The sequence below is a fragment of the Xanthomonas sp. LMG 12462 genome, assembly GCF_009192885.1.
Classification (GTDB): domain Bacteria; phylum Pseudomonadota; class Gammaproteobacteria; order Xanthomonadales; family Xanthomonadaceae; genus Xanthomonas_A; species Xanthomonas_A sontii.
In genome coordinates this window covers 1-43,810 of the sequence record NZ_NMPP01000038.1, presented here as the reverse complement: position 1 = coordinate 43,810, position 43,810 = coordinate 1, and the positions used below count along the sequence as shown (strand labels likewise).

Genomic DNA, 43,810 nt, shown 5'->3' with positions numbered 1-43,810 from the left:
TTCCCCACTCCCGATTCCCGGCTTCCCCGCAATCAACGAAATCACTTCGAAGTGCGGCGGGCGCTTCTCGCGGGTCACGGTTTCCAGGCTGGAGACTTCGAGCCCGGCCTTGCCGACGAACTTGCGCAGTTCCTTGGCCGAAAAGCCGAGGTTGACGTGGCCGTAGGCCTGCACCGCGGCCTTGTGCTCGTGGCGCGCCAGGCTGCACAGCAGCAGGCGGCCGCCTGGGCGCAGCACCCGCGCCGATTCGCAGACCGCCTGCGCCGGCTTGGTCGCATAGGTCAGGGCATGCATCATCACCACCAGATCGAAGCTGGCATCGGCGAAGGGCAGGGCATGCATGTCGCCCTCGCGCACTTCCACATTCCCGAGCCGGCGCAGGCGTTCGCTGGCCGCGGCCACCACCCGTGCGCTGGTGTCGATGCAGACGTAGCGGCGTGCGTGCGGCGCCACCAGTTCGGCCAGCACGCCGTCGCCGGAGGCGATGTCGAGCACGTCGCCGGTCTCCAGCAGCGGCAGGGCGGTGCGCGCCAGCGCTTCCCAGGTGCGGCCCGGCGAATAGTGGCGCTCCATGTCGCCGGCCACCGAGTCGGCCCAGTTCTGGTCGGCGGCGCGGTTGGCCAGCACCGCGGCCACGCGCTCGGCGTCCTGGCGCAGCAGCGGGTCGTCGCTGCCGGTGCTCAGCGCCAGCCACAGCGCGCGCTGGGCCGGATCCAGCAGGGTCTCGTCGAAGCGATAATAGGCCGACACGCCGGCGCGGCGGTCGCGCACCAGCCCGGCCTCCTTGAGCTTGGCCAGGTGGGTCGAGACCCGCGGCTGCGCCAGGCGGGTGATGGCCGACAACTCGGCCACGGTCAGCTCCTCCTGTTCCAGCAGTGCCAGCAGGCGCACGCGGGTGGCGTCGGCGAAGACCTTCAGCCGGGACGACCAGTCCTCCAGATCCATAAATATCTTCCTATCGCGATATAGAGATATTTTGGTCCGCGCGGCGGTTCCGGTCAAGTTGCACACGCCGGCGTATGGTCGGCACGGCTACAATGGCCGGACCAATATGCCCGGGAGGGGTTCGACGTGGATTTCAGCTTTACCGAAGAGCAATTGATGATCCAGGACGTGGCGCGGCGCATCGCCCAGGAGCGCATCGCCCCCAGCGCCGAGCACCACGACCGTGCCGGCGAATTCCCGCTGGAGAACATCCGCCTGCTGGGCGAGAACGGGCTGATGGGCATCGAGGTGCCGGAAGAGTACGGCGGCGCCGGCATGGACCCGATCGCCTATGTGCTGGCGATGGTCGAGATCGCCGCTGGCGATGCGGCGCATTCGACCATCATGTCGGTCAACAACTCGCTGTTCTGCGCCGGCATCCTCAAGAACGGCAACGAGGAACAGAAGCAGAAGTATGTGCGCGCCATCGCCGAGGGCCGCGAGATCGGCGCCTTCGCGCTGACCGAGCCGCAGTCCGGCTCCGACGCCACCGCGATGCGGTGCCGCGCGGTGCGCCAGGACGACGGCAGCTTCGTCATCAACGGCAAGAAGAGCTGGATCACCTCCGGCCCGGTCGCCAAGTACATCGTGCTGTTCGCGATGAGCGAGCCGGACAAGGGCGCGCGCGGCATCACCGCCTTCGTGGTCGACACCGACAAGCCCGGCTTCCACCGCGGCAAGACCGAGCCCAAGCTGGGCATCCGCGCCTCGGCCACCTGCGAGATCGAGTTCCAGGACTACGTGGCCAGCGCCGACGAGGTGCTGGGCACGCCGGGCGAGGGCTTCAAGATCGCGATGAGCGTGCTCGACGCCGGCCGCATCGGCATCGCCTCGCAGGCGATCGGCCTGGCCCGCGCCGCCTACGAGGCGACCCTGGAGTACGTGAAGGAGCGCAAGGCGTTCGGTTCGCCGATCGGCGCGTTCCAGATGACCCAGGCCAAGATCGCCGACATGAAGTGCAAGCTGGACGCGGCGCTGCTGCTGACCTTGCGCGCGGCCTGGCTGAAGGGGCAGGGCCAGCGCTTCACCACCGAGGCCTCGGTGGCCAAGCTGACCGCCTCCGAGGCGGCGATGTGGATCACCCACCAGGCGGTGCAGATCCACGGCGGCATGGGCTATTCCAAGGAGATGCCGCTGGAGCGCTACTTCCGCGATGCCAAGATCACCGAGATCTACGAGGGCACCAGCGAGATCCAGCGCCTGGTGATCGCGCGTAACGAGACCGGGTTGCGGTGAGGCCGGGAGTGGGGATTGCCGGATCCCGACTCGCTTGAGGATCTAGGGAAAAAGCGGCCGCAGGGCCGCTTTTTTTCCTTGTGTGGAAAGGCATAAGCGGCGTCTGGCTGCAATGCGTCGGGACTGAAGTTCCTCCCACAAGGAGCGCTCAGCCTTCAAGGAGCGCTCCGCCTGCATGGGGTGTTGGGTCGCGCTTCCCGACCAGATTCCCGGACAACAAAAAGCGGCCTTGCGGCCGCTCTTTGTTTGCCTCTACAAGGCGGAAGGATCAAGTCCGAGAGGAGGATTCACCAATCCCCACTCCCGAATCCCTGGCTTTTCAGCAGCCGAATGGCTGCTCATCCCGGCGCCTCAGCGATCCGGCTGATGCCGCGCCAGGCCGGCTTCCTGCATCTGGGTGAACTCCTTCGACGGCTCGTCCAGCTTGTCGCCGAGCATGCGCCGCACCATCACGAAGAACAGCGGGATGAACAGCACGCCCAGCACGGTGGCGAACAGCATGCCGCCGATCACGCCGGTACCGATGGCGTGGCGGGCGTTGGCGCCGGCGCCGGTGGAGATCGCCATCGGCAGCACGCCGAGGATGAAGGCGAACGAGGTCATCAGGATCGGACGGAAACGCAGGTGCGCCGCCTCGGCCGCGGCCTCGCGCAGGGTCTTGCCCATCGCCCGCTGCTCCACCGCGAACTCGACGATCAGGATCGCGTTCTTGGCGGCCAGGCCGATCACCGTGATCAGGCCGATCTTGAAGTAGATGTCGTTGGGCAGGCCACGCAGCAGCGAGAACGCCACCGCGCCGAGCACGCCGATCGGCACCACCAGCAGCACCGACACCGGGATCGACCAGCTTTCGTACAGCGCCGCCAGGCACAGGAACACCACCACGATCGACAGCACCAGCAGCAGCGTGGCGGTGTTGCCGGCGATGATTTCCTGGTACGACATGCCGCTCCAGTCGAAGCCGAAGCCCGGCGGCAGGTCGTTGTTGACGATGTCCTCCATCGCGCTCATCGCCTGGCCGGAACTGCCGCCCGGCGCCGGGTTGCCGACGATGTTGATCGCCGAGTAGCCGTTGTAGCGGCTCAGCGACGGCGAGCTGTAGATCCAGTCCGAGCTCACCACCGTGCTCAGCGGGATCATCTGCGGCAGGCCGCTGCTATCGGAGGCAGTGCTGCTGGGCACGTAGAAGTTGCGCAGCGACTCCGGACCGGTGCGGAACGGCGCGTCGGCCTGCATGTTGACGCGCTTGATGCGGCCTTCGTAGAAGAAGTCGTTGACGTACACCGGCGCCAGCATCAGCTGGATCGACTGGTAGATGTCGTTGACCGACAGGCCCATCGACTGCGCCTGCACGCGGTCCACCTTCAACTGCAGCTGCGGCGAGTTCTCCAGGCCGTTCGGACGCACGCCGGCCAGGGTGTCCTGGCGCTGCGCGGCCTTGCCGAGCACGATGTTGCGTGCCTGCAGCAGGGCTTCCTCGCCCTGGCCGCTGCGGTCCTGCAGCCACATGTCGAAGCCGCCGAACTGGCCCAGGCCGTTCACCGTGGGCAGGTTGACCACGAAGATCTGCGCGTCCTTGATGCCGTAGAACATCCCGTTCAACTGCTGGATCAGGTCGCCGGCGGCGATGTCGCGCTCGTCCCAGGGCTTGAGCCGGATGAAGCCCATGCCCACGTTCTCGCCGCGGCCCAGGAAGCTGAAGCCGGCCACCTGCAGCATGCCTTCGACCGCCTTCTGCTGCTGCAGCACGCCGCGCATCTGCGCGAACACCTCGTTGGTGCGGGTTTTGGTCGCACCCGGCGGCAGCTGCACGATCGCCAGCGCGAAGCCTTGGTCCTCTTCCGGCAGGAAGCTGCCCGGCATGCGCGTGAACAGGAAGCCGCACAGCACCACCAGCAGGGCGAACACCGCCATCCAGCGCGGCGCGCGGCGGATGGTGTTGCCCACCGCGCCGACGTAGCGGTGCGCCAGCTTGTCGTAGTACTTGTTGAAGGTGCGGTAGACCCAGTTCGGGTTGTCGTTGTGGGTGGGCTTGAGGAACGCCGCACACAGCGCCGGGGTGAAGCTCAGCGCCAGGAAGGCGGAGAACGCCATCGACATGGCGATGGTGATCGCGAACTGCTTGTAGATCGCGCCGGCCGCGCCGGGCTGCATCGCCGACGGAATGAACACCGCCGCCAGCACCACGGTGATGGCCACCACCGCGCCGGTGATCTGGGTCATCGCCTTGTGCGTGGCCGCCTTCGGCGCCAGGTGCTCCTCGGACATGATGCGTTCGACGTTCTCGATCACCACGATCGCGTCGTCGACCACGATGCCGATCGCCAGCACCATCGCGAACAGGGTCAGCTGGTTGATGGTGAAGCCGATCGCCCACATGCCCAGGAAGGTGCCCAGCAGCGCCACCGGGATGACCAGGGTGGGGATGATGGTGGCGCGGAAGTTCTGCAGGAACACCAGCATCACCAGGAACACCAGCACGATCGCCTCGGCCAGGGTCTTGACCACTTCCTCGATCGAGATCTTGACGAAGGTGGTGCTCTCGTACGGCGTGAACCAGGTGACGCCCTGCGGGAAGCTGGGCTGCAGCTCGTCCATCTTGGCCTTGACCGCCTCGGACACGCTCAGCGCATTGGCGCCCGGCAGCAGTTGGATGGCGAAGGCGCCGGTCGGTTTGCCGTTGTACTGGGTGTCGAAACCGAAGTTGGTCGGGCCGAACGCGACCCGGGCCACGTCCTTCAGCCGCACCACGGTGCCGTTGCCGTCGGCGCGCAGGATGATGTTCTCGAACTGCTCGGGCGAGGTGAAGCGGCCCTCGGCGCTGACCGTGGCGGTGAACGACTGGCCCTGCGGCGCCGGATCCGAACCGAGCGAGCCGGCGGCGAACTGCACGTTCTGCGCGCGGATCGCGTTGTACACGTCGGTGGCGGACATGTGGTAACCCTGCAGCTTCTCCGGGTTCAACCAGATGTCCATGGCGTACTCGGCACCGAACTGCTGGGTGCTGCCGACGCCGGGCACGCGCGAGATCTGTTCCAGCACCCGCGACCCGACGATGTCGTTGAGCGCGTCGCGGTCGATCGACGGGTTGTCCGAACGCAGCGCGATCACGCTGAGGAAGCCGGCGTTGGCCTTGGCCACCACCACGCCCTGCGCGGTCACTTCCGAGGGCAGGCGCGGGGTCGCCAGCGACACCTTGTTCTGCACCTGCACCTGGGCGATGTCCGGGTCGGTGCCGGTCTCGAAGGTCAGGGTGATGGTGGCGCTGCCGCTGGAGGACGACGACGAGCTGAAGTACAGCAGGTGGTCGATGCCGGTCAGCTGCTGCTCGATGACCTGGGTAACCGAGCGTTCGGTGGTGCTGGCGCTGGCGCCGGGATAGGTGGCGTTGACGGTGACCTGGGGTGGGGCGATCGAGGGATACGACTCGACGCCGAGATTGAGGATGGCGATCACGCCGCTGAGCGAGATCAGGATCGCCACCACCCAGGCGAAGACCGGGTGTTCGATGAAGAACTTAGGCATGGGGGGAGTCCGTTACTGCTTCGGCTGGTCGGAAGGCGAGGCGGCGTTCGGCGCATCGCCGTGCGCTGCGCCCTGCGCCGGGGCGGCGTCCTTGGCCGGCGCCGCAGCGCCCTGGGCACCCTGGCCGGGCGCTGCGCCGGCACCCGGGCCCTGGCCCTGGCCCTGGGCGGCGGCATTCGGATCCCACGGCTTGGCCACAGCCGGTGCGCCTTCCTTGACCTTGGGCAGGCCGCTGACCACGACCTGGTCGCCGTTCTGCAGGCCGCCGCTGACGATCCACTTGTCGCCCTGCTGGCCGACCGTGGTCAGGTCCTTGCGCAGCACCTTGCTGTCCTTGCCGACGACCAGCGCATAGGCGCCCTTGGCGTCGCGCAGCACGGCCGCCTGCGGGATCAGGTACACGTCCTTGCGCTGGCCCAGGTTGGCCGAGAAGCTGACGAAGGCGCCGGGCAGCAGCACCCGGTCCGGATTGGGCAGCAGCGCGCGCAGCGTCACCGAGCCGGTGCTCGGGTCGACCGCCGCGCCGGAGAAGTCCAGGGTGCCGGCATGCGCATAGGTGCTGCCGTCGCCGAGCTTGATCTGCACGGTGGACTTGTCCTCGGCGTTGAGGGCGACGTTGCCTTCGGTCTGCGCCTGGCGCAGTTGCGCCAGTTCGTCGGAACTCATCGAGAAGTTGACGTACAGCGGGTCCAGCTGGTCGATCGTGGTCAGCAGCGTGCTGTCGCCCTGGCCGACCAGCGCGCCCTCGGTGACCTGCTGCTTGCCGGCGCGGCCGGCGATCGGCGCAGTGACGGTGGCGTAGCCGAGGTTGATACGCGCGGTTTCCACCGCCGCACGGGCCTGCTGCACCGACGCGGCGGAGCTGCGTTCGGTGGCCTCGGCGTTGTCCAGGTCGGACTTGGACACGTAGGCCTGCGGCGCCAGGCTGCGCGCGCGGGCGGCGGCGGCCTTGGCGTTGGCGTAGGTGGCTTCGGCCGCGGCCAGCTGGCCCTGCGCCGAGGCCAGGGTCGCACGCAGCGGCGCCGGGTCGATCTGGAACAGCGGCTGGCCTTCCTTGACGTCGGTGCCTTCGGTGTACAGGCGCTTTTCCAGCACGCCGGGCACGCGGGCGCGCACGTCGGCGCTGCGGAACGCGGACAGGCGGCCGACCAGTTCGCGCTCAAGCGGCACGGTCTGCGGCTGCGCCTGCAGCACGCCCACTTCCGGCGGCGGCATGGCCTGCTGCTGCTCCTGTTTCTTGCAGGACGCCAACACCACCACGACGGCGCAGGCCAGGGCGAGAGAACGCAACGGGGAGGTCATCGGGTGGTACTCCGGTCTGGTTTTGTAGAAGGAAGAAAAGGGGCGGCGGCGAACGCGCGCAAGAAGCCGTCCACGGCGAACTCGGCCCAGGCGCGCTGCGCGGCGGCGTCGCCGCGATGCGCGCTGTGGAAGCGCTGACGCTCGAAATCCATGCCGACGATCATGCTCAACAGCAGCTCGGCCATGAAGTGCGGATCGTCATGCCGGAGCTGGCCGCGCGCCATGGCGCCGCGCAGGCGCTCGCTCAGGCGCTGCATCAGCGCGCCGGCGCTGTCGCGGAACATGGCGCGCGCTTCTTCGGGGAAGTGCCGCGACTCGGCGGCGATCAGCTGGCAACTCTGCAGCACACGCGGTTCCGACAGCTGTTCCAGGTACTCGCAGGCGAAACGCAGCAGGCTGCCGCGCAGATCGTCCTGCACCGGCTCCAGGTGCGCGGTGGCCAGATCGAGGTGATCCTGCATCGCCCGCCGCAGCAGACCCTGCTTGCTGCGGTAGCGGCTGTACAGGGTCTGCTTGGAGCAGCCGGCACGTGCCGCCACTGCATCCATGCTCAGGCCCATGCCTTCCTCGGCCAGCAATTCGCGCACGGCAGCGTACACGCGCTGGTCGCGCGCCTGGCGCTGTGCGGCGGAGGCGAGGGGAGTGCTCATCGATTGTGGACTATACCGTCCAGTTTAGAATTAGAACAGCCTTGACACAGGGGTGTTCTTGCTGACAACAGCGTGGCCGGCAAAGCATGGTGACCGCCGCGTGATGATGGTGTTGCGGTCGCTTTGCGCGATCTGGCGCGTCGCCGCGGCCGCTCCATTGGTTTGCGATGCAGCAAGGTAGTTGAACGGAGCACCGGTACAATTCCGGCTTTCCCATCGAGCATCGTTGCTGCTCTCCGTCATGAAACCCAAACACGCCGCTTCCCGTTCCAAATCTTCGGCCGCCACCCACACCTCCGCGACCCCGTCCGCCACCAAGCCGGCCAAGGCGCCTGCCAAGACCAAGGCGGCCGCCAACAAGCCTGCGGCCAAGGCCGCCGCCCCGCGCAAGGCCGCGACGCCGCCCAGGCTGGCCGCGACCGTGCCGGCGACCGCCAAGGTGATCGACGCGGCGCCGGCCGCCAGCGCCTTCAGCCTGGCGTCGGTGTTCGCGGCGCTGCGCAAGCGCTATCCGGCCGCGCGCCAGGAGGAGGCGCAGACCTTCGCCGAGGAGTTCTACAAGCGCATGGAGGAGGACGAGTTCCCCCACCACAGCGCGCAGGAGTGGGCGGCGCTGGCCGCGTCGATGCTGGAGTTCGCACGCAAGCGCAAGCCGGGCACGGTCAACGTGCGGGTGTTCAACCCGAACCTGAAGGACGACGGCTGGGAGTCCTCGCACACGGTGCTGCAGATCGTCAACGACGACATGCCGTTCCTGGTCGACTCGGTGAGCATGGCGCTGGCGGAGCTGGGCATCGGCGTGCACGTGCTCGGCCACCCGGTGCTGCGCATGCAGCGCGACAAGGGCGGCACGCTGGAGAACGTGGGCGAGGGCAAGGCGGAATCGCTGATGGCGCTGGAGATCGACCGCCAGCCGCCGGAAGACATGGCGCAGGTGGAAGCGGCGATCCGGCGCATCCTCGGCGAGGTGCGCAACATCGTGCGCGACTGGGGCGGCATGCGCGAGAAGATGCTGGCGCTGGCCGACGACCTGACCACGCGGCGCCTGCCGGTGGACGACAAGGGCCGGCGCGAGGCGCAGGAATTCCTGCGCTGGGCCGCGGCCGACCATTTCACCTTCTTCGGCTACCGCGAATACCGCGTGGAGAAGCAGGGCGGCGAAGACGTGCTGGCGCCGCTGGAAGACAGCGGCCTGGGTCTGCTGCGCGGGCAGGACAAGTCGCCGGCGCGGCCGGTGCGCACGCTGGCCGCACACGGTCTCAGCGAGTCCGGCACCAAGGAAGCGCTGATCCTGACCAAGACCAATGCGCGCTCGCGGGTGCACCGCAGCGGCTACATGGACTACATCGGCGTGCTGGAGTTCGACGCCAAGGGCCGCATCGTCGCCGAACAGCGCTTCCTCGGCCTGTTCACCTCCAGCGCCTACAACCGCCGCCCGTGGGAGATCCCGCTGGTGCGCGAGCGCTTCGACTACGTGATGCGCAAGTCCGAACTGACCCCGAGCAGCCACAGCGGCAAGGCGCTGCGCCATATCCTGGAGACGCTGCCGCGCGAGGAGCTGTTCCAGTCCAACGAGGAAGAGCTGTACCGCACCGCGATGGGCATTCTGGGCCTGCAGGAGCGGGTGCGCAGCCGCCTGTTCCTGCGCCGCGACAAGTACGGCCGCTTCATTTCCGCGCTGGTGTACATCCCGCGCGAGCGTTTCAACACCGACGTGCGCCTGCGCATCGAGGCCTTGCTGAAGGACGCGCTGCACGGCGAGTACATCGATTCCAACGTGGTGCTGGGCGAATCGCCGCTGGCGCAGCTGCACATGATCGTGCGGCCCAAGCCCGGCGAGGCGCTGGAGTTCGACACCACCGAACTGGAGTCGCGCCTGGCGCACCTGCTGCGCAACTGGCACGACGACCTGCGCGAGGCGCTGGTGGCCAGCTGCGGCGAGCGCGATGGCCTGCGCCTGGCCGCCGGCTACGGCCGCGCGCTGCCGGCCGGCTACATCGAGGAGTCGACCGCGCAGATCGCCGCGCGCGACGTCGAGCGCCTGGCCGCGCTGCGCGGTCCGGAAGACCTGCACCTGAGCCTGCAGGCGCTGCGCCGCGACGGCGCCGACAGCCTGCGCCTGAAGCTGTACCGCCAGCACGACGACCTGCCGCTGTCGGACGTGCTGCCGATGATGGAGAACCTGGGCCTGCGGGTGATCTCCGAGCGTCCTTATCGGCTGGTGGTCGACGGCACCGCGCTGTCGATCCAGGACTTCGAGGTCGAGCCGCTGGCCGGCAGCATCGATGTGGCCGCTGCCGACGCGCCGCTGTGCGAGGCGTTCGTGCGGATCTGGCGCGGCGACGCCGAGAACGACGGCTTCAACCGCCTGATCGTCGGTGCCAGCCTGAGCTGGCGCCAGGTCGCGGTGCTGCGCGGCTACTGCAAGTACCTGCTGCAGACCGGCGTGCCGTTCTCGCAGGCTTACGTGGAAGAGACCTGCAACCGCTATCCGCTGCTGGCGCGGCTGCTGGTGGAGCTGTTCGAGGCGCGCTTCGATCCGGCCACCGGCAACGAGAGCAAGGCGCAGATCGCCGAGGGACAGGCCGCGCTGACGGCGCAACTGCATCTGCTGGCCAAGGACGATGCCGCGGCGCTGAAGGCGCTGCAGCCGGTGATCGATGCGCGCAGCGGCAGCCGCGACGCGCAGCTGGAGGCGGTCTCGGCCGCGTTGCTGAAGCTGTTCGACCAGGTCGCCAGCCTTGACGAGGACCGCATCCTGCGCAGCTTCAAGGGCGTGATCGAGGCGACCCTGCGCACCAGCCACTACCAGCGCACCGCCGATGGCGGGCTGGGTCACTGCATCAGCTTCAAGCTGGATTCGGCCAAGGTGCCGGACCTGCCCAAGCCGCGTCCGTACCGCGAGATCTTCGTGTACGGCCCGCGCGTGGAAGGCGTGCACTTGCGCTTCGGCGCGGTGGCGCGTGGCGGCCTGCGCTGGTCCGACCGGCGCGAGGACTTCCGCACCGAGGTGCTGGGCCTGGTCAAGGCGCAGATGGTCAAGAACACGGTGATCGTGCCGGTCGGCGCCAAGGGCGGCTTCTTCTGCAAGCGCCCGCCGGTCGGCGGCGACCGCGACGCGGTGCTGGCCGAAGGCATCGCCTGCTACAAGCTGTTCATCCAGGGCCTGCTGGACATCACCGACAACATCGTCGGCGGCAAGATCGTGCCGCCGCCGCAGGTGGTGCGCCACGACCAGGACGATCCGTACCTGGTGGTCGCCGCCGACAAGGGCACGGCCACCTTCTCCGACATCGCCAACGGCCTGGCGCTGGACCACGGCTTCTGGCTGGGCGATGCGTTCGCCTCCGGCGGCTCGGTCGGCTACGACCACAAGGGCATGGGCATCACCGCGCGCGGCGCCTGGGAGTCGGTCAAGCGCCACTTCCGCGCCCTGGGCCGCGACTGCCAGAGCGAGGACTTCACCTGCGTGGGCATCGGCGACATGTCCGGCGACGTGTTCGGCAACGGCATGCTGCTGTCGCGCCACATCCGCCTGCTGGCCGCGTTCGACCACCGCCACATCTTCCTCGACCCGAACCCGGACGCGGCGGCGTCCTTCGCCGAGCGCGAGCGCCTGTTCAAGCTGCCGCGCTCCAGCTGGGCCGACTACGACGCCAAGCTGATCAGCGCCGGCGGCGGCATCTATCCGCGCACGCTCAAGTCGATCGAGATCAGTGCGCCGGTGCGCGAGGCGCTGGGCCTGGAGCCGGGCGTCAAGCAACTCTCGCCGAACGAGCTGATGAACGCCATCCTCAAGGCGCCGGTGGACCTGTTCTGGAACGGCGGCATCGGCACCTACGTCAAGGCCGCCAGCGAGACCCACGGCGATGTCGGCGACCGCGCCAACAACGGCCTGCGCGTCAACGGCGGCGAGCTGCGCTGCAAGGTCGTGGGCGAGGGCGGCAACCTCGGCCTGACCCAGCTCGGCCGTATCGAGGCCGCGCAGGTCGGGGTGCTGCTCAACACCGACTTCATCGACAACTCGGCCGGCGTGGATACGTCCGACCACGAGGTCAACATCAAGATCCTGCTCAACGACGTGGTGCAGGCCAAGAAGCTGACCCTGGATGCGCGCAACAAGCTGCTGGCGTCGATGACCGACGAGGTCGCCGAGCTGGTGCTGTGGGACAACATCCGCCAGAACCAGGCGCTGAGCCTGATGGAGCGGATGAGCGTCACCCGCCTGGGCTCCAAGCAGCACTTCATCCGCACCCTGGAGGCGCAGGGCCTGCTCGACCGGCAGATCGAATACCTGCCCTCGGACGCGGAGATCTCCGCGCGCAAGGCGCGTGGCCAGGGCCTGACCCGGCCGGAACTGGCGGTGCTGCTGTCCTACTCCAAGCTGGTGGCGTTCCAGCAGCTGCTGGAATCGGACATCCCCGAGGACCCGTACCTGTCCAAGGAACTGCAGCGCTACTTCCCGCAGCCGCTGCAGAAGAAGTACGCCGATGCGATGGAGCGGCACCGCCTCAAGCGCGAGATCATCGCCACCGCGGTGACCAACACCACCATCAACCGGATGGGCGCCACCTTCCTGATGCGCATGCAGGAAGACACCGGCCGCAGCATCGCCGAGGTTGCCAAGGCCTACACCATCAGCCGTGAGACGCTGGATGCGCGCGCGCTGTGGACGCAGATCGATGCGCTGGACGGCAAGGTGCCCGAGTCGGTGCAGATCGACGCGCTGGAGGTGATCTGGACGCTGCAGCGCGCCTTCGTGCGCTGGCTGCTGTTCCGTCCGGGCCCGATGCCGGGCATCACCGCGGCGGTGGAGCGCTACTACGAGCCGTTCAACGACATCCGCGTCGCCTCCGGCGTGCTGCCCGATTCGCAGCGTCCGCGCTACGAGGCGCTGGTGCAGGAGTGGCAGGACAAGGGCCTGCCGCCGGCGCTCGCCCAGCAGCTGTCGGAACTGCGCTTCCTGGAGCCGGCGTTCGACATCATCGAAATGGCGCGCACCCGCAAGCTCAAGCCGGTGGAGGTGTCGAAGGTGCACTTCCGCCTCGGCGAGGCGCTGCAGTTGCCGTGGCTGTTCGAGCAGATCGACGCGCTGGAGGTCAACGGCCGCTGGCATGCGGTGGCCCGCGGCGTGCTGCGCGACGAACTGGCCAAGCACCACGGCGTGCTGGCCGGCCAGGCGCTGAGCCTGCCGGGCGGCACCGCCGAAGCCAAGGTGCAGCACTGGCTGCAGCGCGACGACAGCAGCCTGCGCTTCACCCTGAGCATGCTGCAGGAACTGGCTGCGCAGAAGACGCTGGACTACCCGACGGTGTCGGTGGCGGTGCAGCGACTCGGCCAGCTGGCGGCGCACGGCGTCTGACCGATCGCGCCGGATGGCCAGGCCCGCGCGCGCGGGTCTGGCCCACTGCGGTACCGCGTCGCCCGATGGCGACGCATGGCGCGTGGCAGGCGATTGCTGTCACGCGTCGTTGGCGGGGATCCGCGCTCGCCCCACGTTCTCCGTTGGAGCCAGGCCGGCGGCGCACCGCTGCGGCGACCGACGGCGTCATGCAAGGCCGCGGGATTCTGACAGCCCGCGCTGATACGATCCGCGCCATCGGGCGAGCACACGGCTGCAGCGCCGCATTTCGAGGCGTACATGCTGTACCTGGCCATCCCCGCAGCGCTCCTGTTGTTGATCGTCTTCCTGGCACTGCAGCCTCCGCTGGAGCTGCGGCTGCAGCGTGCGCTGCAGCAGGCACGGCAGGGCGACCTGCGACGCTTGCGTGCACTTGCCAGGAAATCGGTGGGCGATGCCGCCTATGCGCTGTTTCTGCAGCTGGACGCCAACGGCGAGCAGGCCGCGGCACTGGCGGCACTGAAGCGTGCGGTCTATGCGCGCACCTGGCTGGACATCCGTGGCTGCAGCGTGGCCATGCGCGCGTACGGCCGCCGTCGCTTCCTGGGCGTGGGCACCATCCCGGACCATGCCGCGCTGCTGGCCGAATGGAGCCGTCCCGGCTGGTGCTCGGGTGCCGGCTGGGAACCCGAACTGGCCTGGATCCAGGCCTGCGGCCCGGAAGCGTGCCGGGATCTGGCGCGCGCCTGGTATTGGCTGTGCCTGGCCGATGCGCGCACGCAGGAGGGGATGGGCGAGATCCGGTCGGTGGAACTGGCGCAGCAGGTGCGGGAGCATCTGGGCCCGCTGGTGCCGGCATCGGTGCGCCAGGCGATGCAGGAGCAGGCGACGGAGACTGCGTGCCGCGACTTCATGTCCGGCAGATAAGGCGGGCGGAGCGACTCGGCCCGGTACCGGGCACCGGCCTGCAATGGCTGTCGCCGCAGGTCCCATCACAGCGCGGTGCGGACGCGGCATGCAACTGCCGCGGATTGGCCGCTGCCTCGGCTGCAAGCGCGTGCCGCCGGTTCGCCGCCGCGCGCCGGTCATGGCGCCCCGGGTATGATCGGGGCCATGAATGCTTCCGTCCTGCCGTCCTCGCCCCGCATCTGTTTCCTCGCCAGCGTCGCGCCGGAGGCGCAGCACGCGCGCACTCAACTGGTCGGGCGCTACGGCGATTGCGAGCCGGCCGACGCCGATGTGCTGTGCGCGCTCGGCGGCGACGGCTTCATGCTGCAGACCCTGCATCGCCACGGCAGCCTGGGCAAGCCGGTGTTCGGCATGAAGCTGGGCACGGTCGGCTTCCTGATGAACCAGTTCCGCGACGACGACCTGGTCGCGCGCCTGGCCCTGGCCGAGCCGGCCAAGCTGCGCCCGCTGGAAATGCTGGCGCAGACCGAATCCGGCGCCACCACCGGCTCGCTGGCCTACAACGAGGTCTCGCTGCTGCGACAGACCCGACAGGCCGCGCACGTGAGCATCGACCTCAACGGCCAGACCCGGGTCGATGAACTGATCTGCGACGGCGTGCTGGTGTCGACCCCGGCCGGCAGCACCGCCTACAACTCCTCCGCGCACGGACCGATCCTGCCGCTGGGCTCGCACACCCTGGCACTGACCCCGATCGCGCCGTACCGGCCGCGGCGCTGGCGCGGCGCGATCCTCAAGGCCGACATCGAGGTGCGCTTCCGCGTGCTGGACCCGTACAAGCGCCCGGTCAGCGTCACCGCCGACTCGCACGAGACCCGCGACGTGGTCGAAGTCACCATCCGCGAATCCCGCGACCGCCTGGTCACCCTGCTGTTCGATCCAGAGCACAATCTGGAGGAGCGGATCTTGAGCGAGCAATTTATGGTGTAGGGGCGGGGAGTGGGGAATCGGGAATGGGGAATCGCAAGAGCGGTTTCCTGACAATTCCCTTTCCCTGGATAACTTCCACGCCCGCAAACCGCTTTTCCCTATTCCCCATTCCCGATTCCCCACTCCCAGCCCAAAATGTCCGACAACTCCCCACGTCTGCTCACCGTCGCGGTCACCTCGCGCGCCCTGTTCGATCTTGAAGAGGGCCATGCCCTGTTCGAGCGGGAGGGGGTGGAGGCGTACAGCGCGTATCAGCGCGAGCGCGAGGACGATGTGCTGGCGCCCGGGGTGGCGTTTCCGGTGGTGCGCAAGCTGCTGGCGCTGAACCAGGGCACGCCGCCGGAGACGCCGCCGGTGGAGGTGATCCTGCTGTCGCGCAATTCCGCCGATACCGGGTTGCGCATCTTCAATTCGATCCAGCACTACGGCCTGGGCATCGTGCGTGCCACCTTCACCTCCGGCGAGGCGACCTGGCCTTACGTCAAGCCGTTTGGCACCGATCTGTTCCTTTCGGCCAACCCGGAGTCGGTGCGGCGCGCGCTCAGCCATGGCATCGCCGCGGCGACCATCCTGCCCAAGCCGCCGGGCGAGCACGCGCAGGAAGCGGCCGCGGCCGCCGGCGCGATCGATGCCGATCGCCTGTCCACCCAGTTGCGCATCGCCTTCGACGGCGATGCGGTGATCTTCGGCGACGAGGGCGAGCGCTTCTCGCGTGAGCAGGGCGTGGAGGCGTTCGGCCGCTACGAGCGCGAGAACGCGCGCGAGCCGCTGACCGGCGGGCCGTTCCGCAATTTCCTGTCGGCGCTGCATGCGCTGCAGTCCGCGTTCCCGGCCGGCGAAGCCTCGCCGATCCGTACCGCGCTGGTCACCGCACGCTCGGCGCCGGCGCACGAGCGGGTGATCCGCACCCTGCGCGAATGGGGCGTGCGCCTGGACGAGGCGCTGTTCCTCGGCGGCCGCCACAAGGGGCCGTTCCTGCAGGCCTTCGGCGCGGACATCTTCTTCGACGATTCGCAGCACAACATCGACAGCGCCGCCCGCGAGCGCGTCGCCGCCGGGCATGTGCCGCACGGGGTCGCCAACGACATCGCCAAGCCGTGAGTGCGGCGCCCGGCGGCGGCCGCTGGGCCGCGCTGCGCCGCTTGCTGCGGCAAGGAGCGGATGCGCCTGCCGACCTGCGTCCCGGGCGGCCTTACGTGCGCCACGGCTGGCGCTACACAAGCCTGCAGTTCAAGGGCGAGGTGACCCAGAGCCGCATGTACACGTGGTGGCCGGACGTGCTGCAGGTGGGCTACACCCGCAGCATGCTCGCCGCACTGTTGCTGCGCCCGGACCCGCGGCGGATCGGCATCGTCGGCCTCGGCGGCGGTTCGCAGGCCAAGTTCTGCTATCGGCACCTGCCGCAGGCGCGGATCGAGGCGATCGAGGCCGACGCCGACGTGCTGGCCTTGCGCGCGGCGTTCCGCATCCCGGACGACGATGCGCGCTTCGAGGCCGTGCACGGCGACGGCGCGCGGTTGCTGCGGCAACGGCGCGACCGCTACGACCTGCTGCTGCTCGACGCCTACGACGCCGACGGCATCCCGGCCGCGCTGCTCAGCCGCGGCTTCTACGAGGACTGCCACGCGGCGCTGGCCCCGGGCGGGGTACTGGCGGTGAACCTGTACGACACCGACACCCGCCGCCACCTGGCGCATCTGCGCGCGCTGTTCGGCGGCCGCGTGCTGCGCCTGGACGAGCCACAGATGGACAACCAGGTGGTGTTCGCCTGGACCGGTGCGCTGCCGGCGCTGGACGCGCACGCGGCCTTGGCCCGCCTGCCGTGGTCGGCGCGTTGGCAACTGCGCATGCCGTTCCGGCGCGTGCAGCAGGCGATGGCGGGCAGGACGGGGGCGGACGGGGTGCGTTAGCCGGGGCTGCGCTGTCGGGCGATGGCTGCGTCGGCCAGACGGTTCAGTCCACGCCATGCCGCCGCCGGTGCAAGCACGACCGGGGGAGACAATGCATGCGGTCCCGGGCGACACCACGCGCCAGGACGATGGCAAGTCGCCCTACAACGGCAACAGGATGTTGCTGAGCTTCCAGCGCAGGCCCTCACGGGTGAATACGAAGGGTACGGCGGTACCGTCGGCGGTGTGCACGGTGGCGACGAAGCGCGTGGTCGATTCGAAGCGGTGTTCGGCCTGGCGCAGTGGTTGTGGCGGGCGCGGCGCGGCGTAGGTATCGCCGCCGACGGTGTCGCCGCTGGCGCGTTTCCACAGCGCGTCGCCCTGCATCAGCGCGCCGATGCCGGTCGGGGTGACCATCGCATCCACGCTCATGCCGCCGAGGCCGCCGGCCAGCGACAGGAGCGCCCCGCCGAACAGGCTGGACTGCAGGTCGGGGCCGGCGCGGCGCACCAGCGCATCGTCCACCTGGGCCTTGAGGTTGACCCGCAGCGTGGGAAAGTCGACGTAGCGCTCCAGTGCCGCCGCATCGCGCTCGCGCAACGCCTGGTCGATGCCGCGGATGGCCAGGTACGGCCCAGCGACGACGTAGCCGCCGAGGGCGAGCAGGGCGAGGAACAGCAAGGCCAGCCATTTCTTCATCGCATGTCTCCTTGCGTGTGGGCGTTCTGCAGGAGCGGATCAGCCGCGACGCGTGACCGGGAATGCCTGTCGCCGCTGAAGCCGCTCCGACGGGGAAGCACTGCCGTTCTAGAACTCCAGGTCCAGCGCCGCGCACAGATAGTCCACGAACGGGCCCAGCGTCTGCAGGTCGGCGGCGACCTGCGTGCGCAGCCGCGGGCCGGTCATGGTCGCGTCGTCGAGCTGGCGCCAGAACACCCAGTTCTTGTGCTTGAGGTCGTCGATGCACTCGAAGTCGGCCGGGAAGCCGCGCGGCGGCCGCACCAGCATCTCGCTTTCCTCGAAGTCGAAGCGGCGGCGCAGCGCCGGCGCATGCGCGGCGGCCTTCCAACTGCCGGGATTGTCGAAGATGAACTGGCGCACCTTGCGCTGCGTGTCCGGTTCCGGATGCCACAGCCCGGCGCCGACGAAGCTCTCGCCCGGCTGCAGGTGGATGTAGAACGACGGCGCCGGCACCTGCTTGCGCCGCTCGTGGAACAGGCGCGCACCCTGCCAGGTCTTGTACGGCGACTTGTCGTGGGAGAAGCGCGCGTCGCGGTGGATGCGGAACAGTGAGCCGCCGACGCCGCGCGGGTCGGCGCGGAAATGCTCGCTGACCTGGGCCAGGTCCGGCTGCAGGTCGGTGATCAGGCGCAGGAACGGCTGGCGCACGTGTTCTTCGTACTTGTGCCGGTTGTCGTTGAACCAGGCCTTGTCGTTGTGCCGTGCCAGGGCACGCAGGAACTTGAAGCTGGCGTCGCTGAAATAGCTGGTCATAGGCTGCGTTGCAGGTCGTGGCCCCAGGCGGCCAACTGGTCGAGCAGGGCTTGCTTGGTAGCATCCTGCGGGTGAGCCAGGCGTAAACCGGCCAGTTCCGCGTAGAAGGCGTCGAAGCTCAGTTCGGACAGGCCGCTGTCCTGCTGCAGGCGCTGCCGCCGGTAGTCGTCCCAGCGCGCCTGTTCGGCGATGGACAGGCTCTGCGGCCAGTTGCGCGCGCGGTAGCGGAACAGCAGCTCGGGCAGGCGCGGATCGCGGAACTGGCCTTCCAGCGCGGCCAGTTGCGCCGGCGGGGTGGCGCGGACCTGAGCCATCGTGCGCTTGTCGCCATCGGCCAGGAAGCCGTCGTACAACGAGGCGTCGACATCGACCGGCACCGCGGCGCGCTCGCTGGCGAACACCCGCCGCACCTTCTCCGCCAGCGCCGGGCCGGCCTCGCGCAGGCGCGCGGCCTTGGCCAGGAGTTGCGCGGGGTCCAGCCGCAGCCGGGCGAAATCCGCTTCGCGCAGGTGCGCCCAGGCGACCAGCGCCGGTGCCTTGTTCAGATGCACTTCCTTGAGCGGGATACGCTGTTCGCCCTCCGGCAGGTCGGCCTGCGGGGTGTACAGGCGGTCGGCGATCTGTTCCGGCGAATAGCGCAGCAGCGGCTCGATGTCGCCTTCCAGGTCGAACACCAGCACGCGGCTGTCGATGCGCGGATGCCGCGCCAGCGGCAGCACCGGCGCCGCGCACAGGCGCGCGGCCGGATAGCGCATCGACACGTGCAGCACCGGCTGCATCGCCACCGCGTCGAGCAGGCTGCCGCAGAAGCGCTTGTCGCGCAGCTTCAGCGCGTACTCCCACAGCCGCGGCTGGCTGCGGCGGAAGTGCCGGGCCATGCCGATGGTGGCGTACACGTCGGACAGCGCTTCGTGCGCATCGCCGTCGCGCACGCCGTTGGCCAATGCCAGTTGCTCCAGCTTGAACGAGGTGGCGCCGTCCTCGCGCTGCGGCCAGACGATGCCCTCCGGGCGCAGCGCGTGCATCAGCCGCAGCATGTCCAGCAGATCCCAGCGCGAGTTGCCGTTGCGCCACTCGCGTTCGTAGGGATCGTAGAAGTTGCGGAACAGACCATGGCGCACGAACTCGTCGTCGAAGCGCAGCGAGTTGTAGCCCAGCGTGCAGGTCTGCGGCCGCGCCATCTGCTCGGAGATGCGTGCGAACGCCTCGGCTTCGCTGACGCCCTCGCGCAAGGCCTGCTGCGGGGCGATGCCGGTGATGAGGGTGGCGACCGGCGAGGGCAGCAGGTCGTCGGCGGGCTTGACGAAGAAACTGATCGGCTCCTCGATCACGTTGAGCTCGGCATCGGTGCGCACCGCGGCGAACTGCGCGATGCGCGTGCGCCGCGGATCGGCGCCGAAGGTTTCCAGGTCGTAGAAGAGGAAGCTGTCGGGCATGACGAATCGAATGGTGCGAGGCAGGCGAGGCTAGGAGTGTGGGGACGCTTGTAGGAGCGGGTGTCCGGATAGGCTACGCCGGTTCAATGTGCCCCCTCCAGCGGTGCCAGCCGCGCGTGCACGATGCCCTCCAGCCAGTGCCAGTCGATCCGCGACAGGTCGCTGTGGCCCTGCGTGGCCTGGACCAGGATGTCGCGCTGCACTTCGCTGCGTTCCAGCGCCTGCGCGTACGGCGTGCGCAGGAAGGTGACCATGGTGTAGTGCGGCACGAAGCGGGTCGGATGCCGCGCCTGCAGGGCCTGGCCGAGTTCGCGCTGCAGCAGGAAGCCGGCGTCGCCGACGCGGTCGCGCATTTCCACGTAGTTCTCCAGCGCCATCTGCTGGATCGCGCCGGCGTTGGGCTTGCGCTCGGCCTCGAAGGCGGCATAGGCGCGCGCCAGGTCCGGCTCGCGCTGCAGGTGCGCGGCCAGCGCCGCGCAATCCTCGAACGCGCAGTTCATGCCTTGCCCGTGGAACGGCACCATCGCGTGCGCGGCGTCGCCCAGCAGCACTGCGCGGCCGTCCAGGTGCCAGCGCTCCAGGCGCAGCGTGCCGAGCAGGCCCGGCGGATGCTGCTCCCAGTGCTCGGCCAGTTGCGGCATCAGCGGCAGTGCATCGGCGAAATCGCGCGCGAACAGCGCCAGCGCCTCGTCGCCACTGCGCACGGTGGCGAAGCTGGGCTCGCCCTTGTTGGGCAGGAACAGGGTGACGGTGAAGGTGCCCTCATCGTTGGGCAGGGCGATGCACATGTAGTGCCCGCGCGGCCAGATATGCAGGGCGTTGGCTTCGATGCGGAAGCCGCCGTCGGCGCCGGGCGGGATCTCCAGTTCCTTGTACGAATGGTCGAGGAACTCGATGTGCTCGGCCATCGGCGCCTTGCGCTGCATCGCCGCGCGCAGCGCCGAGCCGGCGCCGTCGGCGCCGATCATGCTGTCGAAGCGGATGTCGTGGGGCTGGTCATCGCGGTCGTCGATGAAACGCGCATAGCCGGCATCGAAATCCACCGTGTGCAGGCGCCGGTAGAAGTGGATGCGCGCGCCGGCCTGCTCGGCCAGTTGCAGCAGGGTGATGTTGAGGTCGTTGCGGTGCACCGACCAGATCACCTCGCTGTCGTCGCGGCCATAGCGCTGCAACTGCTGGTGCCCGTCGGCGAAATGCACCATGCGCCCGCGCATCATCACCGCCTTGGCCATCACCGCGGCATCGGCGCCGGCCTGGCGCAGCACGTGCAGGCCGCGTTCGGCCAGGGCCAGGTTGATCGAGCGGCCGCGCTCGTAATCGTGCACGCGCGGGTCGCCGCGGCGCTCGTAGACGGTGACCTGCCAGCCCTGGCGCGAGAGCAGGATGGCGAGCAGGGAGCCGGCCAGGCCGGCGCCGATCAGGGTGATGCTGCGGGGGGATGCGTTCAATGCGGTGTCCGGAAAGCGCGGCGGCTGGCCGCGCGAAGAAGTCGGCTCAGACGCCGGCCCAGGTTTCCACTTCCTCGACGAAGCGGTAGATGTCCCGGTAGCGGTTGTACAGCGGCACTGGGCTGATCCGGATCACGTCCGGCTCGCGCCAGTCGCCGAGCACGCCGACCGATTGCAGGTACTCGAACAGGGCGCGGCCACGCTCGCGGCCGCCGGCCACGCGCAGCGACAGCTGGCAGCCGCGTTGTGCCGGGTCGGACGGGGTGATGATCCGCAGGGTGTCGGCCAGGCGCGCGCGGATCAGCGTCTCCAGGTAGCCGGTCAGTTGCTGCGATTTCTGCCGCAGCGCGTCCAGCCCGGCGCGCTCGAACAGGTCCAGCGAGGCGCGCAGCGGGGCCATGCTCAGGATCGGCGGATTGCTCAGCTGCCAGCCGTCGGCACCGGGCGCGGCGACGAACTCGGGCGCCATGCGGAAACGGGTGCGCTTGTCGTGGCCCCACCAGCCGGCGAAGCGCGGGGTCTCGCCGTGGCCGTGGCGCTCGTGCACAAAGGCGCCGGCGACCGCGCCGGGGCCGGCGTTGAGATACTTGTAGTGGCACCACACCGCGAAGTCCGGCGCGGCATCGTGCAGGTGCAGCGGCACGTTGCCGATGGCGTGGGCCAGGTCGAAGCCGACCGCGGCGCCGGCCACGCGCGCCAGCCGCGCCACCGCGGCCAGGTCGAAGGCCTGGCCGGTGCGGTACTGCACGCCCGGCCACAGCACCAGCGCCAGGCGCGGGCCGTGCTCGGCGATGGCGCGCTCGATCGCCGCCAGCGACACGGTGCCATCGACGCCGTCGGGCTGCACTTCGATCAGGTCGGTGGCCGGGTCGAAGCCGTGGAAACGGATCTGCGAGGCCACCGCATGCTGGTCGGAGGGGAACGCGCCGGCCTCGATCAGGATCGCCGGGCGCTCGCGGGTGGGCCGGTAGAAGCTGACCATGAGCAGGTGCAGGTTCACCGTCAGCGTGTTCATCGCCACCACTTCGTGCGGGTGCGCGCCGACCAGGCGCGCCAGCGGCGCAGCCAGCAGTTCGTGGTAGGTCATCCACTGGGTGTCGCCGTTGAAATGGCCTTCCACCGCCAGCGACGACCACTTGTCCAGCACCTCCTGCACCGCGGCGCGCGCGCCGCGCGGCTGCAGGCCCAGCGAGTTGCCGACGAAGTAGGCCTGGTCGGCGCCCTGGTGCTGCGGGAACAGGAACTCCTGGCGCAGGGCGCGCAGCGGATCGGCGGCGTCGAGGGCGATGGCGTGCTGGCGGGACAGGATCTCGTTCATCGGCATTGGATTCCGGGAAGCAGGGCGAGAGTCTAGAGCGTGTGGGACGACGGGAGGTGAGTGCGTGGCATGGCGCGGGGCACGGCCGCGTGGACCTCTGCAACAGCGAATGCGCGGCCGGCGCGAGGCGACGGCGCGTTCATCCGCTGCGGCGCGCGGTCACCTGCGGTTGTTCCTTGGCGGCCGCGGCAGCCGGCAGCAGCGCACTGCGGACCAGGTGGGTCAGGGTACCGACGCTGTCGGCGACGCGGTCGCTGGTGTCGGCCAGCGCGGGCAGCGCGCCGCCGTCGCTGCCGTCCTGCGGCTGCGCGGCCAGCGCCTCGGCCAGGCGCCGCTCGTCCGCGCGCAGGCTGGCCTGTGCCGGCGGCGTGCCGCTGCGCAGGCTTTCGGCCAGTTCGGTCAGTGCGGCATGCGCCTGTTGCCGGAACTGCTGCAGTTCCGGCAACGGCGGCAGCGGCGGCGCATCGCGCAGCACCGCCTCCAGCGCCAGCGAGGCGCGGATCAGCCGGTTGCCGTTGGCCAGCACCGATTCGGCCAGGGTCAGTTCGCGCAGGTTGCGCTTGCGCCGCGGTTCGCCGCGCAGGCGTTCGATCGAGGCCTGCGCGTTGGTGCGCGCGGTGCGCGAGGCCGCGCGGGTGTCCGGCAGCGCCTGCAGGCGGCCTTCCAGCACCGCATCGAGATGGTCGCGGTAGGCGAGCAGCAACTGCGCCAGGATCGCGCGGATGTGCTTGCGTTCCCAGGTCGGCCACAGCGCGTAGGCCGCCAGCGCCAGCGCGCTGCCGAGCACGGTGGCCTGGATGCGTTCGCCGATCGCCTCGCCCGGGGCCATGCCCTCGAACGACAGCAGCAGCACCAGCATGCCGGTCAGGCAGGCCACGCCGAGCCCGTAGTTGACCTGGGTCAGCAGGCGGAACCCCAGGCAGAACACGGTCAGCAACAGCAGCCGCACCACCGCCCCGTCCATCACGAAGTGGGCCAGCACGGTGGCCAGCAGCAGCCCGCCGAAGGTGCCGGCCACGCGCAGCGCGCCGAAGCTGAGGGTGCCGCCGAAATCCGGCTTGAGCACGATCGCCGTGGTCATCGGGATCCAGTAGCCGTGCGGGATCGCCTGCCAGCGGGCGAACAGCACCGCCAGCGCCAGGCACACGCCGCAGCGCAGTGCGTGGCGGAACGCCACCGAGGACAGCTTCAGATTCGCCCGCAAGGTCTGCAGCGGCGCCAGCGGACGCAGCGCTGCCGGCAACTGCGCCTCGGCCAGTTCGGCCTGGATCTCGCCGCGGCTGCTGGCCCAGCGGCCATTGCGCGCCAGCGCGCGCAGCTGGCCGCCCAGGCCCTGCGCACGGGCCACGGCGATGCGCAGCAGGCGGCGTTCGCGGGTGTCTTCGGTCTGCGACTGCACTTGCGCCAGCGCATCCACCAGATCGTCGAATCCGGTCATCGACGCAGTGGCCGCGTCTGGGTCCTCGGCGCTGTCCAGCGCGTGCGCGAGTTGGTCCAGCACCACCGCGCTGCGCTCGAGCACGCGCTCGATCGGCAGCCGCGCGGGCGATCCTGCGTCCAGGCGTCCGTGCAGGTCGGCCAGGGTCAGCAGCTCCAGCCGCGCGCGTTCGCACAGCTCGGCGATGACCCGGAACGCCTGCACCGCACGCCCGCGCGAGCGGTGCTCGCCGTGCAGCATCACCATCGCCTCGAGCACCGCTTCGGTGGCCGGCGGCGCCGCGGTCGCGCCGGGCCGCTGGCGGGCGATGCCGGCCAGTTGCCGCATCAGGTCGGCCAGGGCGAAGCGTTCCGGGCGGTAGCGCTGCAGCGGCCAGGCGGCCAGCGCCATCAGCATCTGCAGCACGCCGCCGGCGAAGATCAGCGTGGCCACGCCGACGCTCTGCAGTGGCGGCAGGCGCACGTCGGCGCTGACCACCAGCAGGATCATGCTGGTCAGCCCGACCCGCGCCGCCACCGGGCCCAGCGCCACCAGCAGGCCGCCGCCGAGGCCGAGCAGCAGCGCGCTCAGCGCCAGCGCCACGGTGTGCGCGCCGATCAGCATGCCCAGCAGCGCGGCCACGCCCGCCGCCAGCGCGGCCATCAGCATGCGCTGCATCCGCGCCCGGTACGGGCCGGGCTGGTCGGAGAACATGGTGTTGAGCGCGCCGGTGGACACCGCCAGGCCCAACTCGGCATGGCCGGCGGCCACGCCCAGCGCCAGCGGCGCGACCACCGCGGCGGTGTTGCGCAGGGCCACGCGCACCGGCACGTCGCGTGGCTTGAGCGCGATCAGGCTGCGCAGCATCGCGAGCCGGAACGGCACGGGGGTAGGGCGGTCACGGCGCGTCGGCCGCCGGCCGCGGATGCACGTGGCCGCAGCGGGCGCAGGTGCGCAGCGATTCGGAGGCGTAGAAGCGCGCGAACACCGGCGGGAAGTCGGTCTCGATGTTCTGCAGCGGGAAGTAGGCTTCGTACAGCAGGTGGTTGCAGCGCTCGCAGAACCACAGCAGGCCGTCCTGCTCGTGCGGCAGGCGCCGCCGCTCGATCACCAGGCCGACCGAGTTCGCGCCGCGCTGCGGCGAGTGCGGCACCTTCGGCGGCAGCAGGAAGGTCTCGCCGGCGCGGATCGGGATCTCGCGCACCGCGCCGTCTTCCTGGATCTTCAGCACCATCTCGCCTTCGAGCTGGTAGAACCACTCCGGGCCTTCGTCGTAGTGGTAGTCGCTGCGCGCGTTCGGCCCACCGACCACCATCACGATGAAGTCGCCGGCGTGGATGCACTTGTTGCCCACCGGCGGCTTCAGCAGGTGCCGGTGGGCGTCGATCCAGGCGTGCAGGTTGAGCGGGCCGGGGAGCATGCGGATCCTTGATCGAGATGGCGGAGCGGCGCGCCGCTCAGCGGTCCTCGCGGTCCTGGCTGATGCGCGCCAGGGCGGCATCGTAGCGCGGCGTCAGGTCGTCGATGCGGTCAAGTTCCATGCCCAGGTCGTGCACGCGGCCGTCGCGCAGGCTGTAGACCCAGCCGTGCACGGTCAGTTCCTGGCCGCGCGCCCAGGCGTCGAGCACGATCGAAGTGCGGCTGACGTTGACCACCTGCTCGAGCACGTTGAGCTCGCATAGGCGCGCGTGCTGCACGTTGAGGTCGCCGGCCTGCTGCAGGCAGTGTTCGTGCTTCTCGGCCACGTCGGTGACGTGGCGGATCCAGTTGTCGACCAGGCCCAGCCGCGCGCGGGTCAGGCCCGCGTGCACGCCGCCGCAGCCGTAGTGGCCGACCACCAGGATGTGCCGCACCTTCAGCACCTCGACCGCGAACTGGATCACCGACAGGCAGTTGAGGTCGGTATGCACGACCACGTTGGCGATGTTGCGGTGGACGAACACCTCGCCCGGTGCCATGTCGATGATCTGGTTCGCCGGCACCCGCGAGTCGGAGCAGCCGATCCACAGGTACTCCGGGGTCTGCTGCTTGGACAGGCGGCTGAAGAACTCCGGATCCTCGCGGTTGATGCGTTCGGACCAGGAGCGGTTGTTGTCCAGCAGTTGTTCGATTTTGCTCATAGCCCGGCATTATTCCAGAAGCCCGCGGCCGGTGCGCGGCGTGCGCCGACGCCGGTACCCGGATGGCTGGCATCCGCATGCACGCGGCGCCTCAGTGCGCAGGCGCCGCCGGATCGGGCTTTTGCCGATCCCGCCGATGCGGCCCGCTGCGCAGACTTCCTCCACGCCCACACCGGGCATCAGCGGAGGATCCCATGGCCGACTTCAACGCGTTCTTTCCGACCCTGCTCAAGCACGAGGGCGGCTTCGTCAACGATCCGGTGGATCCGGGCGGCGCCACCAACAAGGGCATCACCCTGGCGACGTTTCGCTTATACGCCAAGAGCCTGCTGCAACTGGAGCCGACCCTGGACAACCTGCGCGCGCTCACCGATGCGCAGGCCGGGGTGATCTACAAGACCTGCTACTGGAACGCGGTGCACGGCGACGAGATCGCGCTGCAGCCGCTGGCCAACATCCTGTTCGACTTCCAGGTCAACGCCGGCAACAACGCCATCAAGCTGCTGCAGCGCGTGCTCAACGCGCAGGCGCCGGCGCTGCAGCTGCCGGAGGACGGCAAGTTCGGCCCGGCCACCCTGGCGGCGCTGAAGGCCGCCGACCAGCGCGATCTGTACGCACGCTACAAGCAGGGCCGGCGCGACTACTACCAGCGCCTGGTCGCGGCCAAGCCGCCGCTGGGCAAGTTCCTCAAGGGCTGGCTGGCGCGCACCGACTCCTTCCCCGACCTGAGCTGAGTGCGCGCACGGCAAGCGCCGCCGATCCGCTGCCGTCGCCGACGGCGGCCTTCTTTCCCCAGGAGCGACCATGGCTGGACCGACCGCATTGAACGACCTGATCGAAGCGCTGGCCGGCGCCGTGATCGAGGCGCAGGACCGCATCGAGCAGCACCAGATGGCCAACCTCGGCGATTACTTCGACGAGTTCCACCGGCCCAAGAGCGTGATCATCCGCCTGCCGTCGCAGCACCCGCAGGCCGCCGAAGGCGACGAGGACTACTACCGCGCGCCGCTGCTGCCGCTGGTCTCGACCAACGTGCTGCGGATCAAGGACGTGGAGATCAGCTTCGATGCGCAGCTCGGCGACCTCGGCGGCCTGCAGTCGGCCGACGGCTTCTTCGCGCCGGAGTCGCCCGGCCCACGCGGTGCCTGGCAGGCCAAGCGCACCGCCACCCGTTCCAGCGTGCGCGTGGATACCAGCGCCAGCGCGCGGAGCCAGCGCCAGAGTGCCGTCCACGTCGTGTTGCGCGTGGAGGGGACCGAACCGACTGACGGAGCGGCCAGATTGCTGAACCATCTGGCGCAGACGCAGGGCGTGTTCAAGACGGTCATGGCCGACAAGCCGGACGTCGCGGGCACGGACGATGTAACCAATCCCACCAACTGAAGGAGTCACTGCAATGGCTGACGAACTCGTCAATATGTCAAGTCAATTCAAGGGTCTGCCGATGGGCGACCTGATCGGCGGCCCGCTCGATGCGGCCTGCGACGCGCAGGTCAAGCTGGCCCGCGCCACCGCCGATTTCATCCGCGTCATCGGCTTCCTGCCGCCGGACAACCCCGACCCGAAGAATCCGCAGGCAACCGGCGCCACCCGTACCGCCAGCTTCCGCTTCAAGCGGCCGGTCGACGACCCGGACAAGGCCGGGGGCATCGCCGAGGAGGAGGTCGAACTGGAAGTGCCGCTGCTGGCCATCGTCAACGTGCCCAGCCTGAGCATCCAGACCGTGGACATCACCTTCGACATGGAAGTGAAGTCGTCCTTCTCCTCGAAGGAGAAGACCGATGCCTCGGCGTCGATGTCGGCGGACGTGGAATACGGCTTCGGCCTGTTCAAGGCCAAGGTGCATATCCAGGGCTCGGTCTCCACCAGCAAGGAGAACACGCGCAGCTCGGACAACTCGGCCAAGTACCACGTCTCGGTGCATGCCGCGGACAAGGGGCCGCCGGAAGGTCTGGCGCGGGTGCTGGACATCCTGCAGACCTCGGTGGCGCCGCGCAAGATCGGCAAGCCCGAGCCGGTTCCCGCGTAAGCCCATAGCGGTCCGTTGAACCATCTCGTCGGGGGACTCGTCAACGATGTTCGACCTTACTGAAGTCAAGTTCGTCAAGCGGGTCGTGGTCGGCAGCGACAACCCGACGCAGATGCAATCGCCCGAGCAGATCGAAGCCGCGCGGGCCTTGCTCAACCGCTGCCTGAGCGATTCGCCGAAGGGCGCGATCATCGGCACCGAGAAGAATTTCGCCGTGCTGCAGATCGGCGAGCACCAGGTGGTGATGCAGTGGCTGTGCTACCACGTGGGCTTCCCGCGCAAGCCCGGCTGGATGAAGGACGACTGATGGCCAGCCTGCGCTGCGAGTTCGACCTGCTGCTGCAGGGGCTGTCGGCGGCCCTGCTGGATGCGCAGCGGCGCTGCCGCGCGCGTCACGCACAGGCCTTGCGCGCCTGCTTCGGCGCAGGCGGGACGCTGCCGGTGGCGACGGACGCGGCCGAGCCGCCGTCGCTGCAGATCCCGTTGTGGGAGCTGCGCGCCTGGCAATTGCCGCAGATCGGCGAACTGGCCCTGGCCTTCGACGTCGAACTGGACGTGGAGGAGGTGCCGGACGAGGCGCCGCGCCTGCTGCTGCAGGTGTTGCCGCGCCGGCCGCGGCGGCCCGGGCACCGCCTGCAGATCCTGTTCCGCGGCACCCACACCCCGGTCGGCGAGGTGCTGTTCGACGGTCAGCGGCTGAAGCTGTGGCAGCTGTCCGATGCGCCCGCCCCGCACGATCCCGTCCAGGAGACCGCACATGCGTAGACACGGCTTCATCCTGTCCCGGCACGACACCGACCTGTGGTGCCGAGAACTGCACATCGACCTGCGCTCGCTGGCCCGCGCGCAGCGGCTGCGCCGGCGTCGACGCCGGGCGCTGTGGCTGCTTGCCGTACTGTGCCTGGTGGCGGCCGTGGTGGCGCTGCTCTGGTTCGGTCTGTCCTGACCGCACCCATCGTTTCCTTTCGTATCCAACAGGAGAGTCGCATGCGTATCCGTTCGCGTGGTGTTGCGCGTTTCCCGCTCTGGCTGGCGCTGTGCCTGGCCATGCCGTTCGCCGCCGGTGCCGCACCGCAGGCGCCGACGCCTGCTGCGCCGGCCGCAGCGTCCAACGCAGACGCACTGCCGCCTGGCGAATGGAGCGGCACCCTGGCGCTGGATGCGCAGCGCCTGGCCGCCGTGCGCCTGGTCCAGCGCGACGGCAAGGCCAGGCTGATGTTCGGCTCGCCGTTGAACTGCGCCTTGCTGGTCAAGCCGCAACCGGGCGCCGGTTTCGCACTGGAGTCGATCAATGGCGGCGCCTACTGCGACAAGCTGATGGGCAAGCCGCTGCGCGTGCAACGCAGCGGCGACGACCTGCGCTTGAACGTCGACGGCAAGGATCTGCCGGTGGTGCTGCATGGCGATCCGGGCCAGCCCAGCCCGCTGCAGGGCAAGTGGCGAGGGATGATGCGTCCCGACTCCGGCGATAGGGCGATCGACGTGGAACTGAGCGTCGCCGCGACGCCGCAGGCACCTGGCAATCCCACCGTGCAACTGCGCTATGGCCCGCCGCGCCAGTGCCGGTTGGAGGGGCGTTACGTTGGCGTGCGCGAGGCAACGGCGCTGTATTCGCTGGGCATCGCCGATGGCGGCTATTGCGATCGCCTGAGCGACGGTCAGCTGACCCTGCGCGCACGACCGGACGGCAAGCTCGACCTGCAGACCGTGGACCGCGCCGGGACGCGTCGCGAAAGCGGGCTGCTGGAACGCGCGCCCGCCACTCCCTGATCCGCCGCGCGCAGGTGCCGGCCACCGTGTCCGTCCAGGAGTGATGCGATGAACGTCTGGATCAAGACGCTGGCCGGCGCCGCGTGGCGCCGGCTCACCGCGGCCCGTCGTGCCGGACCGCGGCTGCCGCCGCCGGGCATCCTGCCGCAACTGCGCGCCGAGTGCGAAGCGATGGCGCGCTATGCGCTGGAGCACGGCATGGCCGTGCCGCCGGAGCTGATCGCCCGCCTGTCGGCGCTGCTGGGCGCCGGCACGCCGGACGCCGATGGCGGCGACATCGAGGTGCACGCGCACGAACTGGCGCTCACCCACCGGCGGTTGGCGCAACTGATCCGCCCGGCCACGCCGCAGGCGGTGTTCCTGCTCGATGCCGAGCGTCGCCGCCCGCACTGGGCGACCCTGCTCGGCCCGCTGCCGCTGGTGCGTGCGCTGACCACCACCTCGCTGCTGTTCCTGTTCGCGGTGGTGGCGACGGCCCTGTCCAGCAAGGTCAGCGCGGACAACGTGCGCCTGGGCTTCCTGGATTCCTCGGGCAGCGTGTTGCTGTGGAATGCGCTGTTCCTGCTGTTCTGCGCCGGCCTGGGCGCCTCGTTCTCCTCGCTGTTCCAGGTGCACCGCTACGTCGCCGACGCCAGCTACGACCCCAAGTACGACGCCTCCTACGGCGCGCGCATGATCCTGGGCCTGATCGCCGGGCTGATCCTGGTCGAAGTGTTGCCGCCGGATCTGTTCGAAAGCGGCAGCATGCGCAGTTTCGGCAAGCCGACCCTGGCGATGCTGGGCGGCTTCTCCGCGACCGCGGTGTACCGCCTGCTGCAGCGTCTGGTCGATCTGATGGAGACGCTGGTGCGCGGCGATACCTCGGCGCAGGCGCAGGCGTCGCTGGAAGTGCAGCGCGCCAGCAACGACACCGAGCGCATGCGCTGGCAGGGGGAGTTGGCCGCGCAGTTGATGGCCCTGCAGCAGTCGATCGAGGCCGGCACACCGCCGGCGGCGATCCAGCAGCGGCTCGCCGAGTTCGCCCGCGGGATGCTGCAGGTGGAAGCCGCGCGTCTGCCGCCGCCGCCATCGCCATCGCCGGCAGCGGAATGAACCCGCCGGCGCGGCACCGGCGTATCGCCCGTGTTCCCATCATCGTTCGTCGGCGCAGGATTTCGTTCTGCGTCACAGCGCGTGCGCGGTAGCACGGGATTCTGTCTACGAACCGAGACGAATGCGGCAATCCGCACAAGTTCAGTCGTCGTCGCCATCCATATCAGCCTGAAGCCGATGGCCGCCATGACGCAGCGTGACAAGCTGAGAATGTAATGCAAGCGCAGGTTCAGCGCTGTCGCATCGATTGAAAAAGGGGCGCGTCGCGCTGCAGGGGGACGCGGGTTGCCGCGCGGTCGCGCGTTGGGAGTTCCATTGCCAACACAGGTAGAGAATGAACACACGTATCGTGATTGCCGCCGAACGCAGCATTGTGCTGGAGGGCATGGTGGCCCTGCTCAACAACACACCGGACATCGACGTGGTCGGCCACGCGGTCGACGGACTGGAGTGCGTGCAACTGGTGACCCGACGGCAGCCGGATATCGTGCTGATGGACGTGATGCTGCCGGGCCTCAACGGCATCGAGGCCACCCGCCGGCTGCTGCAGCGCAGCCCGCGCAGCAAGGCGATCTGCATCGCCGCCTCCGATGCCGCGGCCAACGTGCGCGCCGCCATCGACGCCGGCGCCAAGGGCTACCTGGCGCGCAACAGCACCTTCCACGAATTGCTGCGTGCGATCCAGCAGGTCGGCAACGACCAGCTGTACATCAGCCCGCAACTGTCGCAGTCGCTGGTCAGCGAGTACCGCTGTCCGCCCGGCGATGCCGTCTCCGCCTACACGCTGCTGACCTCGCGCGAACGCGAGATCGTGCAGTTGCTGTCGGAGGGCCTGTCGACCAAGGAAATCGCCGCGCGCCTGCACATCAGCGTCAAGACCATCGGCACCCACCGCGAGCACATCATGCTCAAGCTGGGCATGCAGAGCATCGCGCAATTGACGCGCTATGCGATCCGCGAAGGTCTGTCGCCGCTGGAGGGAGGCAGGGCCAGTGCGCGCCATGCCGGGCACGACCGGCAGGGACCGGCCAGCCGGTGTGGGTGAGGCGTCGCGCGCCGCCGCGCGTCCCGTGGCGGTGCGCACAACTGCATGGTCGGCTGCGCTGCGTGGCGGCGTGGTTCAGTCCGGACGTCGCGCGTGCATCAGCGCCGCGACGGCCTGCGCGCCGGTGTCGGCCTGGCCCTGCAGCGCCTCGCGTACCGCGGCCTGGTTCGCCGGCGGATGGTTCTGGCTGAGCTTGAACTTCAATTCGACCCGCTCGACCTCCAGGCGGAAGCCGACGATGCCGCGCAACTGGCGCCGGTGCGCGTCGTTGTCCGGCTCGTAGCGCCAGTCGCTGCCCAGCGCGCGTTCGTGGCGTTCGCTCAGCCGCGCCACCACGTCGGCCAGCAACGCTTCGTCGTCGCTGGGCTGCAGCTGCCCGTGCAGGTGCGCGGTGGCGTAGTTCCAGGTCGGCACCCGCGCCATCGCTTCCTTGTCCGGATACCAGCCCGGGGAGACGTAGGCATGCGGGCCGTGCACGATCAGCAAGGCCGGCCCGGCGTGCCGCGCCTGCGGGTTGGCCCGCGACCAATGGCCTTCGACCAGGATGCGTTCGCCGTCGCGCCGGTACAGCACCGGCAACGGCGTGGCGCAGGGCAGGCCGTCGGCGACGGTGACCAGGGTGGCGAACGGGTGGTCCGCGATCAGCGCATCGAGCGCGCCCAGGTCGTGTTCGGCGAAGGCGGGTGCAACGTGCATCCCCGGATCAGGCGCGCGCGCCCAGGGTCTGGGTCATGCGCCCGCGCAGGCCGGCGTCGTCGTCGGCCTGCGGCGGCGCCACCTCGCCCAGCGAGAAGCCGCGCGCCCGCGCATCGTCCTCGTCCAGGCCATCGAAGGCGACGAACTCGGCATCGAACAGCGCCGCGCGGGCGGTGTCCTCGCTGTCGTAGCTGAGGGTGTTGCCGTCGCTGTCCAGCACCTCGGCGGTGCCGGCGTCGCGCACGCGCAGGCGTGCCCACACCAGCAGGCGGCCGAGGCTGGCCAGGTACCACTGATCGTGGGCGGGAGAATCTGAGGTCATGGAATCACCAGGGAAAGCAGCCAGAGCAGGGCGGCCATGCCCAGGCCGAAGAAGATGGTCATCAGCGACAGCCAGGCCGGCGTGGCCAGCCCGGACAATCCGCGGTCGCCGAGCGGACGGTAGCGCCGCGCCAGCAGCCAGCCGAGCGCGACCGGCTTGAGGAAGGCGCCCGGCCCGAACGCCGCCACCAGCGGCGGATGGCGGTCGCGGATGTGCACCAGGGTCAGCGGCCAGAAGATCAGGAACGCGCTGGCCCCGGCGATCGCCACGCCGACGAAGCACAGCGCGAAGAACAGGATCATGGCGCGCGCTCCCCGTGCCGGCTCAGAACTCGGCGCTGCCCGGCGCGCGCGGGTAGGGGATGGCGTCGCGGATGTTGCTCAGCCCGCACACGTACACCACCAGGCGCTCGAAGCCCAGGCCGAAGCCGGCATGCGGCACTGTGCCGTAGCGGCGGAAGTCGCGGTACCAGCCGTAGTGCTGCGGATCCAGGCCGAACTGCAGCATGCGCGCGTCGAGCACGTCCAGGCGCTCCTCGCGCTGGCTGCCGCCGATGATCTCGCCGATGCCCGGCGCCAGCACGTCCATCGCCGCGACGGTCTTGCCGTCGTCGTTCAGGCGCATGTAGAAGGCCTTGATGTGCTCGGGATAGTTGGTCACCACCACCGGGCGACCGACGTGCTGCTCGGTCAGCCAGCGCTCGTGCTCGGTCTGCAGGTCCAGGCCCCATTCCACCGGGAACTCGAACTTCTGTCCGGACTTCTGCAGCAGGCCGATCGCATCGCCGTACTCGATGCGCTCGAACGGCGAGTTGATGAAGGTCTCCAGCTTGCTGATCGCGGTCTTGTCCACGCGCTCGGCGATGAACGCCAGGTCGTCGGCGCGCTCGTCCAGCACCGCGCGGAACAGATACTTGAGGAAGTCCTCGGCCACGCGCGCGTCCTCGGCCAGGTCGGCGAAGGCGATCTCCGGCTCGATCATCCAGAACTCGGCCAGGTGGCGGGTGGTGTGGCTGTTCTCGGCGCGGAAGGTCGGGCCGAAGGTGTAGACCTTGCTCAGCGCCAGGCAGTAGGCCTCGACGTTGAGCTGGCCGGACACGGTCAGGAAGGTCTCCTTGCCGAAGAAGTCGCGGCCGAAGTCGACCTGGCCCTGCGCGTCGCGCGGCAGGTTGGCCATGTCCAGGGTGGAGACGCGGAACATCTGCCCGGCGCCTTCGGCGTCGGAGGTGGTGATGATCGGCGTGCTGATCCAGTTGTAGCCGTTCTGGTGGAAATAGCGGTGCACCGCCTGCGCCAGGCAGTTGCGGATGCGCGTCACCGCGCCGAACAGGTTGGTGCGCGGGCGCAGGTGCGCGACCTCGCGCAGGAACTCCGGCGACATCGGCTTGGGCTGGATCGGGTAGGTCAGCGGGTCCTCGACCCAGCCCACCACCTCGACCGCGCTGGCCTGGATCTCGTACGACTGGCCCTTGCCCTGCGACTTGACCAGCACGCCCTTGGCGATCAGCGAGCAACTGCCGGTGAGCCGCTTGACCTCGTCGAAGTTGGGCAGGGCATCGGTCGCCACCACCTGGATCGGGGCGAAGCAGGAGCCGTCGGACACGTTGATGAAAGCCAGTCCGGCAGATCCGCGCAGCGTGCGCACCCATCCCCGCACCGTGACTTCGCCGCCTTCCGGGATCTTCCCGGCCAGCGCATGTGCAACGCTCACCACCGTCATGACTTGAATCCTCGCCGCAGCGACTCGATATGGAAGGGGCAAGTGTACTGGCTGGAGCGCAGCGCTTGCGAGGCGTGGCGGCGATTGGCCGCCAACCTTCCTATAATGTCCGCTCGCAGTCGCCGGAGTCGTTCGTCATGGCCATCCGTCTCACCCCCGTCGCCCACGCCCGCGTGCAGCGCTTCGTCGCGCAGACGCCTGGCGCACTGGGCTTGCGTTTTGGCGTGGAGCGCACCGGCTGTTCGGGGTGGGGCCACGTCACCGACCTGGCGCGCGAGGCGCGTGCGGACGACGCGGTGTTCGAGCAGGACGGCGTGCGCATCTACGTCGATGCGACCAGCCTGCCGCTGGTGGACGGCACCGAGATCGACTTCGCCAAGCAGGGCCTGGGCGAGACCTTCGTGTTCCGCAATCCGAATGCCACCGCCGAGTGCGGTTGCGGCGAGAGCTTCACCACCGACGCCGCGCACGCCGGCGCGGCCTGAGCGTCGCCGCTGCGGCGGCGCGGCCTCCTTGTGGAGGACGCGGGGTAGGGCGGCCCGGTTGTCGCAGTAAGTGCCTGAGTTCCTCCATCACCCCAACGCCTAATGCGCTGTGCTTCGCGCAGGAAGGCGGCGTCCGCGACGGCTGCGGCGAAACCCGCGCATGGCGCTACCAGGGGGCGTTCTACTGCGCCGGCGACGCCCCGCAGTCTCTGTGTCCCTGGTGTATTGCGACGGTCGCGTGCGTGTTCCGTTGCCTGCAGTGCGGCCAGCATCGCCTGCATGTGGATATGGGTTGATCCAAGTCGTTGATTCGATTGGTTTCGTGCGCTGCGGTGGCGACCCTGTCCGGCGCCGCGGACGGCTGGCTTGTCGGTGACCTGGCATCTCGGTCATAATGTGCGGCTTCCTGCCTTCCCGGCAGGAGTCCTTGCCCCACCGCCGTCGCACCGCGGGGGGCTGTCCGGCCGCAAGGCCACATCCGAAAGGTAAACACCATGAGTCGTCATTACGAAATCGTGTTCCTGGTCCACCCGGATCAGAGCGAGCAGGTCCCGGCCATGATCGAGCGCTACAAGTCGCTGGTCGAGAACGGCAAGGGCACCATCCACCGTCTGGAAGACTGGGGCCGTCGCCAGCTGGCGTACCCGATCCAGAACCTGGTGAAGGCCCACTACGTCATGCTGAACATCGAAGTGGACCAGGCCGTGCTGAGCGAGCTGGTCGAGAGCTTCCGCTTCAACGACGCGGTGCTGCGCCACCTGGTGATCAAGCGCGACGGCGCCGACACCGAGCAGTCGCTGATCATGAAGAGCAAGGACGAGAAGGCCGACAAGCCCGAGCGCGGTGAGCGCCGTCGTCGCGACGACGAAGAGGGCGATGCGCCCGCCGCCGCCACCGAAACCGACGGCGACGCCGCCGAAGCCGCCTAAGGAGCACGCTCATGTCCAAGTTCTTCCGTCGTCGCAAGTTCTGCAAGTTCACCGCCGAGGGCGTCAAGGAGATCGACTACAAGGATCTCAACACCCTGCGCCAGTACCTCACCGAGAACGGCAAGATCGTGCCGAGCCGCGTGACCGGCACCAAGTCCAAGTACCAGCGTCAGCTGGCCACGGCGGTCAAGCGCGCGCGTTTCCTGGCGCTGATCCCGTACACGGACAACCACGACGTTTAATTCCGGGTTTCCCGGAGCGATACGGCCCGCACCCTCCGGTGCGGGCATTCAAGCGAAGTCTGGCGATTAGAAAAGTGCGGTGCCGTCGGGCGTAATCCCGACTCCCCAATCCCCAATCCCGGCTTCTCCTATTCGGACAGCACCCGTTGCGCCGGCCGCAGGCCGACGCTAACGAATAACGGAGCAAGACCATGCAACTGATTCTTCTGCAGAAAGTGACCAACCTGGGCGGCCTCGGCGACAAGGTCGACGTCAAGCCGGGCTACGGCCGCAACTACCTGGTGCCGCAGGGCAAGGCCGTGCCGGCCACCGCCGCCAACATCGCCGAGTTCGAAGCCAAGCGCGCCGAGTACGAAGCCAAGGCCAAGTCGATCCACGACGACGCCGAAGCCCGCGCCGCCAAGCTGGAAGGTGCCAGCGTGACCGTCAAGGCCAACGCCTCCACCGAAGGCAAGCTGTACGGCTCGGTCGGCCCGCGCGACATCGCCGAGGCCTTCACCGCCGCCGGCATGCCGCTGGAGAAGGGCGAAGTGGTGCTGGGCGAAGGCGCGTTCCGCAACATCGGCGAGTACGAGGTGCTGGTGCGCCTGCACGCCGATGTGGAAACCACGGTCAAGGTCGTGGTCGAAGCCGACGCCTGATCCCTGCGTCATCGCTGTACCGACACGGGCACCGCAAGGTGCCCGTGTCGTTTTTGCCGACCGGCGCCGCCCTAGGCGAGCCATGCAGCCCTGGCCGGGCGCGGCCGGCGCAAGACCCGCCGGCTGCGAGTGCGACCGCCGTCGCATCGCCGCCGCCCGGCGCAGGCCGCCCCAGCCTCGCGCGGGGGCCGCTATACTCAGCGACTCGTGTCCGATGTCGGCCCGGCGGTGTAGCCGCATCAATGGGTTGGAAGCAGGACCTCACCTGGATCTTCATTAGCGGCAGCGCAGCTCGGAATGCCGGCGGCGTCTGCCATGGATTGCCTGCACCATGCGCCTGTCGACCATCAAGCTGTCCGGCTTCAAGTCCTTCGTCGATCCGACCACGCTGCACCTGCCGACCAACATGACCGGCATCGTCGGTCCGAACGGCTGCGGCAAGTCGAACATCATCGACGCGGTGCGCTGGGTGATGGGCGAAAGTTCGGCCAGCCGGCTGCGCGGCGATTCGCTGACGGACGTGATCTTCTCCGGGTCCTCGGCGCGCAAGCCGGTGTCGCAGGCCACGGTGGAACTGATCTTCGACAACACCGACCACACCATCGCCGGCGAGTACGCGGCGTTCAACGAGATCTCGGTCAAGCGCCAGGTCAGCCGCGACGGCAGCAGCAGCTATTACCTCAACGGCACCAAGTGCCGGCGCCGCGACATCACCGATCTGTTCCTGGGCACCGGCCTGGGCCCGCGCAGCTACTCGATCATCGAGCAGGGCATGATCAGCCAGATCATCGAGGCGCGTCCGGAGGACCTGCGCGTGTACCTGGAGGAGGCCGCCGGCATCTCCAAGTACAAGGAGCGGCGCAAGGAGACCGAGACCCGCATCCGCCACACCCGCGAGAACCTGGAGCGCCTGGGCGACCTGCGCGAGGAGATCGGCAAGCAGCTCGAGCACCTCAAGCGGCAGGCGCGCCAGGCCGAGCAGTACCAGGCGCTGCAGGAAGAGCGGCGGATCAAGGACGCGCAATGGAAGGCGCTGGAATATCGCGGCCTGGACGGACGCCTGCAGGGCCTGCGCGAGGCGCTGGGCCAGGAAGAGACGCGCCTGCAGCAGTTGATCGCCGAACAGCGCGATGCCGAGGCGCGCATCGAGACCGGCCGCGTGCGCCGCGAGGAGGCCGCCGAGGCGCTCAGCACCGCGCAGGCCGAGGTCTACAAGGTCGGCAGCACCCTGGCCCGGATCGAACAGCAGATCCAGCACCAGCGCGACCTGTCGCAGCGCCTGCACAAGGCACGCGACGAGACGCAGACGGCGCTGGCCGAACTCGGCCAGCACATCGGCACCGACGAGGCCAAGCTGGCGCTGCTGCGCGAATCGGTGGACGTGGCCGGCCCGCAGCTGGAGCAGTTGCAGGAAGACAACGAATACAAGCAGGAAGCGCTGCGCGAGGCCGAGGCGCGCCTGGCCGACTGGCAGCAGCGCTGGGAATCGCACCAGCGCAACACTGCCGAAGCCTCGCGTGCCGGCGAAGTGGAGCGCACCCGCGTCGATTACCTGGACCGGCAGTCGCTGGAGGCCGAGCGTCGCCGCGAGGCGCTGCTGGCCGAGCGCGCCGGGCTGGACCTGGACGCGCTGGCCGAGGCCTTCGCGCAACTGGAACTGCAGCACGAGACCCAGCGCGCCGCGCTGGATGGCCTGACCGAGCAGGTCGAGGCGCGCAAGCAGGCGGTGGCGGCGCTGCAGGACCAGCAGCGCAGCGCGCAGGCCGAACTGGCCGACGTGCGCAAGCAGGCGCAGGCCGCGCGCGGCCGGCTGTCGTCGCTGGAAACCCTGCAGCAGGCCGCACTCGGCCAGGAGCAGGGCGCGGCGGTGGCCTGGCTGCAGGCGCGCGGGCTGGATTCGGCGGCGCGCGTCGGCGAACGGCTCAGCGTGGAGAGCGGCTGGGAGAACGCGGTCGAAGGCGCGCTCGGGCAGTTGATCGAAGGCGTGCTGGTGGAGGCGCCGGAAACCCTGGTCGACGCGCTGGGCGAACTCGGCGAAGGCCGCATCGCCCTGGTCAGCGGCGAGGAGGCGGCCGAGACCTTCGCGCCGACCTCGCTGGCGGCCAAGGTGCAGGGGCCGATCGCGATCCGCCGGCTGTTGGCGCGGCTGCACGCGGCCGAGGATTTGAGTGCGGCGCGGGCGCTGCTGCCGCAGCTGGGCGAGGGCGATTCCATCGTCACCCGCGATGGCGCACGCCTGGGCCAGGGCTGGCTGCGCGTGTCGCGTTCCGGCGCGGCCAAGCAGGGCGCGCTGCTGCGCGAGCGCGAGATCCAGAGCCTGCGCGGCCAGATCGAGACGCTGCAGGAGCGCGAGGCCGATCTCGAGCACCGCCTCGGCGAGATGCGCGCGCAGTTGCTGGCCGGCGAGCAGCAGCGCGAGGACGCGCAGCGCCAGCTGTACCAGGCGCACCGCAGCGCCTCCGAACTGGCCGGACAGTTGCAGAGCCAGCAAGGCAAGGTCGACGCCGCGCGCACCCGCATCGAGCGCATCGAGCTGGAGGTCGCGCAGCTGCTGGAAACCCTGGACAGCAGCCGCGAGCAGGCGCGCGAGGCACGCTCCAAGCTGGAGGACGCGGTCACCAGCATGGGCGACCTGGAATCGGTGCGGCATGCGCTGGAAAGCGAGCGCCGCCAGCTCACCGAGGCGCGCGACCTGGCCCGCGACGCCGCGCGGCGGGTGCGCGAGGCCTCGCACGCCCTGGCCCTGACCCTGGAGTCGCAGCGCACCCAGATCGCCTCGCTGAGCCAGGCGCTGGAGCGCATGGGCAACCAGCGCGGGCAGCTGGACGCGCGCCTGGGCGAACTCAGCGCGCAGTTGAACGAGGGCGACTCGCCGGTGCTGGCGCTGGAGGCCGAGCACCAGGCCGCGCTCAGCGAGCGCGTGCGCACCGACCGCGCGCTCGGCGAGGCGCGCGCGCTGCTGGACGGCATCGACAACGAACTGCGCGCGCTGGAGCAGACCCGCCAGCAGCGCGACGAACAGGCGCTGGCGCAGCGCGAACGCATCGCCCAGCGCCGGCTCGACCAGCAGGCGCTGGTGCTCAGCGCCGAGCAGCTGTCGGCGGCGGTGGTCAAGGCCGGCTTCGTGCTCGAGGACGTGATCAACGGCCTGCCCGAACATGCCGACCCCGCCGAGTGGGAGCAGGCGGTGCAGCAGATCGATGGACGCATGCGCCGGCTGGAACCGGTCAACCTGGCGGCGATCAGCGAGTACGGCGAGGCCGCGCAGCGCGCCGAGTACCTGGAAGCGCAGGACGTCGACCTGAACACCGCGCTGGAGACCCTGGAAGACGCCATCCGCAAGATCGACCGCGAAACCCGCGGCCGCTTCAAGGACACCTTCGACCGGGTCAACTCCGGCGTGCAGGCGCTGTATCCGCGCCTGTTCGGCGGCGGCCACGCCTACCTGGAGCTGACCGGCGAGGACCTGCTGGACACCGGCGTGGCGATCATGGCGCGGCCCCCGGGCAAGCGCGTGTCCAGCATCTCGCTGCTGTCCGGCGGCGAGAAGGCGATGACTGCGGTTGCCCTGGTGTTCGCGATCTTCCAGCTCAACCCGGCGCCGTTCTGCCTGCTCGACGAGGTCGACGCGCCGCTGGACGAGGCCAACGTCGGCCGCCTGGCGGCGATGGTCAAGGAAATGAGCGAGAAAGTGCAGTTCCTGTTCGTCAGCCACAACAAGGCGACGATGGAGGCGGCGCATCAGCTCAGCGGCGTCACCATGCGCGAGCCCGGCGTCAGCCGCCTGGTCAGCGTGGACCTCGAGGAGGCCGCGCGTTTGGCGGGCGCGGCCTGACGTGACATGCTAAAGGACGTGATGCGCGTCGAGGCTTGGTTCACGCGTTGGCGGACCCGATGCGCACCCGCCAGTTATTTTCCCCCTGTGTACCCTTGCCGGAGTAACCCCTGAATGTCCGACATGGCAATGCTACGCATCGGCATCCTCGCCGCCGGCTTGCTGTTGATTGCGGCGATCTTCCTGTTCGGCCGCCCGAAGAAACCGAGCCAGGGCCGGCGCGTGGAGCCGGCCGATCCGGCCGCGCCGCGCCGCGAACCCTCGCTGGGCGACGCCGCCCCGGCCGCCGGCGACGACGCGCTGGTCGCGCCCGGCGCGGACGGCGAAGCGCACCAGCCCGACCTGGGCCTGTCAGCGGCGGAGGCGCCCGGCGCCGACCTCGGCAAGCGGCCGAGCCAGGATTTCGACAAGATCGTCTCGCTGTATGTCGCCGCCCGTGCCGGGCAGGTGTTGCGCGGCGAGGACATCGTGGTGGCCGCGGAGAAGACCGGCCTGACCTTCGGCCACATGAACGTGTTCCACCGCCTGGTGGAAGGGCATCCCGAGCGCGGCCCGATCTTCAGCATGGCCAGCATCATGAAGCCGGGCAGCTTCGACATGGCGCACATCCGCGAGATGGAGACCCCGGCGATCGCCTTTTTCCTGACCCTGCCGGCGCCGCTGACCGCGCTCGACGCCTGGGAGAAGATGCTGCCGACCGTGCAGCGCATGGGCGAACTGCTCGACGGCGTGGTCCTGGACGACAGCCGCAACGCCCTCGGACGCCAGCGCATCGCCCACATCCGCGACGACCTGCGCGCCTACGACCGCCAGCATCAGGCACCGCCGTTGACGAAGGCGCCGCGCTGGTAGCTTGGTGCTGGGAATGGGGAAACGGGAATGGGGAATCGTAAAAGCGTATCCCCGCCTCTGACCCCCCGCGCGCTCTTCCCTTCTCCCTTCGGGAGAAGGTGCCCCCGAAGGGGGCGGATGAGGGTACGACCGCCGCCGAACGCCAGAACCCCTGGCTTTGACTCTTGCGTACCCTTATCCCGACTCTCCAAGCCTGGCGCACTGACGCCAGGCTAGTGAACCGTGGACCTGTAATGGGAAGGCCAGGGCAAGCCTCTCCACGCCTCAGCCGCAAGGCAACCCGCTTTTACGATTCCCGATTCTCCATTCCCCATTCCCGGCCCCCAAGCTACTTGCGCGCCTTAACAAACGCCTCCCGAAACCGCAGCATCTCCGCTTCGCTGCCCACGGTGACGCGCACCAGCTTCGGCCAGATCGGCCAGCTGCGGCCGACGATCACGCCTTGCTTGGCCATCGCCGCGGCGAACGCGGCGCCGTCGCGCTTGACGTCGACCATGAAGCAGTTGGCCTGCGACGGCAGGCACTTGTAGCCCTTGCTCTGCAGCCAGGCGATGGTGGCGTCGCGGATGCGCGCGTTCTCGGCGCGGCGGGTCGGCACCAGTTGCAGGTCCTGCAGGCTGGCGATGCCGGCGGCCAGCGCAGGCACCGACACCGGATTCTGGCCGAACGCGGCCAGCCTGGTCTGCAGCCCCGGCGCGGCCACCGCCAGGCCCAGGCGCAGCCCGGCCATGCCGTACAGCTTGGAGAAGGTGCGCAGCACCAGCAGGTCCTGGCGCTGGCCGATCAGGTCGATCACCGACGGCTCGTCGCTGTAGTGCAGGTAGGCCTCGTCGACCAGCAGCACGCTGGACGCAGGCTTGTTGGCCAGCAGCCATTCGATGTCGGCGCGCTTGGTCACCGACCCGGTCGGGTTGTTGGGATTGCACAGATAGATCAGTCCGGCGTTCGGATCGGCGCTGGCCATGGCCTTGACGTCGTGCGCGCCGTCGGCGCGCAGCGGCACCCGCCGCACCGGCGCGCCATGCGCGGCAGCCACATCGGCCACCGCCTCGAAGGTCGGATCGGCCACCACCACGCCGGCGCGCGGCGTGGTGAAGGCGCGCGCGGCGCGGGCGAGCGGCTCGCTGGAACCGGGATACACCGCCACGTGGTCGGCCGGCAGGCGCTGCTGGCCGACGAAGGCGGCGATCAGTTCGTCCGACAGCTCGAACAGATAGCGCCCGCTGCGCGGCAGGATCGCCTGTGCCGCGGCCAGCGCCGCGGGCGAAGGGCCTAGCGGGCATTCGTTGAAGTTCAGGTACACCGTGCCGGCCGCCGGCGCCACGCCGGGTGTGGCGGCAGCGGCGGCGTCTGCCTTGCGCCGCGCCGCCTCGGCAACGGGGGCCAAGCCCACGGCGCCGAGCGCCAGACCGGAGGTAGCCAGGGACAGGAAGGAACGGCGCGAGACCGGTAGCGACACGTGGCTCTCCAGAGCGGGTGGGGGAGGTCACGTTAACGAGGTGTTAATGATGGGGCAAGGGAGTGAGGGGCCGGGATTCGGGATTTGGAATTTCGGGATGGGCTTGAGGCTGGGATTGGGGATTGGGGATTGGGGATTGGCAAAAGCCGGGGTAGTGACGTCGATGGCGCTACGCGCTCCGTACCCTCACCCCAACCCCCCTCCCCGTGGGGGAGGGGGTTTGGCCTTTCCCTTCTCCCCTCCGGACCCTTGCCCCCTTCTTTGTGGGAGGGGGCCCGCCGGGGGGGGCGGGGTGCGAGGCCTTTTTGTGCCGCGGCTGCCGCCGGTTGGCGCCTTGTCGTCGGTCCTGCCGCGCCCGCCGCCGCGCCGTGTTTTTGCTCCAGCCCCCCCCCCCGCGGGGAGAGGGGTGGGGGGGGGGCCCCGGCGCGAGAAGTGCTCCCCCCAGGGGGCACCGGGTGTTTTTCCCCGTCCCCCCCCCCCCCCGGGGGGGCCCCTTTCCCCGGGGGGGAGAAAGAAAAACCCGGCCCCCCCCCCCCCGGGGGGGGGGGGTGGGGGGGGGGTTACGGCGTGAGGAGGTGCTACTGGGTGCACCACCACCTGTCATCCCAATCCAGCGATCAAGCCCTACACTACGC

Annotated in this window: 39 protein-coding genes; 22 read left to right on the top strand and 17 right to left on the bottom strand. The window is 69.4% G+C overall.

Translation table 11 applies throughout. The annotated features are described in order from the left end of the window. On the bottom strand, positions 1–945 hold a 945-nt coding region (locus CEK69_RS10390), incomplete at its 3' end, for a metalloregulator ArsR/SmtB family transcription factor (RefSeq protein WP_193313955.1). A 126-nt stretch (positions 946–1,071) separates the two neighbouring features. Here CEK69_RS10390 and CEK69_RS10385 point away from each other — a divergent pair. Continuing rightward, positions 1,072–2,220, top strand: coding sequence for an acyl-CoA dehydrogenase family protein (locus CEK69_RS10385; RefSeq protein WP_017907602.1), 1,149 nt, complete (start codon positions 1,072–1,074; stop codon positions 2,218–2,220). Between the two features lie 351 nt (positions 2,221–2,571). On the opposite strand, the gene CEK69_RS10380 is transcribed toward CEK69_RS10385, so the two are convergent. From CEK69_RS10380 to CEK69_RS10370, 3 genes are read right to left on the bottom strand one after another with little or no spacing between them, the layout of a single operon-like run. Beyond that, a complete protein-coding gene (locus CEK69_RS10380) occupies positions 2,572–5,745 on the bottom strand; it encodes a multidrug efflux RND transporter permease subunit (protein WP_017907603.1) in 3,174 nt (1,057 codons plus the stop codon). 12 nt (positions 5,746–5,757) lie between these two features. Then, positions 5,758–7,047: an efflux RND transporter periplasmic adaptor subunit gene (locus CEK69_RS10375; RefSeq protein ID WP_152245415.1), complete on the bottom strand. Its 1,290-nt coding sequence runs from the start codon at positions 7,045–7,047 to the stop codon at positions 5,758–5,760. Next, positions 7,044–7,697 carry a TetR/AcrR family transcriptional regulator gene (locus CEK69_RS10370; protein ID WP_017907605.1) on the bottom strand — a complete coding sequence of 218 codons (654 nt, stop codon included), beginning with the start codon at positions 7,695–7,697 and terminating at the stop codon, positions 7,044–7,046. The genes CEK69_RS10375 and CEK69_RS10370 overlap by 4 nt, the downstream gene beginning before the upstream one ends. 241 nt (positions 7,698–7,938) lie before the next feature. Between CEK69_RS10370 and CEK69_RS10365 the strand changes: the two genes are divergently transcribed. The 5 genes from CEK69_RS10365 (at position 7,939) to CEK69_RS10345 (ending at position 16,847) form a co-directional block, all read left to right on the top strand. Continuing rightward, complete coding sequence (locus tag CEK69_RS10365) at positions 7,939–13,059, top strand: NAD-glutamate dehydrogenase domain-containing protein (protein ID WP_193313954.1); 5,121 nt, start codon at positions 7,939–7,941, stop codon at positions 13,057–13,059. Between the two features lie 279 nt (positions 13,060–13,338). After that, positions 13,339–13,965, top strand: a complete 627-nt coding sequence (locus CEK69_RS10360; protein WP_152245413.1) for a hypothetical protein — start codon at positions 13,339–13,341, stop codon at positions 13,963–13,965. A gap of 201 nt (positions 13,966–14,166) precedes the next feature. Continuing rightward, the gene (locus CEK69_RS10355; RefSeq protein ID WP_026143327.1) at positions 14,167–14,937 is read left to right on the top strand and encodes an NAD kinase; all 771 of its coding nucleotides are present in this window, start codon (positions 14,167–14,169) and stop codon (positions 14,935–14,937) included. A 135-nt stretch (positions 14,938–15,072) separates the two neighbouring features. Then, positions 15,073–16,038 (top strand): 5'-nucleotidase, encoded by a 966-nt coding sequence (locus CEK69_RS10350; protein WP_017907609.1) that lies wholly within the window; start codon positions 15,073–15,075, stop codon positions 16,036–16,038. After that, positions 16,035–16,847: a fused MFS/spermidine synthase gene (locus tag CEK69_RS10345; RefSeq protein ID WP_017914980.1), complete on the top strand. Its 813-nt coding sequence runs from the start codon at positions 16,035–16,037 to the stop codon at positions 16,845–16,847. Before CEK69_RS10350 ends, CEK69_RS10345 begins: the two co-directional genes overlap by 4 nt. Positions 16,848–16,988: 141 nt before the next feature. Here CEK69_RS10345 and CEK69_RS10340 read toward each other — a convergent pair whose 3' ends face one another. From CEK69_RS10340 to can, 8 genes are all read right to left on the bottom strand, one after another. Next, positions 16,989–17,525: a DUF2939 domain-containing protein gene (locus CEK69_RS10340; RefSeq protein WP_017914979.1), complete on the bottom strand. Its 537-nt coding sequence runs from the start codon at positions 17,523–17,525 to the stop codon at positions 16,989–16,991. Positions 17,526–17,633: 108 nt separating this feature from the next. Then, positions 17,634–18,320, bottom strand: a complete 687-nt coding sequence (locus tag CEK69_RS10335; protein ID WP_017908451.1) for a DUF2461 domain-containing protein — start codon at positions 18,318–18,320, stop codon at positions 17,634–17,636. Beyond that, complete coding sequence (gene sbcB, locus CEK69_RS10330) at positions 18,317–19,756, bottom strand: exodeoxyribonuclease I (RefSeq protein ID WP_152182587.1); 1,440 nt, start codon at positions 19,754–19,756, stop codon at positions 18,317–18,319. The genes CEK69_RS10335 and sbcB overlap by 4 nt, the downstream gene beginning before the upstream one ends. Before the next feature lie 83 nt (positions 19,757–19,839). Beyond that, positions 19,840–21,204 (bottom strand): NAD(P)/FAD-dependent oxidoreductase, encoded by a 1,365-nt coding sequence (locus tag CEK69_RS10325; protein WP_152245411.1) that lies wholly within the window; start codon positions 21,202–21,204, stop codon positions 19,840–19,842. Between the two features lie 46 nt (positions 21,205–21,250). Beyond that, the gene (kynU, locus tag CEK69_RS10320) at positions 21,251–22,522 is read right to left on the bottom strand and encodes a kynureninase (protein WP_152182585.1); all 1,272 of its coding nucleotides are present in this window, start codon (positions 22,520–22,522) and stop codon (positions 21,251–21,253) included. Between the two features lie 139 nt (positions 22,523–22,661). Then, entirely contained in the window at positions 22,662–24,806 is a 2,145-nt protein-coding gene (locus tag CEK69_RS10315) for an FUSC family protein (RefSeq protein ID WP_152182601.1), read from the bottom strand. A gap of 31 nt (positions 24,807–24,837) precedes the next feature. Beyond that, positions 24,838–25,359 carry a 3-hydroxyanthranilate 3,4-dioxygenase gene (locus CEK69_RS10310; RefSeq protein ID WP_017910922.1) on the bottom strand — a complete coding sequence of 174 codons (522 nt, stop codon included), beginning with the start codon at positions 25,357–25,359 and terminating at the stop codon, positions 24,838–24,840. A gap of 37 nt (positions 25,360–25,396) precedes the next feature. Then, positions 25,397–26,059 (bottom strand): carbonate dehydratase, encoded by a 663-nt coding sequence (gene can, locus CEK69_RS10305; RefSeq protein ID WP_152182584.1) that lies wholly within the window; start codon positions 26,057–26,059, stop codon positions 25,397–25,399. 194 nt (positions 26,060–26,253) lie between these two features. Between can and CEK69_RS10300 the strand changes: the two genes are divergently transcribed. From CEK69_RS10300 to CEK69_RS10260, 9 genes are all read left to right on the top strand, one after another. Further along, positions 26,254–26,793: a glycosyl hydrolase 108 family protein gene (locus CEK69_RS10300; protein WP_017910924.1), complete on the top strand. Its 540-nt coding sequence runs from the start codon at positions 26,254–26,256 to the stop codon at positions 26,791–26,793. A 70-nt stretch (positions 26,794–26,863) separates the two neighbouring features. Next, positions 26,864–27,442: a DUF2589 domain-containing protein gene (locus tag CEK69_RS10295; protein ID WP_173003349.1), complete on the top strand. Its 579-nt coding sequence runs from the start codon at positions 26,864–26,866 to the stop codon at positions 27,440–27,442. Positions 27,443–27,455: 13 nt separating this feature from the next. After that, positions 27,456–28,088 (top strand): DUF2589 domain-containing protein, encoded by a 633-nt coding sequence (locus tag CEK69_RS10290; protein WP_026143450.1) that lies wholly within the window; start codon positions 27,456–27,458, stop codon positions 28,086–28,088. 46 nt (positions 28,089–28,134) lie between these two features. Then, positions 28,135–28,395, top strand: a complete 261-nt coding sequence (locus CEK69_RS10285; protein WP_017910927.1) for a hypothetical protein — start codon at positions 28,135–28,137, stop codon at positions 28,393–28,395. After that, the gene (locus tag CEK69_RS10280) at positions 28,395–28,853 is read left to right on the top strand and encodes a hypothetical protein (protein ID WP_152182583.1); all 459 of its coding nucleotides are present in this window, start codon (positions 28,395–28,397) and stop codon (positions 28,851–28,853) included. Before CEK69_RS10285 ends, CEK69_RS10280 begins: the two co-directional genes overlap by 1 nt. Continuing rightward, positions 28,846–29,034 carry a hypothetical protein gene (locus CEK69_RS10275; protein ID WP_017910929.1) on the top strand — a complete coding sequence of 63 codons (189 nt, stop codon included), beginning with the start codon at positions 28,846–28,848 and terminating at the stop codon, positions 29,032–29,034. Before CEK69_RS10280 ends, CEK69_RS10275 begins: the two co-directional genes overlap by 8 nt. Before the next feature lie 41 nt (positions 29,035–29,075). Continuing rightward, positions 29,076–29,858: a hypothetical protein gene (locus CEK69_RS10270; RefSeq protein ID WP_152245409.1), complete on the top strand. Its 783-nt coding sequence runs from the start codon at positions 29,076–29,078 to the stop codon at positions 29,856–29,858. Positions 29,859–29,906: 48 nt separating this feature from the next. Continuing rightward, positions 29,907–30,950, top strand: a complete 1,044-nt coding sequence (locus CEK69_RS10265) for a hypothetical protein (protein WP_152245407.1) — start codon at positions 29,907–29,909, stop codon at positions 30,948–30,950. A gap of 334 nt (positions 30,951–31,284) precedes the next feature. Continuing rightward, complete coding sequence (locus CEK69_RS10260) at positions 31,285–31,995, top strand: response regulator transcription factor (protein WP_017912470.1); 711 nt, start codon at positions 31,285–31,287, stop codon at positions 31,993–31,995. A 75-nt stretch (positions 31,996–32,070) separates the two neighbouring features. On the opposite strand, the gene CEK69_RS10255 is transcribed toward CEK69_RS10260, so the two are convergent. Genes CEK69_RS10255 through asnS form a run of 4 tightly spaced genes read right to left on the bottom strand, consistent with a single transcriptional unit; the run spans position 32,071 to position 34,732 of the window. Then, a complete protein-coding gene (locus CEK69_RS10255; protein WP_152182581.1) occupies positions 32,071–32,691 on the bottom strand; it encodes an FMN-binding negative transcriptional regulator in 621 nt (206 codons plus the stop codon). Between the two features lie 7 nt (positions 32,692–32,698). After that, entirely contained in the window at positions 32,699–33,013 is a 315-nt protein-coding gene (locus tag CEK69_RS10250) for a hypothetical protein (RefSeq protein ID WP_017915419.1), read from the bottom strand. Continuing rightward, positions 33,010–33,315, bottom strand: coding sequence for a hypothetical protein (locus CEK69_RS10245; protein ID WP_017907180.1), 306 nt, complete (start codon positions 33,313–33,315; stop codon positions 33,010–33,012). The genes CEK69_RS10250 and CEK69_RS10245 overlap by 4 nt, the downstream gene beginning before the upstream one ends. A gap of 22 nt (positions 33,316–33,337) precedes the next feature. Continuing rightward, positions 33,338–34,732: an asparagine--tRNA ligase gene (gene asnS, locus CEK69_RS10240; protein WP_017907179.1), complete on the bottom strand. Its 1,395-nt coding sequence runs from the start codon at positions 34,730–34,732 to the stop codon at positions 33,338–33,340. A 137-nt stretch (positions 34,733–34,869) separates the two neighbouring features. Between asnS and CEK69_RS10235 the strand changes: the two genes are divergently transcribed. The 7 genes from CEK69_RS10235 (at position 34,870) to zipA (ending at position 41,716) form a co-directional block, all read left to right on the top strand. Then, entirely contained in the window at positions 34,870–35,217 is a 348-nt protein-coding gene (locus CEK69_RS10235; RefSeq protein WP_017907178.1) for an iron-sulfur cluster assembly accessory protein, read from the top strand. Continuing rightward, complete coding sequence (locus tag CEK69_RS21455; protein WP_343195291.1) at positions 35,163–35,513, top strand: CbrC family protein; 351 nt, start codon at positions 35,163–35,165, stop codon at positions 35,511–35,513. Before CEK69_RS10235 ends, CEK69_RS21455 begins: the two co-directional genes overlap by 55 nt. Positions 35,514–35,711: 198 nt before the next feature. Further along, entirely contained in the window at positions 35,712–36,146 is a 435-nt protein-coding gene (gene rpsF, locus CEK69_RS10225) for a 30S ribosomal protein S6 (protein ID WP_010342529.1), read from the top strand. Between the two features lie 11 nt (positions 36,147–36,157). Then, positions 36,158–36,388, top strand: a complete 231-nt coding sequence (rpsR, locus tag CEK69_RS10220; protein ID WP_002804494.1) for a 30S ribosomal protein S18 — start codon at positions 36,158–36,160, stop codon at positions 36,386–36,388. A 191-nt stretch (positions 36,389–36,579) separates the two neighbouring features. Then, entirely contained in the window at positions 36,580–37,029 is a 450-nt protein-coding gene (rplI, locus tag CEK69_RS10215) for a 50S ribosomal protein L9 (RefSeq protein WP_010342531.1), read from the top strand. Between the two features lie 331 nt (positions 37,030–37,360). Beyond that, positions 37,361–40,864, top strand: coding sequence for a chromosome segregation protein SMC (gene smc / locus CEK69_RS10210; protein WP_152245405.1), 3,504 nt, complete (start codon positions 37,361–37,363; stop codon positions 40,862–40,864). Positions 40,865–40,978: 114 nt separating this feature from the next. Beyond that, on the top strand, positions 40,979–41,716 hold the full coding sequence (zipA, locus tag CEK69_RS10205) for a cell division protein ZipA (RefSeq protein WP_152240342.1): 738 nt from the start codon (positions 40,979–40,981) through the stop codon (positions 41,714–41,716). A gap of 328 nt (positions 41,717–42,044) precedes the next feature. On the opposite strand, the gene CEK69_RS10200 is transcribed toward zipA, so the two are convergent. Continuing rightward, complete coding sequence (locus CEK69_RS10200) at positions 42,045–43,175, bottom strand: pyridoxal phosphate-dependent aminotransferase (RefSeq protein WP_152245403.1); 1,131 nt, start codon at positions 43,173–43,175, stop codon at positions 42,045–42,047. Positions 43,176–43,810: the final 635 nt, after the last annotated feature.

Coding starts and splice junctions, on each gene's coding strand:
- CEK69_RS10380 (WP_017907603.1), bottom strand. CDS start 5,745: ATGCCTAAGTTCTTCATCGAACACCCGGTCTTCGCCTGGGTGGTGGCG.
- CEK69_RS10375 (WP_152245415.1), bottom strand. CDS start 7,047: ATGACCTCCCCGTTGCGTTCTCTCGCCCTGGCCTGCGCCGTCGTGGTG.
- CEK69_RS10370 (WP_017907605.1), bottom strand. CDS start 7,697: ATGAGCACTCCCCTCGCCTCCGCCGCACAGCGCCAGGCGCGCGACCAG.
- CEK69_RS10365 (WP_193313954.1), top strand. CDS start 7,939: ATGAAACCCAAACACGCCGCTTCCCGTTCCAAATCTTCGGCCGCCACC.
- CEK69_RS10360 (WP_152245413.1), top strand. CDS start 13,339: ATGCTGTACCTGGCCATCCCCGCAGCGCTCCTGTTGTTGATCGTCTTC.
- CEK69_RS10350 (WP_017907609.1), top strand. CDS start 15,073: ATGTCCGACAACTCCCCACGTCTGCTCACCGTCGCGGTCACCTCGCGC.
- CEK69_RS10340 (WP_017914979.1), bottom strand. CDS start 17,525: ATGAAGAAATGGCTGGCCTTGCTGTTCCTCGCCCTGCTCGCCCTCGGC.
- CEK69_RS10335 (WP_017908451.1), bottom strand. CDS start 18,320: ATGACCAGCTATTTCAGCGACGCCAGCTTCAAGTTCCTGCGTGCCCTG.
- sbcB (WP_152182587.1), bottom strand. CDS start 19,756: ATGCCCGACAGCTTCCTCTTCTACGACCTGGAAACCTTCGGCGCCGAT.
- kynU (WP_152182585.1), bottom strand. CDS start 22,522: ATGAACGAGATCCTGTCCCGCCAGCACGCCATCGCCCTCGACGCCGCC.
- CEK69_RS10315 (WP_152182601.1), bottom strand. CDS start 24,806: ATGCTGCGCAGCCTGATCGCGCTCAAGCCACGCGACGTGCCGGTGCGC.
- CEK69_RS10310 (WP_017910922.1), bottom strand. CDS start 25,359: ATGCTCCCCGGCCCGCTCAACCTGCACGCCTGGATCGACGCCCACCGG.
- can (WP_152182584.1), bottom strand. CDS start 26,059: ATGAGCAAAATCGAACAACTGCTGGACAACAACCGCTCCTGGTCCGAA.
- CEK69_RS10300 (WP_017910924.1), top strand. CDS start 26,254: ATGGCCGACTTCAACGCGTTCTTTCCGACCCTGCTCAAGCACGAGGGC.
- CEK69_RS10295 (WP_173003349.1), top strand. CDS start 26,864: ATGGCTGGACCGACCGCATTGAACGACCTGATCGAAGCGCTGGCCGGC.
- CEK69_RS10290 (WP_026143450.1), top strand. CDS start 27,456: ATGGCTGACGAACTCGTCAATATGTCAAGTCAATTCAAGGGTCTGCCG.
- CEK69_RS10285 (WP_017910927.1), top strand. CDS start 28,135: ATGTTCGACCTTACTGAAGTCAAGTTCGTCAAGCGGGTCGTGGTCGGC.
- CEK69_RS10280 (WP_152182583.1), top strand. CDS start 28,395: ATGGCCAGCCTGCGCTGCGAGTTCGACCTGCTGCTGCAGGGGCTGTCG.
- CEK69_RS10275 (WP_017910929.1), top strand. CDS start 28,846: ATGCGTAGACACGGCTTCATCCTGTCCCGGCACGACACCGACCTGTGG.
- CEK69_RS10270 (WP_152245409.1), top strand. CDS start 29,076: ATGCGTATCCGTTCGCGTGGTGTTGCGCGTTTCCCGCTCTGGCTGGCG.
- CEK69_RS10265 (WP_152245407.1), top strand. CDS start 29,907: ATGAACGTCTGGATCAAGACGCTGGCCGGCGCCGCGTGGCGCCGGCTC.
- CEK69_RS10260 (WP_017912470.1), top strand. CDS start 31,285: ATGAACACACGTATCGTGATTGCCGCCGAACGCAGCATTGTGCTGGAG.
- CEK69_RS10255 (WP_152182581.1), bottom strand. CDS start 32,691: ATGCACGTTGCACCCGCCTTCGCCGAACACGACCTGGGCGCGCTCGAT.
- CEK69_RS10250 (WP_017915419.1), bottom strand. CDS start 33,013: ATGACCTCAGATTCTCCCGCCCACGATCAGTGGTACCTGGCCAGCCTC.
- CEK69_RS10245 (WP_017907180.1), bottom strand. CDS start 33,315: ATGATCCTGTTCTTCGCGCTGTGCTTCGTCGGCGTGGCGATCGCCGGG.
- asnS (WP_017907179.1), bottom strand. CDS start 34,732: ATGACGGTGGTGAGCGTTGCACATGCGCTGGCCGGGAAGATCCCGGAA.
- CEK69_RS10235 (WP_017907178.1), top strand. CDS start 34,870: ATGGCCATCCGTCTCACCCCCGTCGCCCACGCCCGCGTGCAGCGCTTC.
- rpsF (WP_010342529.1), top strand. CDS start 35,712: ATGAGTCGTCATTACGAAATCGTGTTCCTGGTCCACCCGGATCAGAGC.
- rpsR (WP_002804494.1), top strand. CDS start 36,158: ATGTCCAAGTTCTTCCGTCGTCGCAAGTTCTGCAAGTTCACCGCCGAG.
- rplI (WP_010342531.1), top strand. CDS start 36,580: ATGCAACTGATTCTTCTGCAGAAAGTGACCAACCTGGGCGGCCTCGGC.
- smc (WP_152245405.1), top strand. CDS start 37,361: ATGCGCCTGTCGACCATCAAGCTGTCCGGCTTCAAGTCCTTCGTCGAT.
- zipA (WP_152240342.1), top strand. CDS start 40,979: ATGTCCGACATGGCAATGCTACGCATCGGCATCCTCGCCGCCGGCTTG.